We start from the raw sequence: 55,131 nt of genomic DNA, 5'->3' as shown, positions 1-55,131 counted from the left end.
CTCGGCCCGGGAGCCAGAGCTTGCAGTTCGTTGAATGCCTCTTCGTAAAGCTCTACGTCCGCCTGCCGCCGCAGCACCCAATGATCAGCCAGATGCTCCAGGCATACGATCGGCTTGAGGGCAGTGTCTCCCCGGAAACGCAGCGACGTGAACGATCCATTCATCGCCCGGTAGACACCGGAGGCGAAGGGGATCACCTGGACCTTGACGTTGGGGGCCGAAGCAGCCTCCACGATCCTGGCCAGCTGCGGCCGCATCACCTCCGATCCGCCCACCTGACGTAGCAGTACGGATTCGTTGAGGACCACAGTGAGCTTCAGCGGCGGGTCCCGATGGAGCACCGCTTGCCGTTTCATCCTCAGTTCGACCATCCGGTCGATGTCGGTACCGGAACGCCCCCCATGGGCATGCTGATGCAGCACGCGCACGTACTCGGCGGTCTGTAGCAGGCCGGGAACGTACTCGGAGTTGTAGCTCTGCAAAGCGGTCGCCGAGGACTCCAGGCCAAGGAGCGCCTTCGGGCCGGGACCGATGACGGAGCGGTACTTCTTCGCCTCCCACCAGTCCTGCTTCTTCTTGGTGACGAACGCGTACTCCTTCAGCTGTTCGGCCGTCTCCTCGTCAACCTTGTAGACCTGACAGAGCGCCATGATGTCCGAAGGCTCAACGGTCACGTTGTCACCCGTCTCCAGCCTGGTCAGCTTGGACGGGCTCCACAGAAGCCTCCGGACCACCTGTGTCGACGTCAGTCCCGCGTCCGTCCGGATCCGGCGCAGCTCACTGCCGAGCTGTAGCCGACAGAGGGTTGCCGTCGCCGCTTGCCATTCATTCATTCCGCTCCCCTTCTTGAGCGCACCCTGGCGCACGTTCCCGCTTCCACGAGCAACGTTCTGCGTCAGGGCGAAAATCGCCGATCGACGGCGAACCACCCGTCTACCAGCGGGAACTCACAACAAAACCTGCTCGCGCATTTCCGCCAACCAACTTCCGGGGCTCTCGCCTCGGTGCGAGGCTATACCCGCACATCACGCAACGCAGTTGATTCGCCGCTATCTGTGAGCACAGGATCGACGGTTAGGACTCTCGATGCCTCTCCCTACACACATCGCAACTCCCGCCCCAGCAACCCCAGTCGAGATACAGGACGCCCTGCGCCTGACCCTGTCGTTCCGCCCCCGGGCGCGGCGGGTCGAGTATCTCCGGCGGATCGCGGGCGCGGTTCTGCGGCAGTGCGGTACGGCGGAGGAGGCGGTCGAGACCGTACAGCTTCTGGTCAGCGAGATCGCCACCAACGCCGTGGTGCACGGGCGGGGGGAGCGTGTCCGGTTTTCTCTGTCGTACGACGAGCACGGGACCGTTCTCATCGAGGTGGACGACTGTTCTCCCGCCCCCGCGTCGCAGGTGTCGGTGCGGCGGCCCGGTCCTGATGAGGAGGGCGGCCGGGGGATGGTGCTGGTGGAGGCGTTGGCGCGGACGTGGGGGCGGCGGGGGACGTGTACCTGGTGCACCGTTGCCACGCGGGCGCGGCAGGAGGTGCGTACCGCATGACGCCCAACCGCCGTACGCCCGGCACCCATTGGCGCCGGATGCCGTTGGAGTTCGCCACGGACCGGCAGACCCTGCGCCGTATCCTCGCCGCGCTCGTCCGGCGGCGGGCGGAGGCGGGTGCTCGGGGCGTGGGGGATCCCCTCGACGTCCTGACCATTTCCCGTACGGTCGCCGCCGCGCTCGCCCTGCGGATCGACCTTCCGGACCGGGCCTGGGTCGACATCACGACGTTCAAGCTCCGGGGCCATCTGGAGTTGCTGGTCCGCGACGACGACGGTGACACCGGCAGCGCCGAGTCTCTGGCGCTGCGCCGGGACGCGTACCAGCTGCTCGCCCTGAGTCGTACGTTCGACGGGACGACGCCGCCGCTGCACGCGTACGAACTCATGCGTGGCCTGGCCACCACGGTCCGGGCCTTCCTCACCCTGTACCAGGCGCGCCCTCCGCAACCGCGCACGCAAGAAAAGCCGCCCCGGTGACACCGTTCCGGGCGCAGGCGCTCTACGTCCTCGCGGTCACGGCGGTGGGCGGGTCCATCGCGCTGGCGCTGTGGTGCCGGTGCTGAACCCTGGCCCACTCGGCGCGTACCGCTCGTACCGCTCGTACCGCTCGTACCGCTGGAATCGCAATCCCGCGCAATCCCCGTGCGGGGTGCGCGCATCCGGCCCATCCTGATTTCCCCACCAGCAACGCAGGAGGACGCATGACACTCCGGTTCATCGGCACGACGTCCGACCAAGGCAACTGCCCCACTCTGTACGACATCGAGGACACCGACAAGATCGTGGTCCAGGGAGAGCGCCTCACGGATCCCGAGGACCTTGCCCAACTGCGGGACGTCAAGGACTCGGAGACCTTTGTCGTCGTCCCCCGTGAACTGCTCATCCGCTTCGCGCCCACGGAGTAGCTGTGACCCCTTTGATTCCGTTCGAGGAAATCACCTACCTCTTCACCGAGTTCGAGCACACCGCCTGGCGGCTGGAGACCCAGCGGTCATACGCCACGGATCGCGCGAGCACCAAGTGGCAGTCCTGGAAGGCAGGTTCGGACATCACAGCCGGCCCCGCCGACTCCTGGCGCACGAACGTGACAGAACAGACCGGGCGGGGGAAACGGTTCGAACGCGTGCGGCTTGTGGACGATCCGCCGACCGAGGGACAGCGGTTCCTTCTCGACTCGGGGCTCGGTAATGTCGCCGCAGGTGAGGACATCCGTAACCTGTTCCGGGCCGACGCCGTACGGCTCGGGCTGCCGGACTTCGATTTCTGGCTGTTCGACTCCCGGACAGTCGTGAAGTTCACGATCGACGAGGAGGGAACGACACTCGGGGTGCAGATCCTCGATGACGCCGAGAGTGTGGTGCGGGCCTGCCGGACCCGTGATGCGGCGTGGCATCACGCGGTGGCCACGCGGGAGTTCCGGGTGGGCGTAGCGTCTGGTCCGTGACCACCGATTTCCAGGCCGGGCGGGTCGCCCTCGGTGCGCGGCTGCGTGAGCTGCGTACCGAGGCCGGACTCGACGGCAAAGGCATCGCCGAGCGGCTCGGCTGGCAGCGGTCCAAAGTGTCCCGGCTGGAGAACGGCAAGCAGACCGCGAGCGCGGACGACCTCGACGCGTGGGCGCGGGCTGTCGGCGACCCGGCGGAGGCCGCGGATCTCAGGAGCCGGTTACGCGGGCTGGAGTCGCAGCAGCGTTCCTGGCGTCGGCAACTCGCCGTCGGCCATCGCGGTGTGCAGGAGAAGTACGTCGCTGAATACCGGGCCACGACCGTGGTGCGTGGTTATGAGGCCACCGTCGTACCGGGCCTGTTCCAGACCCCCGAGTACGCACATCATCTGCTGCTCCACAACGCCGAGTTGATGCGGACCCCGCGCGACACCGAAGAGGCCGTGCGGGCCCGGATGAAGCGTCAGGAAGTGCTGTACGAGCCGGGCAGAGCCTTCCGTGTGCTGCTCTGGGAGGGCGCGCTGCACGCCTTGCCCTGCCCCCGGGAAGTGATGGCAGGACAGCTCGACCGGCTCGTCGGACTGATCGGCATGGGCAACGTCTACCTCGGCGTTGTGGCGTTCGGGGTGCCGTTGAAGCTCACCCCGAAGCACGGATTCTGGATCTTCGACGAGAAGCGGGTCGTCGTCGAGACCATCGACACCGAGCACCGGCTCGAAGGGGCCGACGATGTCGCGCTGTACGGACACGTGTGGGATCTGCTCAACGAGAGCGCTGTGTACGGCCCCCGGGCTCACCGTCTCATCGCCCGCGCCCGCGCCTCTCTCAGATGATTCATCCGCACGGGTTACCCCGTTCGCAATCGCCCGCAATCGCCTGGCGGCCCCCGTTGCGCGGCTTCTAGCGTGCGACGCACACAACCACGCAAGAAACGCGGAGGAGCCCGACATGGGTGGACAGCACAGCGGCGGCACCGGCAGCGGTCAGGGCGGTAGTCAGCAGGACGACTCGAACAGCGGCGCGGGGCACGGTGGGGGCGGGTCCGACGAGGGCGGGAACACCAGCGACGGTTCCGGTCCTGCGACCGGTAAGTAGGGGCGGGGCAGAGCGACCGATGGAATCGCGCAGGGAGGAGGCGGGTCCCCAGGGGCTCGCCTCCGCGCTGGTCGAGGCGGGGGCGTTGACGACGGACTGGCTGTCCGCGTTCGCTTCGGTTCCCCGGGAGTTGTTCGTGCCCGACAGGATCTGGCCCGGGATCACGGACGGGACCCGGCAGGGGGCTCTCGTGTCCCGCGTCGATGATCCCGGGGCGTGGCGGGCGGCGGTGTATTCCGACATTCCGCTGACAACGCAGTGGGACGACGGGGCCCACCGGGGCGATGGCCTCGGGACCACGCCGAGCAGTTCCAGCTCCATGCCTCGCATGGTGTGTGCCATGCTCGCGGACCTCGATGTCGCCGGTATGCGCGCGGGTGGCAGGGTGTTGGAGGTGGGCACCGGCACGGGATGGAACGCCGGGCGGCTCGCCCATCGGCTCGGCGGCGGGAACGTGGTCAGTGTCGAGTACGACGCGGGCGTCGCCCGTACCGCCGTCGGAAACCTGCGTCGGGCGGGGCTGAGCCCGGCCGTGGTGGTCGGTGACGGACGTCTCGGGTGCGGCACCGGGGCACCGTACAGCCGGATCGTCGCCACCTGCTCGGTCCGGGAGGTGCCGGGGGAATGGCTCGTCCAGGCGGAGGACGGCGCGGTGATCGTGGCTCCCTGGGGGACGGGGTACGGCGGCGAGGCGATCGTGCGCCTGCGGGTCGAGGGTGGGGTGGCGAGCGGTCCGTTCAGCCGCTCCTCCGCGTTCATGCGGTTACGGCAACACCGCGCGGCCCGGCCACCGTTCGCCGCGTATCTGAAGGGGCGGCGGTGGCCCGCCGACGGGGAGCGGCGCACCACCGCCCTCTCCCCCGCCGACACCGGCAGCTGGATCGCCCAGTTCGCCATCGGGCTCCGGGTGCCCGGGATCTTCTGGCGGGCGGAGCGGTACGAGGGCGGCGCGTACACCCTGTGGCTGTACGCCGACGACACCGCGTCCTGGGCCACCGCCGACCATGTGCCCCGTGGTGGCGGGGAGTTCGAGGTCGTGCAGTCCGGGGCGCGCCGGCTGTGGGACGAGGTCGAGGACGCCTTCGGCTGGTGGGACCGGCACGGCAGGCCCGGGTTCGAACGTTTCGGGCTGACGGTCGAGGCGAGTCGTACGGGAAGGGCGGAGCAGCATGCCTGGCTTGACGACCCGGCCCGGTCCTGGCCGGTCGGCCGCCTCGGCCCGCACGGGTGACCATAGGTTAGGGCACGCCGAATTACGACGAGGAGTTCCGTGTTCGTCGACCTGGTGTTCGTACCGGAAGCGCTGGCCCCCGACCGTACAGAGCGGGGCCAGTGGCCCTTCACCATGCCCTCCGTCGCCCAGCTCCTGGAGAGCGCGGACATCATCGAATGCGGCGCCGAGGGGTTCCGGCGGGTGAGGTGGGAGGAGCTCGAACTCGTCGATCACTGGCGCCGCTATCTGAACAACCCGGCCGCCTACCTGCGTCACATCACTCAATAACGGGCGCCGGAGAGCCCGAGGCCGCAGAACCTGCCGCCACGGAACACGGCACCCGCGAGGCCGACCGCCGCTTCCGCGTCTGGATGGGCCAGAACCTGGACCGGGCCGCCGCACACTTCGGCGTCACCATCGCCGGGCAGCCCGTCTTCGGCTGGCGTGACCGCTCCATTGGCACACGGGTGAACAGCGCGTCAGGCCGCCGGTGGCTACGCGTGGTATCCGAGCAGATCCCATGGGCGCGGGGCGATGGCTGGACAGGGAACATGGAGGCCAACGACGTACGAGGGATTCCGAAGCCGCAGGTACTCGGCGTACTCGAATGGGCAGAGGGCGAATGGCGTCGCCGGCGCGCCGAGATCATGACCTTTCTGCCGGGCGCTCCGTGCTCGCCCACCGCCACCGCCCACCCCGGTCTCGTACTGTCCGATGACCTCTCCGCGGTCTCGCCGCGAGACTCCTGCCGTCCACCCGCTTCACCACCAAGGAGTAGGCCACGTGCCGAAGTTCATCGATGACACCGCATTCGCGGACTACTTCACCGAGTTCGAGCACACCGCCTGGCGGCTGGAGACCCGGCGCGGGTACGCGTCCGACCGCGCCGGAGCGAAGTACGCCCGCTTCCTCGCGCGGGAGACCCTGCCCGACGACAGCGACCGGCCCCGGGGTGCCAACATCCGGGTCCAGACCGGCCTGGGCAAGCGCGTCGAACGAGTCCGTATCGTCGATCGCCCGCCCACCCAGGGGCAGTTGTTCCTGCTCGCGGCCGCGGCCACCAACAACGCGGCGGGCGAGGACATCCGCAACCTGTGGCGCCCCCGGGCCGAGGCTCTCGGGCTGCCGGAGGAGGACTTCTGGCTCTTCGACTCACGCCGTGCGCTGCTGCTGCACTTCGACGACGAGGACGAGTACCTCGGGTCCGAGCTGGTAGAGGACCCGGCACACATCGTGCGGTACTGCCGGATCAGGGACGCCGCCTGGCACCACGCGCTACGACGTGAGGACTTCCTCTCCGAGGTAGCTTCGACTGGGTGAGCGCCGATTTCCAGTAGCCCCCGCTCCTGGCCGGTCGGTCCGGGCGGCGGAGCGTGTCCGGACCGCGTGCCCCGCGCGTGACGTTCGTCATTGCGGCTGTTGTGGGGGTTCACCCCCTGCTGTCCCGCGCGTCCCGGACGTATGATCGGGTTCGCTTACCGGGGGGATCGCACCAGTTCGCACCAGCGTGGGGAAGCCGTCATGCGAAACGTCGGAACACCGGCCCTTCTGGTGGGCTGCGCTCTGCTTCTTCTTCTGCCGCTCACCTCCGCGCAGGCCACCGCGCCCCCTCCGGGTGCGGCTCGGCCGGCCGCTTCCGGGGCGCATGACAGGACCGCCTCCGACGCGTACTGGACCGCCGCCCGGATGCGGGCCGCCGAGCCGGTCGAGGGGGGCGGGGATCGTGACCGTACGCCCGCGCCCTCGCCCAGCAAGCCGTTCGCGGGGCTGCCGATCGTGGGGACGTTCTTCTGGAGCGACGCGTCCGGGTCGGGGCATTCCTGCGGCGGCACGGTGGTCGACAGCCCGGGGAGGGACCTCGTCGTCAGCGCGGGGCACTGTTTCGAGGGGAAGATGACCGGGACGAATCTCGCTTTCGTTCCGCAGTACGACGACGGAAAGAAACCCTATGGGTCCTATTCCGTCCAGCGGAACGGGATTTTCATCGACAACCGGTATCTCGTCAAAGGCCAGGACACCGCCGCCGATCTCGATTTCGTCTTCCTCCGGCTGAATCCGCGCGACGGGGTGAACATCCAGGATGCCCTGGGCGGCGCCGAGTTGATGGTCAACTCGGGGTACGAGCACGATCCCGTACGCCTCATCGGCTATCCGGACAACCAGCAGCACCCGCTCGACTGCACGGACCGGACGGTACGGTTCGACAGCCCCGATCCGGATATCCCGGGCAGCTTCCTCAAAATCAAGTGCGCCGCCTATTCCGGCGGTTCCTCGGGCGGGCCTTTTCTGGTGCGTCGGATGACGGGGTGGGGAATCATCGGGGTCATCGGCGGCTGGAAGACGGGCGGCGACGAGGACGACATCTCGTACAGCTCCTATTTCGACAACGACACGAAGGAGCTGTACGAGAAGGCCGTCAACGCCCCGGACAACAGCCCCGCCTCCGCCGCCCGCGAGGTCCTCTCCACCTCGGGGACCTGGAAGTACCCGGAGGCGCTGGCCATGGAGATCCTTCAGCGGGGGTGACCCCCGTCCCCCGCCTCACCGGGCTCACTCCGCGGTGGTCTCCGCGGCGGCCGCCAGCAGCAGCGCCGCCAAGTGGCTCTCGGTCGCGGCCTTGCCGATGCCGAGGCCCGAGAGCACACCCTTGCCGTCCTCAAGCTCCAGCAGGGCCAGCAGGATGTGCTCCGTACCGATGTAGTGGTGCCCCAGCCGCAGGGCCTCCCGGAAGGTGAGCTCCAGAGCCTTCTTCCCCTGCGTGTCGTACGGGATCAGATCCGGGACCCGGTCGGCCGCCGGGGGCAGCGCGCCGGTCACGGTCCGCCGGAAGGTCTCCGGCGCGACGCCCTGCGCGGCGACGGCCAGCGCGGCGAGTCCCTCGGGCTCGCTCAGGAGGCCGAGCGCGAGGTGTCCGGGGCCGATCTCCGCGCCGCCGGCCGCGCGGGCCTCGTTCTGCGCGGCGATGACGACATTGCGCGCCCGTGGGGTGAAGCGGCTGAACCCCTGGCTCGCGTCGAGGTCCACCGCGGCGCCCGAGTCCTTGGGGACGAACCGCTTCTGGGCGGCCTGCTTGGTGACACCCATACTGCGGCCGATCTCCGTCCAGGAGGCGCCGGATCGGCGGGCCCGGTCGACGAAATGACCGATGAGGTGGTCGGCCACCTCACCCAGGTGATCTGCGGCGATAACCGCATCGGAGAGCTGTTCGAGAGTATCGGTATGGACCTTCTTGATGGCCTCGATCAGGTCGTCGAGGCGTACCGGACCGGTCATCCGCGTGGGGTTCTCCATGCGTCAACCATAAGTTGACGATTCCCGAATCGTCAACCTTGAGTTGTCGATGGGCTCGCTCGATCACGGCCCGCGCGCGGCACTCGTTTGCCGCGCTTCGCGCATACACCCCAAAACAGGGAGGTATCCATCCCTTCGCATGTCCCACCCGCGAGGAACCGACATCTGGAGCACCCCTTATGACAGGGATCGAGGCCAAGGCCGAGACCACGACCGGCCCTCCCCCCACCTGCCCGTTCGACTTCAACCAGGCCCTGGACTTCGATCCCGTGCTCGCCGGCCTGATGTCCCGGGGACCCGTGACCCGGATCCGGCTGGCCCACGGCGACGCGGACGCCTGGCTGGTCACCGGGTTCGACGCGGTGCGACAGGTGACCACCGACCGCGTGTTCAGCCGCGCGGCGATCATCGGCCGGGACTTCCCCCGGATGACCCCGGAGCCGATCTTCTCCCCGGAGTCGATCAATGTGCTGGACCCGCCCCGCATCAGCAGGCTGCGCCGACTGGTCTCCCAGGTGTTCACCAAGCGGAACGTGGACCGGATGCGGCCCGCCATCGACCGGATCGTCGCGGAGCTCCTCGACACGATGGCCCAGCACGGGCCGCCCGCCGATCTGGTCGCCCACCTGGCGGACCGGCTCCCCCAGCACACCATCTGCGAGCTGCTGGGCGTCCCGGCCGCCGACCGCGACCGGCTCCAGCACGACGCGCTGCGGATGCTGTCCACCGACCCGGACCGGAAGGCCGCGGCGGACGCGAAGACGGGGGTCATCGACTATTTCCGCGAGCTGACCGCCGAGCGGCGGCGCCACCCCGGGGAGGATCTGCTCTCCCTGCTGGCCGCCGCCAGGGAGGGCGACGACGCCCTGGACGACCAGGAGCTGGCCGTCATGGCGGAGACCCTGATGCTCAGCGGGAACGACACGGCGGCCTGCGAGATCAGCGACATCTCCTACGCCCTGCTCACCCGGCCCGAACTCGCGGACCGGCTGCGGCGGGACCCGGCGTCGCTGACCCGGACCCTGGACGAGCTGCTGCGCCACATCCCCTTCCGCAACGGTGTCGGGATCCCCCGGGTCGCCACCGAGGACACCGAGATCGCGGGGGTGCGCATCAGCGCCGGTGACTTCGTGCACGTGTCGTATCTGGCCGCCAACCGCGACCCGGCCCACTTCCCCGACCCGCACACCATCGATCCCGACCGCCCCGCCACCCCGCACATGACCTTCGGCTGGGGCGGCCACCGCTGTATCGCCGTCCCGCTGGCGATGGCGGAGCTGGAGGCCGCGATCGGCGGGCTGCTGACCCGCTTCCCCGCGCTGCGGCTGGCGGTGCCCGCCGAGGAGATCCGCTGGGACACCCGCACCATCCGGCGCTTCCCGCACGAGCTGCCGGTGGCCTGGTAGCACCCGGGGGGCGGCGGCGTCCGTACTCGTACCCGTACGGCTGTACGGAGAAATCCCGGAGGAGTACGGGTACGAGTACCGGCAGCCGCCGCCTCACGCCCCCGCCGTCGGCTTCGCCGGGTGCGGTACGGCCGCCTGCCGCCGTTCGTTGCGGCCGCCGCCCTTCACCAGCGCCACCGTCACCGCCGCGATGACCCCGACCACCGACAGCCCGATCAGCCCGCCCTCGGTGGAGCCCGTCGTGTCCTCCAGGACGCCGAAGACCGTGGGCGAGACGAAGCCGCCGAGGTTGCCGATGGAGTTGACGAGCGCGATGGCCGGGGCCGCGACCCGCGCGTCCAGATAGCTCTGCGGGATGGTCCAGAAGATCGGGGACGCCGTCTTGAAACCCATCGCCGCGACGCACAGCGCCCCCAGCCCCGGCCAGGGCGGGACGACGGTGGCCAGAAAGGTGCCGACCGCCCCGGTGAGCAGGGCCGCGACCAGGAACGGGCGGCGTTTTCCCGTACGGTCGGAGGCGCGCCCCGCGACGTACACCGCGCCGATCGCGCACAGCCACGGCACCGCGACGAGCAGCCCGACCTCGAACTCCGACAGCCCGCCGATGTCGCTCACCAGGCTGGGCAGCCAGAAGGTCACCGCGTACAGCGCCAGCGAGATCGAGAAGTACAGCCAGCAGAAGAGCAGCATCTGCCGGTCCGCGAGCAGCTTCCACCGGGAGACCCCCGCCGTGCCGCGCTCGCCGGCGCGGGTCGCCTGTTCGGCGTCGACGGCCCTGGTCAGGGCCGCTTTCTCGGTGTCCGTGAGCCAGTCGGCGTCCTCGACCCGGGAGTCCAGGAAGCGGAAGACGACGAAGCCCAGCACGACGGAGGCGATGCCCTCGATGAAGAACATCCACTGCCAGCCGCGGTGCCCGGCGACGCCGTGCATCTCCAGCAGCGCGCCCGACAGCGGTCCCGCGATGACGGAGGCGGTGCCCGAGCCCATCAGGAAGATCGCGGTCGCGCGGCCCCGGTCGGCGTCGGGCAGCCAGCGCGTGAAGTAGTAGATGACGGCGGGGAAGAACCCCGCCTCGGCGGCGCCGAGCAGGAAGCGCAGCACGTAGAACATCTCGGCGCTGTTGACGAAGGCCATCGCGGTGGCGACCAGCCCCCAGGTGATCATGATCCTGGTGAGCCAGATCTTGGCGCCGAACCGCTCCAGCATCATGTTGCTGGGCACTTCGAAGAGGGCGTACGCGATGAAGAACAGCCCCGCGCCGAAGCCGAAGGCGCTGGCGGACAGGCCGACGTCGACGCGTAACTGGTCCTGCGCGAAGCCGATGTTGACCCGGTCGATGTAGTTCGCGACGAACATCACGAAGAACAGTGGCACCACACGTCGGAAGATCTTGTGCACAGCGGAACGGACGGCGATCTCATCCATGTGCGGCTCCCCGGCAGGACGTTGTGGAGCCCGGGGGTCGTGGACGGCCCCCGGGCGGGGGCCGTTACCAGCGCGGCACCGGCGGCGCCACCCAGTCCGCGTCGACCACCCGCATCGCCGCCGCGTCGTCCCGGTCCCGCATCGCGCCGTCGTCGTCCAGCCAGCGCTGGTGGAGCGACGCGAGCCGCTCGCGGTCGAGTTGGACCCCGAGCCCGGGTGCGTCCGGTACGTCGAGACGGCCGTCGGTGAAGGTGAGGCGCGCCCGTGAGGCGTCGGTGATGACGTCCTCGGTCTGCCAGGGGTAGTGGCTGTCGCAGGCGTAGTCGAGGTTGGGGACGGTGGCGGCGACATGGGTCATCGCGGCGAGGCTGATACCGAGGTGGGTGTTGGAGTGCATGGACAGCCCGACGCCGAACGTGCGGCAGATCGCGGCGAGTTCACGGGTGTTGCGCAGCCCACCCCAGTAGTGGTGATCGCTCAGCACGACCTGGACCGCGCCCCGGACGAACGCCTCGCGGATCTCGGCGAAGGTGGTGACGCACATGTTGGTGGCGAGCGGGACGCCCGCCTTGCCCGCGACCTCGGCCATGTTCGGCGTACCGCTGGTGGGGTCCTCCAGATACTCCAGTACGTCCCGGAGAGCGTCGGCGACCCGGCACGAAGTCTCCACCGACCAGGCGCCGTTGGGGTCGAGGCGCAGCGGTTGGCCGGGGAAGCGTTCGGCGAGGGCGCGGACGGCGGCGATCTCCTCGGCGGGTTCGTACACACCGCCCTTGAGCTTGAAGGAGGTGAACCCGTAGTCGCGGGCGAAGCGTTCGGCCTGGGCGACGATTCCGGCCGGGTCGATGGCGGCGGCCCAGTCGTCCGGCTCGCCCGCGCCGTTCGGGTGTTCGGCCCAGCGGTAGAAGAGGTAGGCGCTGTACTCGACGCGGTCGCGGACCTTGCCGCCGAGCAGCGCGTGTACGGGGAGACCGGCGGCCCGGCCCCAGGCGTCGAGGCACGCGACCTCGAAGCCGGAGACGACCGACAGCCGCAGCTTGCCGGCGGTCTGCACCCCGCGCAGTCCGCCGACGTCCACGGAGTTCTCCACCCGGGCGTCGTCGACGGCGAGCCGGTCGGCCAGGGCCTGCAGCCCGTTGAGGTCGGTGACGCTGTGGCCGGGGAGCTGCTCGGCGAAGGGCCGGGCCAGCTCCAGGTACTTCGTGTCGCCGTAGGTCTCGCCGACGCCGGTCACCCCGCCCGCCGTGACGACCTCCACGATCAGCCGGGGTGTGTACGGCTGGTGGACGCCCTGGGTGTTCAGGAGCGGCGGGTCCGCGACGAGGATCGGGGTGAGCCGTACCTCGGTGATGATCAGGGCTTCGGCCGCCGGGGTCGTGGACTCCGGCTCCCCGGCCGCCCGGTTCTGGGACGCCGCGCTCTTGGACACCATGGAAGCGATCTCCCCATATAGATGACGTCTACGTATGAAGATAGAAGCTAGGCATATGGACAGGGCCCGTCAATACCTCCGGCCAACGGGAACTACGATCCGGGACATGGCCGACACCGGGGGCGTACGCGAAGTGAAGTCGGCGGCCCGTACCACGGAGCTGCTGGAGCTGCTCGCCGCGCGCGGCGACCGCCCCGCCCGGCTGCGCGAGCTGGCCGAGGAGTTGGAGGTCCCGCGCAGCAGCATGTACGCGCTGCTCCAGACCCTGATCGACCGCGGCTGGGTACGCACCGATGTCACCGGCTCGCTGTACGGCATCGGCATCCGGGCGCTGCTCGCCGGCACCAGCTATCTGGACAGCGATCCGCGCGTCCTGGCCGTCCGGCCCTTTCTCGACGAGGCGTCCGACGCGCTGGGCGAGACCATCCATCTGGCGCGGCTGGACGGCTGCGACGTCGTCTATCTCGCCACCCGCGAGTCCCATGAGTACCTGCGCACCTTCAGCCGGGTCGGCCGCCGCCTCCCCGCCCACGCCGGGGCCCTCGGCAAGGCCCTGCTGGCCGAGCGCGACCCGGACGCCTCGCCGCTCCCCGAGGGGCCGCTGAGGCGGCTCACGGACCGTACCCACCGCGACCGCGCGTCGCTCGCCGCGGATCTCGCCCGGGTGCGGGAGCGCGGCTACGCGATCGACCGCGAGGAGGGGGTCGCCGGGATCTCAGGGTTCGGCTTCGCGCTGCGGTACGACACGCCCGCCACCGACGCGATCAGCTGCTCGGTGCCGACCGTACGCCTCACGGAGGAGCACGAGCGGCGGATCGTGACCGTCATGCGCGGGATCAGGGACCGGATCGAGGCCACCGCGCCCCGCGCGACCGGCTCGGCGCCCCAGTGGCGGTGAAGGCCCAGCGGCGGTGAAGGCCCCGTGGCGGTGAGGACAGCCCGTACGGCCCGTATCACAGGCCGAGTCCGGAGCCGCCGTGGACCATGTACTGGTCGAGCAGTTTCGTACGGGCCGCCTCCAGCCTGCGGGCGAGGATCTGCGCGACCGAGCGGGTCAGCGCGAACCCCAGCGCCGGATCGCCCTCGCAGAGCGACCGTACCGCCGCCGCGTCGAACTCGTGGGCCCGTACGGGAGTGAACGCCTCGGCCCCGAAGTGCCATTTGTGCGGCGGGAACAGCCATGACCAGCCGAGCAGATCCCCGACGCCGAGCGTCTCGACCGTCACCCGGCGCCTGCCGGGCACATCCAGATCGAGGGCGACCGTGCCCGTGTGGATGATCCAGAACTTCTCCGCGGGGGCCCCCTCCTCGGCGATCCTGGCGTCCTGGGCGAAGAGGACATCGCGGGCCATTCTCATCAGCATGTCGCCGCGGCCACCGGGGAGCACCGTCAACATACGCATCGCGGAAGTCATGGTGGAACCTCCTTGCCGAGTAACCGCAGAGCGACCGGAGGCGACCATGGAGTGACCGCAGGGCTCAGACGTACGGCTATATATACGATCGTATCCCCACCGAGCAACACCCTCCGCGCCTCCCACCGGCAACGGATCTTCCCGCCCACCTGGGCGGACCGACCCGCCCACCAACAACGGACCGGCCCGCACGGAGGGCTTTCCGTGCGGGCCGGTCCGGCAGGGCCGGGGTGCGGAGGGAGGGGGGTGTCAGACCCCGGCCTCGCTCTTGTCGCCGCTGCGCCGCTCCGGGGCGTCCTGCGACTTCACCAGCGGGCCCTTCGGGGCCTTCGGAGCGTCGGCGGGCTCGTCGGCGGCGGGGGCGCCGTGGCCGTCGTCCACCAGCGTCTTCTCGTCGAACGGGAACTGGCCCGCCAGCACCTGTCCGACCCGCTCCTTGTCGATCTCCTTGGTCCACGTGCCGATCAGCACCGTCGCGACCGCGTTGCCCGCGAAGTTCGTCATGGCGCGCGCCTCGCTCATGAAGCGGTCGATGCCGACGATCAGGCCCACGCCGTCGACCAGCTCGGGCCGGTGCGACTGGAGACCGCCGGCCAGCGTCGCCAGACCCGCGCCGGTGACGCCCGCCGCGCCCTTCGAGGCGATGATCATGAAGAGCAGCAGCGAGACCTGCTCACCGATGGAGAGCGGGTCGCCCATGCTCTCCGCGATGAACAGGGACGACATCGTCAGGTAGATGGCGGTGCCGTCCAGGTTGAAGGAGTAGCCGGTCGGCACGGTGATGCCGACGACGGGCTTGCTGACACCCAGGTGCTCCATCTTCGCGATGAGGCGCGGCAGCGCCGACTCGGAGGAGGAGGTGGAGAGGATCAGCAGGAACTCCCGGCCCAGGTACTTGAGCAGCGAGAAGATGTTCATGCCCGCGACCAGCCGCAGCAGCGCGCCGAGGACGAGGAAGACGAAGAGGGCGCAGGTGATGTAGAACCCGATCATGATCATCGCGAGGGACTTCAGGGCGTCGAGGCCCGTCTCCCCGACGACCGCCGCGATGGCGCCGAAGGCACCGACCGGCGCGGCCCACATGATCATGCCGAGGATACGGAAGACCAGCCGCTGGATGTGTCCGATGCCCCGGATGATCGGGTCGCCCGCCGAGCCCATCGCCTGGATCGCGAAGCCCGCCAGCAGGGCGATCATCAGGGTCTGGAGGACCGAGCCCTCGGTGAAGGCGGAGACCATCGTCTTGGGGATGATGGAGAGCAGGAACTCCGTGGTGGACTCGCCGCCGCCCGCCGCCTGGGCCTCGCCCGCGGTGCGGGTGGCCTCGGAGATGTGCATGCCGTCGCCGGGCTTGATGATGTTGCCGACGAGCAGGCCGATGCCGAGCGCGACGGTCGACATCGCCATGAAGTAACCGAGGGCGAGCCCGCCGACCGCGCCGACCTTGGCGGCCTTGCGGACCGAACCGACACCCAGCACGATCGTGCAGAAGATGACCGGCGAGATCATCATCTTGATGAGGTTCACGAAGCCGGTACCGATCGGCTTCAGTTCGACGGCCACACCAGGAGCCGTGAAGCCCACCAGAATGCCGAGCGCGACGGCTACGATCACCGCGATGTAAAGGTAGTGGGTACGGTCCCGCCTTGCGGCCACGGGTCCTCCTTGACTCGTCCTGCACATCCCCCGCCCTGAACCGGGGGGTCCCGAGGACTATCCACCAGCCTGTGACACCGGTCACCCTTACGTTCATTTCGTTCATATGAATCCGGCCAGGCATTCTTGTTTCATGAAGCTGCCCCGCCCCCGCAGTCTTGCCGCCCAGCTCTTCGCGATGCAGGTGGTGCTGGTCGCGGCCGTTGTCGCCGGATGCGCGGTCTTCGCGTACGTCACCGGACGCTCCCACGCGGAGGAGACCGCGCGGAAGCAGGTTCTGGCCACGGCACACGCGCTCGCCGACTCCCCGTCCGTACGGGAGGCGATCCGTACGGAGGACCCGAGCGCGGCCCTCCAGCCGTACGCGGAGCGGGTACGGCGCGACACCGGGATCGACTTCGTCACGATCATGAACCCGGCGGGGATCCGCTGGACCCACCCCGACCCGCACCAGATCGGGATGCGCTTCCTCGGGCGTACGGGGCCGGCGCTGCGCGGGCATACGTTCACCGAGACCTACACCGGCACGCTCGGCCCCTCGGTCCGGGCGGTGGTCCCGGTCAGGGACGGCGCCGGGATCACGGGGCTGGTCAGTGTGGGGATCACCGTGGACCGGATCTCCTCGGAGGTGACCCAGCAGGTCAAGCTACTGGCCCTGGCGGCGGGCGCGGCGCTGGCGCTGGGCGGGGTCGGTACGTACGTGATCAACGCCAGGCTGCGGCGGCACACCCACGGGATGAACGCGGCCGAGCTGTCCGCGATGCACGACTACCACCAGGCCGCGCTGCACGCCGTGCACGAGGGGCTGCTGATGCTCGACGGCCGGCACAGGATCGCGCTGGTCAACGACGGTGGGCGGCGGCTGCTCGGGCTGGACGGGTCGGCGGTGGGCAGGCCGGTCGCCGAGCTGGGGCTGCCCGCGCCGCTCACCGGGGCGCTGCTGGCCTCGGAGCCGCAGGTCGACGAGGTGCATATGACCGCCGACCGGATCGTGGTGGTCAATACGCGTCCGGTGGTCGGCGGGGATCAGCGCGGTACGGTCGTCACCTTGCGCGACCACACCGAACTCCAGGCGCTGTCCGGCGAGTTGGACTCGGAGCGCGGCTTCACCCAGGCGTTGCGCTCACAGGCGCACGAGGCGGCCAACCGGCTGCACACCGTCGTGTCGCTCATCGAGCTGGGGCGTGTGGAGCAGGCGGTGGAGTTCGCCACGGCGGAGCTGGAGCTGGCCCAGGCACTGACCGACAAGGTGGTCGGCGCGGTCGGCGAACCGGTGCTCGCCGCGCTGCTGCTGGGCAAGGCGGCGCAGGCCAACGAGCGCGGGGTGGAGCTGGTGCTCGCCGAGGACAGCCTGATCGACGACGGTGTGCTGCCCTCGACGCTCCCGGCCCGGGATCTGGTGACGATCCTGGGCAACCTCATCGACAACGCGGTGGACGCGGCCCAGGGCGGCGAGGGCGCGCGGGTCACCGTGACCGCGCGGGTGGACGGCGGGGAGCTGCTGCTCGGGGTACGGGACACCGGGGCCGGTGTGGACCCGGGCGACCGGGACGAGGTGTTCCGGCGGGGCTGGTCGACCAGGGGCCCCGGACGCGGGCTGGGGCTGGCGCTGGTACGGCAGGCGGTGCACCGGGCGCACGGGACGGTGGAGCTGACGCAGAGTCAGGAGTCTTCGGGTGGAGCCGAGTTCACCGTTCGGCTGCCGCTGTCGGCGAGAGCGGCCGACGCGCAGGTGACCGTATGAACGGCGCCGGGCCGGCGGAGGCGGCGATCCGGGTGCTGATCGTCGAGGACGACCCCGTCGCGGCGGACGCGCATCAGCTGTACGTGGGCCGGGTGCCCGGTTTCGTGGTGGCGGGGGTGGCCCACTCCCGGGGCGCGGCGGGCCGGCTGCTGGAACGCACGGAGATCGATCTGATCCTGCTCGACCTCTATCTCCCGGACGGCCACGGGCTCCAGCTCCTGCGCAGCCTGCGCGCGGCCGGGCACCACGCGGATGTCATCGCGGTCACCTCGGCGCGCGATCTGGCGGTCGTCCGGGAGGGGGTGTCGCTGGGCGTCGTCCAGTACGTACTGAAGCCCTTCACCTTCGCCACCCTGCGCGACCGGCTCGCCCGGTACGCGGAGTTCCGGGCGGCGGCCGGGGAGGCCAGCGGTCAGGAGGAGGTGGACCGCGCGCTGGGCGCGCTGCGCGCCCCGCAGCCGTCCTCTCTGCCGAAGGGGCTGAGCGCGCCGACGCTGGAGGCGGTGACCCGGACGCTGCGGGCCTCCGTGACCGGGCTGACCGCCGCCGAGGCCGGGGCCGAGGTCGGCATCTCACGGATCACGGCCCGCCGCTATCTGGAGCACCTGGTCACCAACGGGCGGGCGGCGCGCAGTCCGCAGTACGGACAGGTCGGCCGCCCGGAGTTGCAATACCGCTGGATTCCGGCGACACGCTGAGGAACGTACCGGTCATCACCGCCCATAACCGGTCAAGGGTCGGTCAAGGGGGACCGATCACGAGCTACGGTGTGCCCGTGGAGCACACTGCGTCGCCGCCCTTCAACGCCCCAGCCGCGCGCCGACTGCGCGAGGCCCTGGGGATGGCCCCCGTGCACGTCGCGTACGGTCTGGGCGCCCAGTACGGCCTGTCGATCGCCCCGGACACCGTCGTGGCCTGGGAGTACGGCTACATCCCGCCCACCGCCCGGGAGATCACCGCGCTCGCCGGGGTGCTCTGGTGCTCCTACGAGGAGCTGCTCGCCGAGCCCACTACCCTGCGCGAACACCGGGTCGCGCGTCGGCTGGAGCCCGCGGAGCTGGCCCGCCGCGTCGATATGGACACCGCCGCGTATCTGCGGCTGGAGGAGTCGCCCGGCGGTCGGTGGCGCGCCACCGACCGCCAGACCGCCGCCCTCGCCTCGGCCCTCTCACTGGGCCCGCGCGCCCTGACGACCGTCACCGGCCGGGACGAGGAGCTGACCGCGCTGCTGCGCTCGGCCGTGGCGGGACGGTGGCAGTCGTACGTCAAACCGGCCGTGAAACTGCTGCCGCCCGCCTCGGACCGGGCCAGGCTGGAGGCCGTACTCCAGCGGCTGCGCACCGAACACCAGGCCGGCGCCGACCCCGAAGAGGTGCTGGGGCGCTTCTGGGAGCTGTGGGGATAGCGCCCTGCCCCGGTGGACCGCTCAGGAACGCCGGATCCAGCAGGACCAGTGCCCCTCCCGGCCCTAGAACACCGACTCCGCCTCGAACATCCGGCTCTCCGGCACCGTCTTCAGCTGCGTGACCGCCTCCGCCAGGGGGACCATCTCGATCCTGGTCCCCCGCAGCGCCGCCATCCGGCCGAACTCGCCCCGGTGGACCGCCTCCACCGCGTGCCAGCCGAAGCGGGTCGCGAGGACGCGGTCGTACGCCGTGGGGGTGCCGCCGCGCTGCACATGGCCGAGGATGACCGGGCGGGCCTCCTTGCCCATGCGGCGCTCCAGCTCGGCGGCGAGGACGTTGCCGATGCCCCGGAAGCGCTCGTGGCCGAACTGGTCGATCTCGCCCTTGCCGTACTCCATGGAGCCCTGCGCGGGGTGCGCGCCCTCGGCGACGCAGATGACGGCGAACTTCTTGCCGCGCGAGAAACGCTCCTCGACCATCTTGACCAGGCTCTCGACCTCGAAGGGCCGTTCGGGCAGACAGATCCCGTGCGCGCCGCCCGCCATCCCGGACTCCAGCGCGATCCATCCCGCGTGGCGCCCCATGACCTCGACGACCATCACGCGCTGGTGGGACTCGGCGGTGGTCTTGAGACGGTCGATGGCTTCGGTGGCGACCGTCACCGCGGTATCGAATCCGAACGTACGGTCGGTGGAGTAGATGTCGTTGTCGATCGTCTTCGGTACGCCCACAACGGGCATCCCGGCGTCGGAGAGCAGCCGCGCCGCCGTCAGCGTGCCCTCGCCGCCGATCGGGATCAGGGCGTCGATGCCATAGCTGCGGGCCAGCTCGGCGCAGTTCTCCGCGGCCTCGCGCAGCCGGCCGCGTTCGAGCCTGGCCGAACCGAGGATCGTACCGCCGCGGGCGAGGATGCCACTGACCGCGTCGAGGTCGAGCGGCCGGAAATGGCCGTCGAGAAGCCCCTTGAAGCCGTCCTCGAAGCCCACGACCTCGTCCCCGTGCCCGGTCATGGCCCGGTGCACGACCGAACGGATCACTGCGTTCAAGCCGGGGCAGTCGCCGCCCGCCGTCAGAACTCCGATACGCATCGTGCTGTGTCTCCTGTGATCACTAGGGCTCGCCGAGGCTCTGTTTTCCCGGAAGAGGGCGGGGTTGCCGGCGCTCCCCGGGAGGCCGAAACCGATCCTCCCACGGGCGGTCGCGCGCCCGCACCGTCCTTCACCCTCCCGCCAGGTGCCCTAACGACCACCGGAGGTATTGTCAAGGGGAAATCGCCGCACTATGGGTGATCGTTGTACGAAGTCGTACGGATCGCAGGGACGGGAGAGCACGCGTGACACGCAGCGTGTATGTGACCGGGATCGACCGCGGGGACGGCCGCCAGGTCGTCGAACTGGGAGTCATGGAGCTGCTGACCCGCCAGGTGGACCGGGTGGGGGTCTTCAGGCCGCTGGTCCACGACGGCCCCGACCGGCTGTTCGACCTGCTGCGCGCCCGCTACCGCCTGTCGCAGGACCCCGCCACGGTGTACGGGCTGGACTACCACGAGGCGTCCGCGCTCCAGGCCGAGCGGGGCACCGACGAGCTGGTGTCCCGGCTGGTCGAGCGGTTCCACCGGGTCGCGCGGGAGTACGAGGTCGTCCTCGTCCTCGGTACGGACTTCGCGGCGACCCAGCTCCCCGACGAACTGTCGCTCAACGCCCGCCTCGCCAACGAGTTCGGCGCCGCCGTGATCCCCGTGGTCGGCGGCAAGGGCCAGACCGCCGAGTCCGTACGGGCCGAGGCGCGCAACGCGTACCGCGCCTACGAGGTGCTGGGCTGCGAGGTGCTGGCCATGGTGGTCAACCGGGTCGCCGCCGAGGACCGCGCGGAGATCGCCCAGGGGCTGCGCGCCCAGCTCGCGGTGGAGTGCTACGTCCTGCCCGACGAGCCGGCACTCGCCGCGCCGACCGTCGCGCAGATCACCCAGGCGCTCGGCGGCACGGTGCTGCTCGGCGACGATTCCGGGCTGGCCAGGGACGCGCTGGACTTCGTCTTCGGCGGGGCGATGCTGCCCAACTTCCTGAGCGCGCTGACCCCCGGGTGCATGGTGGTCACCCCGGGCGACCGCGCCGATCTGGTGGTGGGCGCGCTGGCCGCGCACTCGGCGGGGACGCCGCCCATCGCCGGCGTGGTGCTCACCCTGGACGAGCGGCCCGACGACCGGATCATGACGCTGGCCGCGCGGCTCGCGCCCGGGACTCCCGTCATATCCGTACCGGGCAGATCCTTCCCCACCGCCGCCGAGCTGTTCGGCCTGGAGGGCAAGCTCAACGCGGCCACCCCGCGCAAGGCGGAGACCGCGCTGGGCCTGTTCGAACGCCATGTGGACACCGCCGCGCTGCTGGCTCGGCTGTCGGTGGCGCGCGGCAGCCGGGTGACCCCGATGATGTTCGAGCACGAGCTGCTGGAGCAGGCCCGCGCCCACCGCCGCCGGGTCGTGCTGCCCGAGGGCAGCGAGGAACGGGTGCTGCGCGCCGCCGACGTACTCCTGCGCCGTGACGTGTGCGACCTGACGCTCCTCGGGGACACCGACGTCATCCGCAAGAAGGCCGCCGACCTCGGGATCGACCTGTCCACCACCCAGCTGATCGACCCCACCACCTCCGAGCTGCGCCAGGACTTCGCCGAGCGGTACGCGAAGCTGCGCGCCCACAAGGGTGTGACGGTGGAGCTGGCGTACGACGTGGTGGCGGACGTGAACTACTTCGGCACCCTGATGGTCCAGGAGGGCCTGGCCGACGGCATGGTGTCGGGGTCGGTGCACTCGACGGCGGCGACGATCCGGCCCGCGTTCGAGATCATCAAGACCCGGTCGGACGCCTCGATCGTCTCGTCCGTCTTCTTCATGTGCCTCGCCGAGAAGGTGCTGGTGTACGGCGACTGCGCGGTCAACCCGGACCCGGACGCCGAACAGCTCGCCGACATCGCCGTCCAGGCCGCGGCCACCGCCGCCCGCTTCGGCGTCGACCCCCGGATCGCGATGCTCTCGTACTCCACCGGGACCTCGGGGTCCGGCGCGGACGTCGACAAGGTCCGTGAGGCGACCGAGCTGGTGCGGGCGGCCAGGCCGGATCTGCGCGTCGAGGGCCCGATCCAGTACGACGCGGCGGTCGAGCCGTCCGTCGCCGCGACCAAGCTGCCGGACTCGGAGGTCGCGGGCCAGGCGACGGTGCTGATCTTCCCGGACCTGAACACCGGCAACAACACCTACAAGGCCGTGCAGCGCTCGGCGGGCGCCGTGGCGGTCGGCCCGGTGCTCCAGGGGCTGCGCAAGCCGGTCAACGACCTGTCGCGCGGCGCGCTGGTGCAGGACATCGTCAACACGGTCGCGATCACCGCGATCCAGGCGCAGAGCGAGCAGGCATGACCGCCGACCACGACAGCCCCCGCGACGCCCGTGACGACCACGACAGCCCCCGTGACCCCCGTACAGAAGGCGACCAGCCCGTGACCACGCACACCCCGGCCGCTCCGGCCACCCGGGTCCTCGTCCTCAACTCCGGCTCCTCGTCGGTGAAGTACCAGCTGCTGGACATGGGCGACAGCTCCCGCCTCGCCTCCGGTCTGGTCGAGCGCATCGGCGAGCAGACCTCCCGGCTGGCGCACACCCCGCTGACGCCCGGATCCGGTGGGAAGCGCGAGCGTACGGGCCCGATCGCGGACCACGCGGCGGCGCTGGAGGCGGTCGCGGAGGAGCTGGGCCGCGACGGGCTCGGGCTGGACTCCCCCGAGCTGGCGGCCATCGGCCACCGGGTCGTCCACGGCGGGCTGGAGTTCAGCGCGCCGACCGTCATCGACGAGGACGTACTGGCCGAGATCGAACGCCTGGTCCCGGTGGCGCCGCTGCACAACCCGGCCAACCTCACCGGGATCCGTACGGCGCGGGCGCTGCGCCCCGATCTGCCGCAGGTCGCGGTCTTCGACACCGCGTTCCACACGACGATGCCGGAGTACGCCGCGCGGTACGCGATCGACACGGCGACGGCCGACGCGTACCGCATCCGGCGCTACGGATTCCACGGCACGTCGCACGCGTACGTCTCCCGGAAGACCGCCGAGCTGCTCGGCAAGGACCCCGCCGAGGTCAATGTCATCGTGCTGCACCTCGGCAACGGCGCCTCGGCGTCGGCCGTCCGGGGCGGCCGGTGCGTGGACACCTCCATGGGGCTGACCCCGCTGGAGGGGCTGGTGATGGGGACCCGCTCCGGGGACATCGATCCGGCGGTCACCTTCCATCTGAAGCGGGTGGCCGGAATGTCCGTGGACGAGATCGATGAACTTCTGAACAAGAAAAGCGGTCTCATCGGCCTCTGCGGGGACAACGACATGCGCGAGATACGCCGTCGGGTCGACGAGGGCGACGAGCGCGCGACGCTCGCATTCGACATCTATATCCACCGGTTGAAGAAGTACATCGGCGCCTACAGCGCGGTACTCGGCCGGGTGGACGCGGTGGTCTTCACGGCGGGTGTGGGCGAGAACGCGGCGCCGGTGCGGGAAGCTGCGGTGGCGGGGCTGGAGACGATGGGGCTGGCGGTGGACCCGGAGCGCAATACCGTACGTTCCGACGAGCCGCGCGTCATTTCGCCGGACGGGGCCGGGGTCGTGGTGGCCGTGGTGCCGACCGACGAGGAGTTGGAGATCGCACAGCAGACCTTCGCGCTGGTGAACGAAGGCCGAACGCTTATCGCCTGAGCGCACCCTCGCCCATTTGTACTTTCCACCAGACGGAATATTCCGCATCGAAACAAACCGATAGGATCCGCCCCATGCGCCGTTCCAAAATCGTCTGCACCCTGGGCCCAGCCGTCGACTCGTACGAGCAATTGAAGTCGCTCATCGAGGCCGGTATGAATGTGGCCCGACTGAACATGAGCCACGGAAGCCACCCGGAGCACGAGGAGCGGTACCACCGCGTCCGCAAGGCGGCGGCGGACACCGGCCGCGCCGTGGGCGTGCTGATCGACCTCCAGGGCCCCAAGATCCGCCTGGAGACCTTCGCCGAGGGACCGGTCGAGCTGGTCCGCGGTGACGAGTTCACCATCACCACCGAGGATGTCGCGGGCGACAAGTCGATCTGCGGCACCACGTACAAGGGCCTGCCCGGCGATGTCTCCAAGGGCGACCAGATCCTGATCAACGACGGAAACGTCGAGCTGCGGGTCGTCGAGGTCGTCGGCCACGAGGTCAAGTCCATCGTCATCGAGGGCGGTGTGATCTCCGACCACAAGGGCATCAACCTGCCCGGCGCGGCGGTCAACGTCCCCGCGCTGTCCGAGAAGGACATCGACGACCTGCGCTTCGGGCTGCGGATGGGCTGCGACATGGTCGCGCTCTCCTTCGTCCGGGACGCCGACGACATTCTCGACGTCCACAAGATCATGGACGAGGAGGGCCGCCGGGTCCCCGTCATCGCCAAGGTCGAGAAGCCGCAGGCGGTGGCCAACATGGAGGCCGTCGTCGCGGCCTTCGACAGCGTCATGGTGGCCCGCGGCGACCTGGCCGTCGAGTACCCGCTCGAAAAGGTCCCGATGGTCCAGAAGCGGCTCATCGAGCTGTGCCGCCGCAACGCCAAGCCGGTGATCGTGGCGACCCAGATGATGGAGTCCATGATCACCAACTCCCGCCCGACCCGCGCCGAGGCGTCCGACGTCGCCAACGCGATCCTGGACGGCGCGGACGCGGTCATGCTCTCCGCCGAGTCCTCGGTGGGCGCGTACCCGATCGAGACCGTCAAGACGATGTCGAAGATCGTGGTCGCGGCCGAGGAGGAGCTGCTCTCCAAGGGCCTCCAGCCGCTCAACCCGGGCCGCAAGCCCCGCACCCAGGGCGGCTCCGTGGCCCGCGCGGCCTGCGAGATCGCCGACTTCCTGAGCGCGAAGGCGCTGGTCGCCTTCACCCAGTCCGGTGACACGGCCCGCCGGCTCTCCCGCTACCGCGCGGCGCAGCCGATCCTCGCCTTCACCACCGACGAGTTCACCCGCAGCCAGCTCGCGCTGAGCTGGGGCGTGGAGCCCTTCGTCGTCCCCTTCGTGAACAGCACGGACGCGATGGTCGACCTGGTCGACCTGGAGCTGCTCAAGCTCCAGCGCTACAGCGAGGGCGACACCATGATCATCACGGCGGGCTCCCCGCCCGGCGTCGCGGGCACCACCAACATGGTCCGCGTGCACCACCTGGGCGGCACGGCCGCCTGACGTATCGACGTATCAGGGGGCTGTGCCCCGCACCGGCAACAGCACTGCCGGTGCGGGGCACAGCCTTTTCCGTACGGTACGGGTACGGGTCAGCCCGTGAGGTAGTTCCGCAGGCCCGGGATGGTGAGCGTGCCGCCGAACTGCCCCGCCTGGACCACATGGGCGTCCGTGAAGAAGGCGAAGGGGATGTTCAGCGGGGGCGGGGTCTGCGGGCTGAAGGTGACCGGGATGAGGCCGAAGAGATTGCCCTTCAGCTCCTCCGTGTACATCGTCACCTCCCCGTCGCGGATGGTGGAGACGGAGCCCGCGCGCGCCTCCGCGTGGACCGTCCTGCCCTCCGGATAGACGGCGGTCTGGTGCAGGTCCTTGATGTCGAGCGAGGAGGCGGTGAACTTGAGCGCCTTCTTGATCTTGCCGCTGCCCGTCTTCACTTCGACGATGCCCTTGTAGTCGAGCCCGTTGAGCGTCAGCCGCGAGCTGTCGAGCCGCCAGGGGTGGTCGGGCAGCAGCGGGATCCCCGGCTCCTGTTCGGCGGCGGCCAGGGCCTCGGGGTCGGCGGTCGGGCACGGGAAGGGTTCCTTCCCGGTCGCGGCCGCCGGGATGTCGTCGTCCGCGCGGGGGGCGAGCCCCTCGGCGCCCTTGCCCAGTTCCTCGACCTTGGCGCCCGCCTCGTCCGCCGCGTCCTTGATGGCGTCCTTGGTGGCTTCCTTCGTGGCTTCCTCGTCGCTGTCCTTCTCGCCGTCGTCGGAGTCCTTCTTGCCGTCGTCGGAGTCCGTCGTGTCCTCGGCGTCCGTCGCGTCCTCGGCGTCCTCCGGGTTCTCGGCATCCCCGGGGTCCGCCACCTCCTCGTCGTCCGCCACCTCCTCGTCATCCGTCGCGTCCTCGTCGTCCGACTCCGTATCGTCCGGGGAGCCGTACGCGTGCGGCTCCCCGTCGGCGGAGGGGCCCGGTGACGGGCTGCCCGTCGCCTCGTCGCCCGACCCGTCGAGGAGGCCGGCCAGCACGGCCCCCAGCACCAGCGGGTCGAGCGGGTTGGCCGACTGCTCGGTGGTGAGGCCGGCGGACGGTGCCGCGGCGGCCACCGCGGCGGAGGCGACCGTGGCCGCCGGCTCGGGGACGGCCGGGGGGGCGTACGGATCCGCACTCCCGTACGGATCCACGCTCCCCGACGGCTCCGGTCCCCGCCCCGGTTCCGGTTCCGGTGCCCGCTCCGGATCCGGAGAGGCCGTGGGGGACGGCGAGACATCCGGCTCCGGTGCCGTCTCCGGATCCGGCTTCGGCCGCTCGGGCGCGGAGGCGGACGGCGGGGGGGCGGGGGACGCGTCCGGCTCGTCCGAGCGGGTCACGCAGGGCCCCGGCGCGAAGGGGACGTCCCGGTCGTCGGCCAGCGCGAGCCGGGGCGTGAACCCCATGCCCACGAAGACCGCGGTCGGCATCGCCGCCAGCGCCATCGCCTTGCCCGCGGGTATCTGAAGCTTGGTCAGGAGCGACTTCCTGGGAGCCGCGTGGCGCGGCCCCTTTCTCACCCGGGTTTCCTCACTTCCGCCCACGATGCGCTGCGCGTCGTCACCCCGCACTGTTCCTCCCGCCGTTGGCCTGGGCAGTCGTTTCCGTCACGTCTCGGTGCTCCCCGGCGCGCTGACCGGGACAGAGGGAGGCATCGGCGCCGTTGTCCGGCCTCGGTGTCTCGTGGGGGGTGCGGTCCTCGGCGGCCTGCCCGGCAGGCCGGCCGGGCGACCAGGAGATGGAGAGCGCACCGCCCACCAGCGCGAGGAGAAAGCCCAGCAGGAAGCCGCCGATATTGGAGACGGGGATCGACACCAGCGCCAGCAGGATCGCGGCGACCCCCGCGAAGACCCGGACGATGCTCTGGAACCACATCGTCAGCCCGAGCGTCACCAGCAGTACGCCGATGATCAGCGACCCCGCACCGGCCGTGGTGGACATGGCCAGTGTGAGATTCCCGAAATGCAGTTGTGCGTACGGGAAGTAGGCGATCGGCAGTCCGCCGAGAAGGGTGAACAGACCCGCCCAGAACGGCCGGGTACCCCGCCAGCCACGGAACCTCAGCCGCCAGTACGTGAATCCGCGGGAACTTGTGGACTCGGCGCTCATGAAAAACAGCTCCCTGGAAAACGGTCGTGCGATAGGAGGGGCCGGGCGGACCGGACGGCCCTGGGACCGAACGGCCCGCCCGTCAGAAGTGCCTAATAGCACTCGTACTTCTTCGGGTCACCGACTTTGAGCCTGAGGTTGAGGTCAGGAAGTCTGAAGGTGCCCGCCGTGGTGGCCCACGCGGTCTGCTTCACATTGGTCAGCGTGGCCGTCTCGGCCTCCTGCGCGAACCCGTTCGCATTCGCCGTCGTCCCCTTCTGCACACCGGGGGACTTGTTGGCGCCGGCCGCGACACCGATGTTCATATTCTCGAACTCCGCGTCGGCGTCAAGGGATTCGACGTCGAGGTAGAGATTCTCCGCCGTGATGTCCGTGCCCTTGTCACCGGCGTTCAACACCAGCGTCACACTGGTGTTGAGCAGCGGCAGCGGGGTGACCACGGACTGGCACATCGCGGTGATCTCGGCGGTCTTGAACCCGGAGACGGCGACCGGGTGAACGGTCTTCCTGCCTTCGAGGTCAGTGCCTTCCGCGACCCCTCCGTACTGGACGAAATCGTGACCGACGAGCTTGTCGGCACGTACCTTGAAACTCTGCCCCGACACACTGAACGACGCGGCCAGCGCCCCCTGTGCGAGGGCCATTCCTATCGCGGCCGTCGCGGCCACACCGGGCACCATGACAACGGCGAACCGCTTCCATCTGGTCCCGCCTCGAACTTGGGACTCCATGAATGTCCTCCTTCTCGGACGTACATCTCCGGACCGGGTTGGAGCCCGCCCTGGGATGGGAGAAGTGCTACGTCCTCGGGAAGGAGAGCGCCCGTTCCGGAGGCGCTGTACCGCGTCTCGAAGCACCGGCGATCACCCCCGAGCGACAACCACTGGCCGCGCCTTCGCGCAACCTCTGGACAGGCCCTGCCCGTTGGGCAGGAGCCCCCCTGTCCGGTCCGGCGGCGCTGCCGCCGGTCCACCCGGTGGGGACCCAGAATCCGTACGGGGCGCGGCAGGCTGCCGTGCTGGTGCGGAATTGGACCGAGCGTCGCCGATCGTGGTGCATTCACGCCCGCGACACAAGGGGGATCGTTACTGGCTGGTAACGGCCCATTGACCGGTGCGCGACCCGGCGGTATCGGACGGCCACCCAGGGTGTCCCGGACCACCGCGACACAAGCCGTGATTACCGCCCATAGCCGGACAGAACTGGGGGGTTGATTTACTACGAGTAACAGCAACCGCTTTTGCCAAGTTTTGGCAAAGCGCGGTCGCTGATGTCGTTGTGTCGCCAAATCCGCAGCGGTACAGCGGAGTCGACGGCGCGTCAATGCGTCGGCGAGAGCCTCAACACTTCCGCACACCCACAGCCTAGAAGAGAACCCGGGCAAGAGCCGAACGGGCCGCCGTCACACGGGGATCGTCACCGCCGATGACCTCGAACAGCTCCAGCAGCCGCAGCCGCGCCGTCTCCCGGTCCTCGCCGAACGTCCGGCGCACCGCCTCGACCATCCGGCCGAAGGCGTCCTCCACATGACCGCCGACCAGATCGAGGTCGGCCGCGGCGATCTGCGCCCGGACATCGCCGGGGCGCTCCGCCGCCTCGGAGCGGACCTTCGCCGGGTCCATCCCCTGGACCCTGCCGAGCAGTTCGGCCTGGGCGAGGCCGAGCCGGGCCTCCGTGTTGCCGGGGTCGTCCGCCAGCACGCCGCGGTACGCCTCGGCCGCGCCGTCGAAGTCATTGGCGTCCAGGGCCTGCACGGCCGCCTCCAGCAGGGCGTCGTACGGACCCACCGGCACGGGGGCCTCGTGCTCCGCCTCGTCATCGGCGCCGGCGTCACCGGCGACCGCGATCCCGGTGAGCCCGAAGCGCTCCTCGCCGACCTGGATCAACTGGTCCAGGGTCTGGCGGATCTGGGTCTCCGGGGCCGCGCCCTGGAAGAGGGGCAGCGCCTGGCCGGCCACCACCGCGAAGACCGCGGGGATGCCCTGGATCCCGAACTGCTGCATCAGCATCTGGTTGGCGTCGACATCGATCTTGGCGAGCACGAACCGGCCGTTGTACTCCCGCGCCAGCCGCTCCAGCACGGGGCTCAGCTGCTTGCACGGCTCGCACCACTCGGCCCAGAAGTCGATGACGACCGGGACCTCGGTGGACCGCTGGAGGACATCGCGTTCGAAGCCCGCCTCGTCGACGTCGATCACCAGGCTGGACGGGGGTTCGGCGACGGCGCCGCCCTGGCGGGCCGCCTCGGCACGGGCCTGCTCCGCCTTCGCCTTGGCCTCACCGGCCGCCTTCACCGCGGCGAGGTCGACGACGCCGCTCATGGACATGTTCCTAGGCTGCATGAGTACATCCTCCCCCCTCCGCGCCCACTTCAGAAAAGCGGTGCGCACCGTCGTACAGCACCGGGTCCCCACCCGGGTCGTCCGTGGTCGTCGCGTGAGCCGGTCAGAGCTTTCGCTACGGGTCGTAGCGTAACTTCGCCCACCGTGCCTGTGTGAGATTCCTCCGGTGAACTGGCTCACAGCGAAATACCTACCGGCCGGTATGGTCGCCGTCATGTCCAGCCGCCGCGACAGCTCCACCGACGCCGGGGGAACCTCGGCCCCCGCCGTGCCCCGCACCGGCCGCCCCCGCAGCACCGCGGCGGATTCCGCGATCCTGGAGGCCACCCGGGCCGCCCTGGTGGAGCTGGGCTGGGCCAAGCTGACGCTGGGGGACGTGGCGAGCCGGGCCGGTGTCGCCAAGACCACCCTCTACCGGCGGTGGGCGGGCAAGAACGAGCTGGTGGTGGACGCGGTCGCGGCCCTCTTCGACGAACTCGAACTCCCCGACCGGGGAAGCCTGTCGGCCGATATCGAGGGCGTGGTGCTCCAGTTCGCGGAGCTGCTGGAGCGGCCGGAGACCAGCACCGCGCTGATGGCCGTGGTCTCCGAGGCCACCCGCGACGAGGCGCTGCGCGAGCGGATCCGCGTCAGGATCGTCGACCGGCAGAAGCGGCTGGTGCTGCTGGGCCGCGAGCGGGCCCGCGCCCGGGGCGAACTCACCCACGAGCCGGACAGCGCCGCGGCGACCCGCGCCGCCGACCTGGTCTTCGACGTGATCGCCGGGGCGACGGTGCACCGCGCCCTGGTCAGCGGGGCGCGAATCGACGAGGAGTGGGCCCGCGCGTTCACCGCGCTGCTGCTGGGCGGTCTGCGCCCCTCCTGAGCCGCCTCGTGGGTACGGTCAGAAGCCGGGCGGCTCCGTGTACGTCCCCCACTCGTCCCGCAGGGTCCCGCAGATCTCGCCGAGCGTCGCCTCCGCCCGGACCGCCTCCAGCATCGGGGGGATCATGTTCGAGCCGTCGCGGGCGGCGGTCAGCATCGCCGCCAGGGCGGTGCGCACCCGGGCGTCGTCGCGGGCGGCCCTGCGCTCCCCGAGGACCCGGACCTGGTCGCGCTCGACCTCGTGGCTGACGCGCAGGATCTCCAGATCGCCCGTGACGGAGCCGTGGTGGACGTTGACGCCGACGACCCGCTTGTCGCCCTTCTCCAGCGAGCGCTGGTACTGGAACGCCGCCTCGGCGATCTCCCCGGTGAACCAGCCGTCCTCGATCCCGCGCAGGATCCCGGAGGTAATGGGCCCGATCGGGTGACGCCCGTCCGGGTGGGCGCGCATGCCCCGCTCCTTGATCTGCTCGAAGATCCGCTCGGCGTCGGCCTCGATCCGGTCGGTCAGCTGCTCCACGTACCAGGAACCGCCGAGCGGGTCGGCCACGTTGGCGACGCCGGTCTCCTCCATCAGCACCTGCTGGGTGCGGAGCGCGATCTCGGCGGCCTGCTCGCTGGGCAGCGCGAGGGTCTCGTCCAGCGCGTTCGTATGCAGGGAGTTCGTCCCGCCGAGGATCGCCGACAGGGCCTCCACCGCCGTCCGTACAACGTTGTTGTACGGCTGCTGCGCGGTCAGCGAGACGCCCGCGGTCTGGGTGTGGAAGCGCAGCCACTGGGCCTTGTCGGTCCTCGCTCCGTACACCTCCTTCATCCAGCGCGCCCAGATGCGGCGGGCGGCGCGGAACTTGGCGATCTCCTCGAAGAAGTCGAGGTGTGCGTCGAAGAAGAAGGAGAGACCGGAGGCGAAGCCGTCGATGTCCATCCCCCGGCTGAGCCCCAGCTCCACGTAGCCGAAGCCGTCCGCCAGGGTGTACGCCAGCTCCTGCGCGGCCGTCGAGCCCGCCTCCCGGATGTGGTAGCCGGAGACGGAGAGCGGTTTGTACGCGGGGATGTCGGCCGCGCAGTGCTCCATCAGATCGCCGATCAGCCGCAGATGGGGCTCGGGCTGGAAGAGCCACTCCTTCTGCGCGATGTACTCCTTGAAGATGTCGGTCTGGAGCGTGCCGTTGAGCACGGCGGGATCGATGCCCTGGCGCTCCGCCGCGACGAGGTACATGCAGAAGACCGGGACCGCCGGGCCGCTGATCGTCATCGAGGTGGTGATGTCGCCGAGCGGGATGTCGCCGAAGAGGATCTCCATGTCGGCGGCCGAGTCGATGGCCACTCCGCAGTGGCCCACCTCGCCGAGCGCGCGCGGGTCGTCGGAGTCGCGGCCCATGAGCGTCGGCATGTCGAAGGCGACGGAGAGCCCGCCGCCGCCGTTGGCCAGGATGCTCTTGTAGCGCTCGTTGGTCTGGAGCGCGTTGCCGAAGCCGGCGAACTGGCGGATGGTCCAGGTCCGGCCCCGGTAACCGGTCGGGTGGAGGCCCCGGGTGAAGGGGTACTCCCCGGGCCAGCCGATCCGCTCGAAGCCCTCGTAGGTGTCGCCGGGCCGGGGTCCGTAGACCGGCTCCACCGGATCGCCGGAGAGCGTGGTGAAGTCGGCGTCGCGCTTGCGTGCCTTGTCGTAGCGGGCCTGCCAGCGGCGGCGGCCGTCCTCGATCGCTTCGGCGTCCATGCCTCAAATTTACTAGGACGTCCTACTAAATGTCGAGAGGAAACCGCCCACGCGTTCGGCGCGCGGGCGGATCGGCGGGTACTACGCCTCGGCGGTGACGGGCTCGCGGTCCGTCAGCAGCGGCCGGGTCTCCCGGGTGATCCTCGGCTCGACGAAGAACGAGGCGGTGGGGATACAGCCCACGGCCAGCACCCAGAGCAGCTTGCCGAAGGGCCACTTCGCCTTGGAGCCCAGGTCGAAGGCGAAGACCACGTAAATGATGAACAGGACACCGTGGATCTGGGAGATCACCATCGTGTCGCCGGTATCGAAACCGTACTTCAGGATGATCGCCACGGTGAAGACCAGCAGCCAGACAGCGGTGACGTACGCCATCACCCGGTAGCGCGACAGCACATTCGACTTCATGGGGGCGAGCCTAACCGGGCACTTCGGGCGATCTTCGCCCGCCCCCGCCCCGCGGCCCCGCCCCCCTACCCGGCGATCAGTCCTCGAAGTCCTGGGCGGCGACCCGCAGCGGGCGCAGCATCGCGAAGATCTCGGCGCACCCCTCGGCGCCGTACGCCCCGAGCCCGAACTCCATCTCCATCAGATCGCGGGTGGCCCGCTCGACCACCTCGCGCCCCTTGTCGGTGATGGAGGCGAGGGTGCCCCTGCCGTCGTTGGGGTTGGGCCGTTTGCCGACCAGCCCGGAGGTCACCAGCCGGTCCACGGTGTTGGTGACGGAGGTCGGGTGGACCATCAGCCGCTCGCCGATCTTGGACATCGGCAGCTCGCCCGCCTTGGAGAAGGTCAGCAGCACGAGCGCCTCGTACCGGGCGAAGGTCAGTCCGTACGGCTTGACGGTCGCGTCCACCTCGGCGAGCAGGATCTGGTGGGCGCGCATGATCGAGGTGATCGCGCCCATGGAGGGGACGGGCCCCCAGCGGCGCCGCCAGAGTTCGTCGGCGCGCGCGATGGGGTCGAAGGCGAGACTGAGCGGCTTTGACACGACATCGACCTTACCCACTGGCCATATGGCGGTCAGCACTGTCTCGCTCTTCGGTCGGCGGTTCCGGCCGGGCCACCCGCCCGCTTCCGGTGTCGCAGCCGGATCCCGGCTATTCGTTATGTAACGATATGACCGTTCTGTCATATCCGTATTCTTTTCGTCGTCCTCCGAGGGTGCTGGATGTCCGGCCACAGACCACCGCGTTCGTACCGCACCGCCGCCGTCGCCGTCCTTCTCTCGCTGACCGCGACCGGCTGCTCCCTCCTCCCGGCCTCCTCCCCGGCCTCCCCGGCCACCGGCCGCGACTCCGCCGAGCGGGCCCGCCCCACCCCGGTCAGGGGCGAGGCCGCCCCCGCCGTCGCGTCGCCCTTCTGGACCGACCCGGACAGTGACGCGGCCCGCCAGGTCGAGCGGTGGGAGAAGGAGGGCCGCACGGCCGACGCGAAGGCCCTCCGCCGGATCTCGGAGCACGCGGCCGCCGTATGGCCCGCCGGGGACGACCCCGAGCCGCAGATCCGCAGGGTCGTCCGGGGCGCGACGGCCGCCCGGCGTACGGCGGTCCTCGTCGCGTACAACATCCCGCACCGCGACTGCGGGCTCTACTCGGCGGGCGGCGCGCCCGACGCCGGGGCCTACCGCGCCTGGATCGACACCTTCGCCACCGCCATCGGGGGCGCCGACGCCATCGTGATCCTGGAGCCGGACGCCGTACCGCACCTCGCCGACGGCTGCACCCCCGACCAGCACCGGGCCGAGCGGTACACGCTGCTGTCCGAGGCGATCGGCCGGCTCAAACGGCAGCCGCGCACCCGGGTCTATCTGGACGCGGGGAACCCCGACTGGATCACCGACCCGGACAAGCTCGCCGGGGCGCTCCAGCAGGCCGGGGTGGGCGCGGCGGACGGCTTCTCCCTCAACGTGTCCAACTTCCAGACCAATGACGCGGTCAAGCTGTACGGCACCCGGCTCGCCGGTCTGCTCGGCGAGGCCCACTTCACCATGGACACCAGCCGCAACGGAGCGGGCCCGCTCCCCGGCGACCGCGACCAGGCCTGGTGCAACCCGCCGGGCCGGGCCCTGGGCACGCCGCCCTCCACCAACACCGGCAACGAACTCCTCGACGCCTACCTCTGGATCAAACGCCCCGGCGAGTCCGACGGCCCCTGCCGGGGCGGCCCGGCGGCGGGCACCTGGTGGCCGGAGTACGCCCTCGGCCTGGCCCGCAAGACGAAGGGGTAGGCGCAAGGGGTGGACGCGGGGTGGGGCGCAGGGGGCGCTATTCGACCCGTACCCACTTCGCCTCCGAGGGGACGCCCGACGCGTCCGTCGCGAAGAGCATGTACCAGCCGGGCGGGACCATGGTGCGGTCGTTGGGGGCCTCGACGGTCACCGCGTCCTTGGTCCTGGTGAGCTTCAGTTCGACCGAGCGCTGTTCGACATCCGTCGTGTGGGTGACGGCGCTCGGGCGCATCAGCCGGGCCTTGGCGATACGGTCGGGGTGGTCGGTGGCGAAGGTGGCGCGGCCCTTGGCATCGAGCCGGTCGGGGCCCGTACCGAGGGCGGGGCGGTTCTCCTTCTTGGCCCTGTCGCCCTGGAGGTAGGGCGGCGTATAGATCTCGACGCGCTGTTCGAAGGTGCCGAGCTTGGTGTTGTCGGCGTCGCCGAAGAGCGGGTCGGAGCCGAACGTCACCACGCGGCCGTCCGGCAGCAGCAGCGCCTCGGAGTGGTAGTTGCGGCCCACGGTGGGGTCGGCCGCGCGGCGGAAGGTGTTGGTGCGGGGGGTGTAGAACTGCGCCTTCAGGATGTCGCTGGCGCCCCGGCCCCGGTAGTCGGAGGAGCCGCCGGTGGTGAAGACGGTGTCGTCGGGGAGGAGCACGCTGCTCAGATAGCGGGTGCCCTGCGGCAGCCTGGGGCCCTCCTGGAAGGCCGGGCTGTCGTCCTTGAGGTCGACGATCGCCGTACGGGCGGTGGCCTTGGAGGACTCACCGACCCCGCCGCCGCCGAGCAGCATGACGCGCTGGTCCTGGACCGGCGGCAGCAGCAGGGAGGCGGAGGTCTCGGTCTGGTCGAGGTCGGTCAGGCCGTCGACGGTGGTGAAGGTGTTCTTCTCGATGTCCCACAGGCCGGGCCTGCGCCCCTTGTCGGCGGGGCCGTAGCCCGCGTTGGAGCCGGAGTAGAAGAGCTTGCCGCCCTTGGTGAGGAAGAGCGCGGGGTAGGTCGGGAAGTAGCGGGTGGGGCCCTTGGACCACTTCTTGGTCTTCGGGTCGTACAGCTCGTTGTCCCCGGTGAGTACGGCGCCGACATCGTCCAGACCGGAGACCGCGAGCACCTTGCCGTCGTCCAGGGTCACCAGCGTGGGGTACCAGCGGGCTTCCTTCATGGGGTCGACGGGGAGGTACTTCTCCGCCCTGGCGTCGAATTCGTACGCGGACCGGATGCCCTGGAAGTCCTGCTTCTCCGTGGTGATCTTCTGCGCGAGGCCGTAGAGGTTGTCCGCGTCCTTGCCCTTGAGGCCGACGATCTCGTACTGCGCGGCCTGGGTGGTCAGCGCCCCGACGCCCTTCTCGGCCGCCTCCACGAAGACCCGGGCCTCGCCCGCGGTGACCTTGGTCTTCCAGGGCAGCATGCGGCCGCCCTGGCCGTACGCGACCTTGAACTCCTTCTTCGCCTTGGGCACGGTGACATCGAACTTGCTGACGTACTCGACGCCCGAGGGCGAGCGGAAGCGGGTGCCCTTCTTGAAGGTGTGGGCGCGGTCCGGGTTCTCGTTCTTGATCCGCATCCGGCCGCCCGCGCGCTCGACCTCGCCGTCGAGCACCTCGTACCGCGCGGTGCCGCCCGCCACCAGCAGGCGGCCGTCGGCGAGCTGGGTGTGGCCGGCGCAGAAGAAGTCCTCGGGGGTGGGGATCTTCTTGAAGGAGTTGTCGGCCGGGTTCCAGAGGATCGTGTCGAAGGAGCCCGCGTCGAACTTCTTCTGGTTGTTGCCGGACCCGGCGATGATCAGGACCTTGCCGGTGTGCAGCAGGGCCGCGTGGATCGCGTTCGTACGGTACCGCTCGGGGACGTCGAGCATGGCCCAGGAGCCGTACTCCTGCTTGTAGCCCGGCTGGGCGATCTTGTACGCGTGGTACTTCTCCGAGGCGAAGGAGTAGGCCGCGGGGGCGTTGAGGCCCACGAGCACGGCCAGCGCTCCGCCGCCGAGCAGGGTCTTCTTGAACTTCTTCGACGGCCGGTACCGCGACTTGTTCCGCTCGGGCATGGCTCAGTTCCCTCCTGTCGTCGCTACGGGCACCGCGGTCGTCGCCGGGGCGGTCGTCGTCGCCGGGGCGGTCGCCGGGGCGAGGTCGGGCTCGGGTGCGAGCGCGGGCGTGGGCATGGGCGCGGAGACCGTGGTCGTACGGGCGGCGCGCTCCTGCCGCAGGGTCCAGAGCCAGACGCCGACCGGGGCAAGCGCGATCACCAGGGCGAGCACGGCCCAGGTGCGCATCGCGATGTGGGTGTGGCCGAGGAAGACGGACGCGATCAGCGAGGCGAGGAGCACGGCCGCCCAGAAGAGGTGCAGCCGGAAGGTCATCAGCCGGTCGGGGCTGGCCTCGCCGCCCTTGGGGGTGACCACGAAGCGGCCGCGGGTGCGCAGGAGCGCCGAGCCCAGCGACTTGAGGTAGACCGGCGCGGAGAGCGCGGACATCGCCATACCGGCCAGTCCGCCGGAACCCTCGGGTTCGTGGGGCGAGACGTTGTGGCGCCGGTTCCAGAGGTAGAGACCTATCTGGAGGGCGGCGGCGTCGCTGTAGAGCATCAGCAGGATCGAGGACGAGACCTGGGTCCCGGAGGCCCCGAGCCAGAGGAACAGGACACAGCTGAGGATGCCCAGGAACCAGTTGACGGCGGTCATCGGGTAGTAGACGAGCATCAGCGTGTAGCTGAGCAGCCGCCCCGGCGGCACCCGGAAGGGCGCCTTCCAGTACTGCTTGAGGAGCGTCTCGTAGGTGCCCCTGGACCAGCGCAGCTGCTGGGTGAAGAAGTCGGTCCAGGAGGCGGGCCCCTCCCCCACGGCCAGTACGTCGGGGGTGTAGACGGAGCGCCAGAACCTGCCGGTGAGGGGGTTTCTCGTCCGGTGCAGCTCGAAGCCGGTGGCCATGTCCTCGGTGATCGAGTCGTACAGCCCGCCTATCTGCTTGAGCGCCTTGATCCGGACGATGTTGTTCGTGCCGACGAACATCGGCGCGTGGTAGCGGTTGCCGGCCCGCTGGATCAGCGCGTGGAACAGGAACTGCTGGGATTCGGCGGCCTTGGTCACCGGGGAGGTGTAGTTCCCGTACACCTGGGGTCCGACGACGAAGGCGACGTCCGGATCGCGGAAGTAGCCGAGCATCCGCTCCAGGAAGTTGGGGAGCGGGGTGTGATCGGTGTCGACGGAGGCGAAGAAGTCGTAGTCGTCGCCGTGCATCGCGAGCCAAGCGTTGTAGTTGCCGTGCTTGGTCCGCGCCTTGTGCACCCCCGACCTGCGGTTCCACTCGGGGACACCGTTGCGGGTGAAGTGCCGTACCCCCAGCTCCGCGCAGAGCGCCCTGGCCTCGGGGGCGTCGCCCTCGTCGAGCAGCCAGACCTCCAGCGGTCCGCTGTGGCGCAGCTGTACGGCGCCTTCGAGCGTGGCCCGCACCATGGCGAGCGGCTCCTTGCCGGGGACGTACGTGGTAAGAAAAGCGACCCGGGTGCCGACTTCGGCCGGGACCGGTATCGGGTCCCTGGCGACCATCGTGGCGTGGGCCACGGAGACCACGTTGACCAGCATGAAGAAGGCGATCAGACCGATCGAGCCGAGCATCACGTGGTCGAAGACGATCAGCCAGCGGTCGCCGCCCTCCCGGACGGTGCGATGGCTGGGCCAGACCAGATAGACCAGCAGGGAACCGGAGAGGAGCGGCGCCAGGGCCATCAGCAGGACGGCTCGTATTCGGCGGGGTTCCCGCGCGAGCAGGCTCCGGTACCGCACCCGGTAGGCGGCGGCCCGGTCCGGTTCCATGAGGGGACCGGCCAGGCAGCTGTGGATGTCGTAGTCGTACTCGTAGCCCTCGGGCCGCACGATGCCTCCAGCTGATTCACAAGGTCGATATCCCTACAGAAAGGGACATTTACCGGCGTGTCGACTGGAGGCGTCCGAGCGAGCGAGTTTATGTTCGCGGGTTGCTGCGTCCGAGTACCCTACGGGAGTTCGTACGGATGCCCTACGGGGCGTCGGGCGTCCGAACGGGCGCCCCGGCGGCGAGGTGGCGTTCGACCGTCTCGACCTTCGAGGTGAGGCCGTCGGTGACACCGGGCCTGATGTCGGCCTTGAGGACGAGGGAGACGCGTCCGGCGCGCGCCTCGACTGCGGCGACGGCCCGTTTGACCACATCCATCACCTCGTCCCACTCCCCAGAGTCTCAGGGGACGATCAGGAAGCACGGTTGCAGCTCGACGCCCTCAGGGAAGCGGGCTGTGCCCGGGTCTTCACCGACAGGGCGAGCGGGAAGAACACGGAGCGCCCGGAGCTGACGGCCGTTCTCGACTACGTCCGCCCCGGGGACACCCTGTGTGTGTGGAAGCTGGACAGGTTCGCGCGGTCGCTGATCGACCTGGTGAACATGGTGGACGCTCTTGCCGCGCGGGGTATCGGGTTCAAGGTGCTCACGGGCGCGTTGGCGAGCATCGATCCGAACACCCCGGACGGCCGTCTCATGCTCCACGTCGTCGGCGCCATGGCGGAGTTCGATCGTTCGTTGATTCAGGAGCGGACGCGCGCGGGTCTCGACGCTGCCCGCGCTCAGGGACGCACCGGGGGGCGTCCGACGGTCATGGACGCTGACAAGCTCGCCGCTGCCAAGGCGCGCCGTGCGCAGGGGGAGAGCGTCACGGCGGTGGCCAAGGCGGTGGGCGTGTCCCGCGCGACGCTGTACCGGGCGCTTGGCCACACGGAGTGATCCGATCCTGACCCGAGAGACCGTTCACCGATGGGTGGACGGTCTTCCCCGTTCGAGTGCTCTGTACGTGCATCGGAACAGAGCGCGTTCCCGGGGAACATGCTCTCTGGCGTAGCTTCGGAAGCATGGCTACTGAGCATTTGGGCGATCGCATCGCCAGACTGCGCCGCCTTGCCGACCTCACCCAAGAGGGGCTGTCCGGGCGTTCCGGCGTATCCGTGGATGTGATTCGGAAGTTGGAGCAGAAGCGTAAGCACAGTGCGCGGTTGCCCACCCTTCACGCAGTGGCCAAAGGGCTTGGCGTCGAACTCACGGCGCTACTCGGCGACCCACCCGGCGTGTCATCGAACGGTGAGCCGGATTCCCCTTCTCTGGTCGCCGTCCGGCGCGCACTCATGCCGCCGCTCTTCGCCCTGCCTCCCGAGCCGTCGGGCGCCGAACGGCTCTCCTTGCCCCTTCTGCGGGCTGAACTTGCCGCCGCGTGGACGCTCTACCACGACGCGGAGTTCGGACGGCTCATGGACGTTCTTCCGGGGATCATCGCGGACGCTCGCCTGGTGGCTGCTGTGGGCAGCGACGATGAGAGTGCGGCCGGGCAGGCGGCATTGGGCAAGGCGTTGCAACTGGGCGGTCATCTGGCCATCCGGCTCGGGAAGTCGGATCTTGCGCTGTCCGCTCTGGAGCGAGCCATAGGAGCAGCGGAGAAGTCTTCCGATCCTTTGCTGTCCGCCATGGTCTCCAACTCCGTGGCGTGGGCGTATCAGCGGCAGAACAGGTTGGATGACGCGCAGCACTTGGCGGTGTACGTCGCTGACGGAGTTGAGCGGCAGCACACCGACACGGCGGAGGGTGTCCGCGTGTGGGGCGGCTTGCTCATGTCCGCAGCAACGTCCTACGCCCGGAATGGTGACTACGGCACGGCCAACGACATGATGGTGACGGCTGAGGCTGCTACAGGCCGTTTGGCGACGCTCCCGCCCCCGGCAGACGGCAAGTTGGTGTCAGTCTTCAGCCGGTCCTCTGTACGGATTGAGCGGGTGCGTCTGGCTGTCCAGCACGGTCGCCCGGACGAAGCGTTGACATTGGCACGCGGTATGCGTCTCAGCAGAGACATCCCGCCTTCATGGCGAACATGGCTGTTGCTCGACGTGGCCCGTGCCCATGCCGACGTCGGGGACTCCGCCGGAGCCGTCCGCGCGCTGGAATCGCTGCGCAGGGTCGCCCCGGCATGGATGAGGCATCACACGTTGGCTGTCGCGATCGTCGGTGATCTGTGGCACGGACCCACGCGCCCCCCTGGATTGCGCAAGCTGGCCGAGTTTCTGGGGGTTACCGACTAGCTACGGAAAGTAGGACGTTCCGTCCCTGTAACTCCGCACCGTTCAACGGAACGCTCGGAACATGACCGAACCGACGCGTTACCAGACCTTGCCGGTGGAACTGCCCTTACGTACGGAGCTGGAGCCGACCCCGGTGGAGGAGTGTCCGGGCTGTATCGAACTCGCGAACGTACGGGACCGTGCCCGTGCCGGGGGCGACATGACCACCGTGTCCGACTGCAACGTCTACATGAAGCGGCATCCGGAGGGGCACGGGTGATCGCGCGCGAGGACATCGGCGCACGGGTGGAGGACGCTGCGGGGAGGGTCGGCATCCTGCGGGACGTGATCCCCGACTACGAGGACCCCGCCGAGTCCCCGGGGCTGCGCCGTAAGCGCTCTACGGCGTTCCTGCGGCCCGTGGGCGGGGGCCCGGAGTGGCTGGCGGCCCCGGAAGACGTGAGGCGCGCCCGGTGAACCGTAGGGCGAGACAGATGGTCGGCAGGGTCGCATGGGGAGCCGGGGTGGCGGTCTGCTGGGGGCTCATCGCACTCGGGATCGTCCTGGCCGTCCGTACCGAATGAGCGAGCGCTGATCACCTGATACGCCCCGTCCGACGCCAACGAGCAACACTCGCCGGACGGGGCTCCGCCATGTACTCAGAGGTACACTCTTTCCCCCTCGATCGAGGTGAACATGGCATCGGTGCGGTTCGGCAGCCCGGACTCGCGGACGACCCGGACGGCGTCGGCGACGTACTCGCCGACGTCCTCCCCCACACCGAGGGGCAATACGGAAAAGGCGACGATCATGCGCTGACCGTACCTTCGCTGCGGGCGCGGGAGGCGAGGACGGCGTCGTCGGCGGCGCGCTTGAGCTTGCGGTCGGCGAAGAAACCGCCGGTCGGCAGGACGGAGAGCACGAAGTAGAGGGCCGCCGTCCTGAGAGACCACTTGGTGCGGTTCCAGGCGTCGGCCCAGAAGATCACGTACAGGACGAAGAGCAGGCCGTGGACGGCGCCCATCACCGGGACCGCGTTGAAGTCCGTGGTGCGCTTGAGCACCGAGCAGACCAGCAGCAGCAGGAAGGACACGGCCTCGGGCGCGGAGACCAGGCGGAGGCGATGGAGGGAGGAGGCGGTCTTGATGTCCACGGGGCAGGCACCTTCGTCATCGGGTCCGGGAACGGGTGATCCAGCGGGTGATCTTGTGAAGCAGGTGATCTTGTGAAAACCCGCACAAGCGCTCCTCATTGTGGCAGCCCGCCCGCGCACGACCGTTGTCAGGGTCCGGTCGGGGTCCGGTCGGGGATGGTTCGGGGCTGTTGGGCCTGTTGCCTGCCGGTGCCTCCGGATACCGTCGACCCGTGGCTCAGTTCCGACTGCAAGGCAGCAAGGTGCTCGCCGTCGACATGACCGGCGACGCCGTCAAAGCGAAGAACGGCTCGATGGTCGCGTACGACGGCCGGATGGCCTTCAAGAAGATGACCGGCGGCGGTGAGGGTCTGCGGGGGATGGTGACCCGCAGACTCACCGGCGAACAGATGACCGTAATGGAGGTGAAGGGCCAGGGGACGTGCTATTTCGCCGACCGGGCGAGCGAGATCAGCCTCGTCTCGCTGCATGGTGACAAGCTCTATGTGGAGTCGAGCAACCTGCTCTGTACGGACGCGGGGCTGCGGACAGGCACGACCTTCACCGGTCTGCGCGGCGGAGCCTCGGGCAACGGACTGTTCACGACCACGGTCGAAGGGACGGGCCAGGCCGCGATCATGTCGGACGGCGAGGCGGTGATCCTCCGGGTGACGCCGCAGTATCCGCTGCATGTCGACCCCGGCGCGTATATCGCGCACCAGGGCCGGCTTCAGCAGAAGCTCCAGTCCGGGGTGAATTTCCGGACGTTCATGGGCGAGGGTTCGGGCGAGGCGTTCCAGCTGCGCTTCGAGGGCGAGGGGCTGGTCTACGTCCAGCCGAGCGAGCGGAACACGGTCGGGGGTGAGGTGTGATGCCGTTCCGTGAGATCAACTCGAAGATGGTCGAGGCGACGGTGGTGCCCGGCCAGAAGATGTTCAGCCAGCGGGGCGCGATGCTGGCGTACCGGGGAGAGGTCAGCTTCACCCCGAACATCCAGGGCGGCCAGGGCGGCCTGATGTCGATGCTCGGGCGGCGGGTCGCCAACGAGGCGACGCCCCTGATGACGGTGGAGGGGAGCGGCACGGTGATGTTCGGCCACGGCGGCCACCACATCCAGGTGATCAATCTGGCGGGCGACACCCTGTATGTCGAGGCGGACCGGCTGCTGGCCTTCGACGGGACCCTCCAGCAGGGCACGATGTTCATGGGCTCGCAGGGCGGGGTCATGGGCATGGTGCGCGGCCAGGTGACCGGCCAGGGGCTGTTCACGACCACGCTCAAGGGCCATGGCGCGGTCGCGGTGATGGCGCACGGCGGCGTGATCGAGCTGCCCATCACCCCGGGCGCGGAGGTCCGGGTGGACCCGCAGGCGTATGTCGCGCACCACGGCGACGTACGGAACAAGCTCTCCACCGCGCTCGGCTGGCGGGACATGGTGGGGCGCGGCTCGGGCGAGGCGTTCCAGTTGGAGCTGACCGGCAGCGGCGCGGTCTACGTACAGGCGTCGGAGGAGAAACTGTGAGCGCGGGAGCGATGGGCGCACCGGTGGTTTTCGACCCGATGACGCTGCCCAGCGATGACAACGTCAACGCGTACACCTTCTGTGTGGAGCTGAAGGGGAGCCAGTGGTTCCTCCAGAAGGGGAAGATGATCGCCTACTACGGGCAGATCAACTTCGACGGGATCGGTCACGGGCGGTTCGAGCGGCTGGTGCGCAGCAGTTTCCACTCGCCGCTGCACGCCGCCGACTGGGTGGTGGCCGAGGGCAGCGGCAAGATGCTGCTGGCGGACCGGGCCTTCGACGTCAACTCCTTCGATCTGGAGGACGGCAATCTGACGATCCGTTCCGGGAATCTGCTGGCGTACCAGCCGACGCTGGCGCTCAAGCAGTCGATCGTGCCGGGCTTTCTGACCCTGATCGGTACGGGGAAGTTCGTCGCGGCGTCCAACGGGCCCGTGGTGTTCATGGAGCCGCCACTGCGGGTGGATCCGCAGGCGCTGGTGGGCTGGGCGGACTGTCCGTCCCCGTGCCACCACTACGATCATGGCTATATGTCCGGTGTGCTCGGAGGCATCCGGTCGCTCACCGGCATCGGCGGCGCCTCGGGCGAGGAGCATCAGTTCGAGTTCGTCGGGGCCGGGACGGTGTTGTTGCAGTCGTCGGAGGCGCTGATGGCGGAGCAGCCGACGGGTGCGGTCCCTCCCGAGCAGGGGGTGCCGGGCGGCGGCGCGCCGCCGGTGGGGCACTCCGGGCAGCAGGGGGCGCGGATGCCCGGCCAGCTCGGCGATCTCCAGCGGCGCTTCGGTCTGTGAGCGGTACCCTGCGGAGTGTGACGTCGAACGCGTGCGCTCCCCCCGTTCGGCACGACGGGTGCCTGGCGTCACATATCGCCGCCATCGTAAATTTCGTCCAGAATTCAACTTCTTAGGTAGAATCGATACATGGAGACCGAGACGGCCACCCGCTGGCTGAGTGACGCGGAGCAGTGCGCCTGGCGCACCCATCTGGTGGTCAACAAACTGCTGACGCATCAGCTGGAGAAGGACCTTCAGCCGTTCGACCTCACCATGAACGACTACGAGATCCTGGTGAGTCTCTCCGAGTCCGACGACCGACGCATGCGTATGACGGATCTCGCGGCCGTCACGCTCCAGTCCAAGAGCCGGCTCTCCCATCAGATCACCCGGATGGAGCGGGCCGGTCTGGTCCGCAGGGAGAACTGCCAGTCCGACCGGCGCGGACTCTTCGCGGTCCTGACGGACGCCGGCATGGAGACCATGCAGAAGGTCGCTCCGTACCATGTCGCCTCCGTGCGGAAGCATTTCATCGACATGTTCTCCCCGGAGGCGCTCGCCGAGCTGCGGGTGGCGCTGGCCCCCGTGGCCGAGCATCTGCACGGACGGCGGGGCAGGGTCTGAGCCCGGCGCCGCCGAGCACAGCCCGGCGGCGCATCCGGATCCCGGACATCTCCCCGCGGAGTCTCAGCACCTGTCGGGTGACCTCGGTCGGAAAGCGGACGCGATCCGGTGCGCCGCGCTCGCTCCGCCTCGGCGCCCGGACTCGTCCTCCGGATGCCGAGCGCGCTTCCAAGGCGGAGGAGGGAACCGACGCGGTGGGGCCCCTCCCCCGCCCCTGAGGCGGTGGGGAGTCGGCGCCCGACGACAACGACAACGCCGGATGGGGGCACCCCCGGCCAGAAACCGGGGAAGGGCGTGCCGGGCCGCCGTCGGCACACCGCCCACCAGAGGTCACCCGACAGGCTCTCAGGCGCCGGCGTCCGCGCGGGTGGCGGTGGGCCGGGCACGCGGCAGCCGCAGCTCGAACAGGGCGCCGCCCGTCGGCGCCCTGCCGACCGTGAGCGTGCCGCCGTGCCGTTCCGCCACGTCCCGGGCGATGGCCAGCCCCAGTCCGGCCCCGCCGTCGTCCCTGGCGCGGGCGTCGTCGAGCCGTACGAACCGTTCGAAGATCCGCTCGCGCTCCGCCTCGCCCACCCCCGCCCCGTCGTCGGCGACCGCCAGCACGACCCACTCGCCCTCCTGGCGCACGGACGCGACGACCGTGTCCTTGGTGTGGCGCTGCGCGTTGTCGAGCAGATTGCCGAGCACCCGGGCCAACTGGCCGCGCGATCCGGCCACTTCGAGCCCCGGCTGAGCATCCACCGCGACCTGGACCCGGTCCGTGCCCCGCTGCGAGACCTCCTCGTGGACGAGCGCGCCCAGATCGACCGGCAGCCGCTCCGGGCGCTCCCCGGAGTCCAGCCGGGCCAGCATCAGCAGATCGGCGGCGAGCTGCTGGAGCCGTACCGTATCGGCGACCGCGCCCGGGACGTCCAGCAGGTGCGGATGTGCCTCGCCCACTTCGAGCTGGGTACGGAGCGAGGCGATGGGGCTGCGCAGTTCGTGCGAGGCGTCCGCGACGAAGCGGCGCTGCCGGTCGACGGCGGCCTCCAGCGCGGTGAGCGTCTCGTTGGTCGTACGGGCCAGCATGGCCACCTCGTCATGGGTGTCCGGTTCCGGCACCCGCCGGGACAGGTCCTCGGAGGCGGTGATCGCCGCCATCTCGCGCCGGATGCCCTCGACGGGCCGCAGCGCCCGGCGCATCATCAGCCAGGTCACTCCCCCGACCACCAGCAGCAGCACGGGCAGCCCCGCCAGCATCGCCGCCGCCGTGGTGCCGACCGCGCTCTGCCGGTCGGCGAGCGAGGCGCCCGCGTGGACCAGGACGGTCGCGCCCGCGCGGTCGGTCGCCTCGACCGTGGCGAAGCGGTAGTCCTCGACGACTCCGTTCACCGTGGCGCTGCCCGTACCGTACGAGACGTTGTCGCCGATCCCGCCCACCCCGGGGTCGTCGTCGGCGCCGTTGCGACCGTCGTCATCGCCATCGTCGTCATCGGTGGCCGGGGCGCCGCGCGGGACCGTGCCCCCGACGCGCACCGAGTCCACGCCGGTGCCGCTGATCCGCTCCAGCCCCTCGCTGACGGCGAGCAGCCGGCCGGACTCGTCGGCCACCTGCACCGGGTGCTCCTCCGCGTCCGGCAGATCGAGCTTCGCGTACGCGATCTGGTCCGGCACCCGCGAGGCGATGTCCAGCGCGACCTCGTGGGCGACCGCGTCGGCCTGCCGGTCGGTCTGGTCGGTGAGGTTCATCCGCAGCGAGAGAAGGACCACGATCCCCGCGGCCACCAGCGCGACCGCCACGACGGCCGTCGCGCCGAACGTCGCCTTCGCCCGTACGGACGAGAACCGGCGGCGCCCGCCGGGCCGCTCCGCGAGGACCGGGGACCGTACCGGCCGGCTCATGAGGTCACCAGCCGGTAGCCCGCGCCGCGCACCGTCTGGATCGCGGTGGCGCCGACCTTGCGGCGCAGCGCGCTGATGTACACCTCGATGATGTTCGGATCGCCGTCAAAGGCGAAGTCCCAGACGTGCTCCAGGATCTCCGGCTTGCCGACCACCTCGCCGGCCCGTACCGCCAGCTGCTCCAGCACGGCGAACTCCTTGGCCGTGAGGGCCACTTCGGTCTCGTCCCGGAAGACCCGGCGGGCCGCCGTGTCGATGGTGAGCGCGCCGATCCGCATCACGGGCGAGGCCCCGGCCGTCCCCCGGCGGCGCAGCAGCGCCTTCACCCGGGCGACGAGCACCACGTACGAGAACGGCTTGGTCAGATAGTCGTCGGCGCCGGTGTCCAGCCCCTCCGCCTCGTCGTACTCGCCGTCCTTCGCGGTGAGCATCAGAATCGGTACGTCATGACCCGCCGCGCGCAGGGCGGCGCAGACCCGGTAGCCGTTCATGCCCGGGAGCATGATGTCGAGCAGGACCAGGTCGTACACCCCCTCGCTCGCCCGGTGCAGCCCTTCGAGGCCGTCGTGGACCACATCGACCGCGTACCCCTCGGCCCGCAGTCCCTTGGCCAGCGAGACCGCGAGCCGCTTTTCGTCCTCAACGATCAACAAGCGCATGGCCCCACCTTCCCAAATCCGAGCTGAAGATCACTTCAGGTGGCTTCAGCGGCTCTTCAGGTTGCCTGGTGCACATTGAGGTCGTTCCCAAACGGACCCCGACTCGGGAGGACTCCCCACCATGAAGCTCAACCTCGCCATCTCAGCCATCACCGCGGCGGCGCTCATCGGCGGCGGTACGTACACCGCGTACTCCATGACCGGCGGCAGCCGGGCCGAGGCCGGCACGGGGGCGCTGCCCGTCCCCGAGTCGCACATCAGCGCCACGGACGACACGGACGAGGGCCGGGACGACGCCAGGGACACCTCGCGGAACGACGACCGGGACGACGCGCGGGACGACACGGACAACGCGGACCCCATCGTGGTGCCGACGGTCCTGCCGCCGGCCGCGGTGACGGCGGTGCCCGGCAGCCGCACGATCCTCACCGCGAGCGGCGCGGCGGACGCGGCGCTCAAGAAGCACCCCGGCGCCGTCTACTCCGTCGACCTGGACGACGACCGGACGAACGTCTGGGAGGTCGATCTGTACGGCGAGGACGGCCGGGCGCACGAGCTGCGGGTCGACGCGATCACCGGCTCGGTGACCACGGCCACCTCCGACGACGACGCGGACGACGACGCCGGCGACCGGGCCGAGGACCGGAGGGAGAACGCCCGGGACCGGGCCGCGCTGCGCGCCACCACGGTCGACGTGAAGCGTGCGGTGGCCGCCGCCCTGGCCTCCGCGCCCGGCAGCGTGACGTCCGTCGCGCTCGACGACGAGGCGGGTGGCCGCTGGGAGGTCGACGTACGCGGCAAGGACGGCCGTACGCACGAGCTGAACGTCCACCCGCAGACCGCGAAGGTCACGGTGGAGCACGACGACGACCGCGGCGGCGACGACGACCGTTACGACGACTGAGCCCCCCGGGGCTCCGGGGCCGGGTGACCGTCCGCACGGGCGACCGTCCACGGACGACCGTCCGGCCGGCGCCGTACCGCCCGAACTGCCCGCGTTCAGAGCCGAGTTGACCCAGGCTCCGGTGCGGGTACGGGCGTCCGGGGCCGCCGCCCCGTCCGCGATCGGACAGGCCGTGGTCGGCACGGATCGACGGAAGCCGCCGTCGGGCGCCCGCCCGGTCGGCCGCCAAGGCCCTTACAGACGAACCCCGTTGACCGTACGAGGTGCCTATCCCGTGATCTGCGCGATCAGTTCGTCCGCCGCCGTGTACGGGTCCAGTTCGCCCGCGACGATACGGGCGGCCAGTGTGTCCAGGCGGTGGTCGCCGTGGAGACTGCCGATGCGGGCGCGCAGGGCGGTGACGGCGATGGTCTCGACCTCGTGGGCGGCGCGGCGGGTGCGGCGGCGGGTGAGGGCGCCGTGCTCCTCCATCCAGGCGCGGTGTTTCTCCAGGGCCTGGACGACCTCGTCGATGCCCTCGCCCCGGGCCGCCACGGTCTTGACGATCGGGGGGCGCCAGTCCGCGGGGCCCCGGGATTCGCCCAGGCCGAGCATGTGGTTCAGCTCGCGGGCCGTGGCGTCGGCGCCGTCGCGGTCCGCCTTGTTGACGACGTAGATGTCACCGATCTCCAGGATCCCGGCCTTGGCCGCCTGGATACCGTCGCCCATGCCGGGGGCGAGCAGGACCACGGAGGTGTCCGCCTGGGAGGCGATCTCGACCTCCGACTGGCCGACCCCGACGGTCTCCACCACGATCACGTCGCAGCCCGCCGCGTCCAGCACCCGGATCGCCTGCGGGGCCGCCCAGGCGAGGCCGCCGAGGTGGCCCCGGGTGGCCATGGAGCGGATGTAGACGCCGGGGTCGGAGGCGTGCTCGGACATCCGGACGCGGTCGCCGAGGAGCGCGCCGCCGGAGAAGGGGGACGACGGGTCGACGGCCAGGACGGCGACGCGTTTGCCCGCCTTCCGGTACGCCGTGACCAGCGCGGAGGTCGATGTCGACTTGCCGACACCGGGCGCTCCGGTCAGCCCGATGACGTACGCGTTCCCGGCCAGTGGCGCCAGCGCCGCCATCACCTCGCGGAGCTGCGGGGACGCCCCCTCGACCAGGGAGATGAGCCGGGCCACGGCCCTCGGCCGGCCCTCGCGGGCCTGGGCCACCAGCTCGGGGACGTCCCTCATCACAGCTCCCGTTCCTTCCGTACGTACCGGAGTGTGTCCGTTCGGCCGTCGGCCGGCCCCGCGCCGTTCTTATTCGGCCACTTATTCGGCCGTTTACCCGGCATCCTCTACCCGGTCGGCTACTTGCTCACGCGTACGATCAGCGCGTCGCCCTGGCCGCCGCCGCCGCACAGCGCCGCCGCGCCCACGCCACCGCCGCGCCGCTTCAGCTCCAGCGCCAGGTGCAGGACGATCCGGGCGCCGGACATCCCGATCGGGTGACCGAGGGCGATGGCGCCGCCGTTCACGTTCACCTTTTCCGGGGACACCCCGAGGTCCTTCATCGACTGCACGGCGACCGCCGCGAACGCCTCGTTGATCTCGATGAGATCGAGGTCGGCCACCCCGAGGCCCTCCTTCTCCAGGGCGTGCAGGATCGCGTTCGACGGCTGGGAGTGGAGCGAGTTGTCGGGGCCCGCCACATTGCCGTGCGCGCCGATCTCGGCGATCCAGTCGAGGCCCAGTTCGAGCGCCTTGGCCTTGCTCATCACGACGACCGCCGCCGCGCCGTCGGAGATCGGCGAGGACGTGCCCGCCGTGATCGTGCCGTCCTTGGCGAACGCGGGCCGCAGCCCGGCCAGCGACTCGACGGTCGTCCCGGCGCGGATGCCCTCGTCCTGGGAGAAGAGCACCGGCTCGCCCTTGCGCTGCGGGATCTCCACGGGGGTGATCTCCGCCTCGAAGATCCCGTTCTTCTGGGCCGCCGCGGCCCGCTGGTGGGAGAGCGCGCCGAACTCGTCCTGCGCCTGCCTGCCGATGCCCAGCCGGGCGTTGTGCTTCTCCGTGGAGGCGCCCATGGCGATGCCCTCGAAGGAGTCGGTCAGCCCGTCGTGCGCCATCGAGTCGAGCATCTCGATCGCGCCGTACTTGTGGCCCTCGCGGGACTTGGGCAGCAGGTGCGGGGCGTTGGTCATGGACTCCTGGCCGCCCGCGACCACCACGTCGAACTCGCCCGCGCGGATCAGCTGGTCGGCCAGCGCGATGGCGTCGAGCCCGGAGAGGCAGACCTTGTTGACGGTGAGCGCGGGAACGTTCAGCGGGATCCCGGCCTTGGCCGCGGCCTGGCGCGCGGGGATCTGTCCCGCCCCGGCCTGGAGGACCTGGCCCATGATCACATACTGCACCTGGTCGCCGCCGATACCGGCCCGGTCCAGCGCCGCCTTGATGGCGAAGCCGCCCAGCTCCGCGCCGCTGAAGGAGGTGAGCGAGCCGAGGAGCCTGCCCATGGGAGTACGGGCGCCCGCGACGATCACGGATGTGGTGGTGTGGGTTGCAGACATGAGACGCGATCCCCTTTGCGTACAGCTTGAGGGTGAGGTGTGGGGTGACGAGCGAGTCGACGAGTGAACGACGGTTCACTTCAAATGTACTGAGCGGTCCGACCCCGGGTCATCAGCCGGTACGTGTGATCGCGCGCACGTTGCGTAATCGCGTCCGTACCGCTGCACTGTGTGCATGCTGACGCGAATCGACCACATCGGAATCGCCTGCTTCGACCTCGACGCGACCGTCGAGTTCTACCGGGAGACCTACGGCTTCGAGGTGTTCCACACCGAGGTCAACGAGGAGCAGGGCGTCCGGGAGGCCATGCTCAAGATCAACGAGACCTCCGACGGCGGGGCTTCGTACCTCCAGCTCCTCGAATCCATCGACGAGAACTCGGCCGTCGGCAAGTGGCTGGCCAAGAACGGCGAGGGGGTTCATCACATCGCGTTCGGGACGGCGGATGTGGACGGTGACTCCGAGGGGATCCGCGAGAAGGGCGTACGGGTGCTGTACGACCAGCCCCGCGCCGGTTCCATGGGCTCGCGCATCACGTTCCTCCACCCCAAGGACTGCCACGGCGTACTGACAGAACTGGTCACCTCCCGTCCGGAGCACTGACCTTAAGGATTCTCGGCCCGGTAGAGTGGGGCGCTCCGGGCCGGGGCCGGGCCGGGGCCGCGCCCCTGCCTTTGATCTGTCACCATTCCCCGGGAGACCGTTCGCCGAGAACGGTGCTCAATTGGGCAGTTGCGACCAGGGGACGGATGGGACCGCGCAGTGCGGGGCTACGAACGCCAGGAGAGCCACCGAGCTGACGACGACCACCTTTCGCGGTTCGAAGCCGAGATGGACCGGCTGAAGACCGCGCGGGAGAAGGCCGTCCAGCACGCCGAGGACCTCGGTTACCAGGTCGAGGTCTTGCGTGCCAAGCTCCACGAGGCGCGCCGCACTCTGGCGACCCGCCCGTCCTCGTACGACAGCGGTGATCTCGGCTATCAGGCCGAACAGCACCTGCGCAACGCCCAGATGCAGGCCGAGCAGATGCGCGCGGACGCCGAGCGCGAGCTGCGCGAGGCCCGCGCCCAGACCCAGCGCATCCTCCAGGAGCACGCCGAGCACCAGGCGCGGCTCCAGGCCGAGCTGCACGCGGAGGCGGTGCAGCGGCGCCAGCGGCTCGACCAGGAGCTGGCGGACCGTCGGCAGACCGTCGAATCGCATGTGAACGAGAACGTGGCCTGGGCCGAACAGCTCCGCGCCCGTACCGAATCGCAGGCCCGCAGGCTCCTCGACGAGTCGCGCGCCGAGGCCGAACAGTCCCTGGCCGCCGCGCGCGCCGAGGCCGCCCGGGTCGCCGACGAGGCGCGCAGGCGGCTCGGCTCGGAGGCGGAGGCGTCCCGAGCCGAAGCGGAAGCGATGCTGCTCCGGGCCCGCCGGGACGCCGAGCGGATGATGAACGCGGCCTCCGCGCAGGCGCAGGAGGCCAGCGGCCACGCGGAGCAGCTGCGTTCGTCGACGGCGGCCGAGGCCGACCAGGCCCGGCAGCAGGCGTCCGAGCTGAGCCGCGCCGCCGAGCAGCGGATGCAGCAGGCGTCGGAGCGGCTGCGCGAGGCCCGCGCCGAGGCCGAGAAGGTCATCGCGGAGGCCAAGGAGGCCGCGGCCAAGCGGCTGGCCGGCACCGAATCGCAGAACGAGCAGCGCACCCGTACGGCCAAGTCGGAGATCGCCCGCATGGTGGGCGAGGCGACCAAGGAGGCCGAGGCCACCCGCGCCGAGGCCGAGCAGGCGCTCGCCGACGCCCGCGCCGAGGCCGAGAAGCTGGTCGCGGAGGCCGCCGAGAAGGCCCGTACCGTCGCCGCCGAGGACACCGCCGCCCAGCTCGCCAAGGCGGCCAGGACCGCCGAGGACGTCCTGACGAAGGCGTCCGACGACGCCCAGGCCACCACCCGGTCCGCCGTCGAGGAGGCCGAGCGGATCAGGCGCGAGGCCGAGGCCGAGGCCGACCGGCTGCGCGGCGAGGCCGCCGAGCAGGCCGACCAGCTCAAGGGCGCGGCCAAGGACGACACCAAGGAGTACCGCGCCAAGACCGTCGAGCTCCAGGAGGAGGCCCGCAGGCTGCGCGGCGAGGCCGAGACCCTGCGCTCCGAGGCGGTCGCCGAGGGCGAGCGCATCCGGGGCGAGGCGCGCCGCGAGGCGGTCCAGCAGATCGAGGAGGCGGCCAGGTCCGCCGAGGAGCTGCTGACCAAGGCGAAGGCCGACGCCGACGAGCTGCGGTCCGGTGCCGCGACCGAGAGCGAACGGGTCCGCACCGAGGCCATCGAGCGCGCGACCACGCTGCGCCGCCAGGCCGAGGAGACCCTGGAGCGCACCCGCGCCGAGGCCGAGACGCTGCGCGCCGAGGGCGAGGACCTGGCGCAGGCGATGCGGGAGGCGTCCGAGCAGGCCGCCGCCGAGATGCGCGAGGAGACCGAGCGCGGCGTCGAGGCCCGTAGGGCCGAGGCGGCCGAGGAGCTGACCCGGCTGCACACGGAGGCGGAGCAGCGGCTGGCCTCCGCCGAGGAGGCGCTCGCCGAGGCCCGCGCGGAGGCCGAGCGGATCAGGCGCGAGGCCGCCGAGGAGTCGGAGCGGCTGCGCTCCGAGGCCGCCGAGCGGGTCCGTACGCTCCAGGCGCAGGCCGAGGAGGAGGCGGAGCGGCTGCGTACCGACGCCGCGTCCGACGCCGCGCAGTCCCGCGCCGAGGCGGAGAACGCGGCGGTCCGGCTGCGCACCGAAGCCGTCACGGAGGCGGAGCGGCTCAGGACCGAGGCCCAGGAGAGCGCCGACCGCACCCGGTCCGAGGCGAACGCCGCGGCCGAGCGGGTCGGCGCCGAGGCCGCCGAGGCGCTGGCCGCCGCGCAGGAGGAGGCGACCCGGCGCCGCCGCGAGGCCGAGGAGACCCTGTCCGGCGCCCGCGCCGAGGCCGACCAGGAGCGCGAGCGGGCCCGCGAGCAGAGCGAGGAGCTGCTCGCCTCGGCCCGTAAACGGGTGGAGCAGGCGCAGACGGAGGCGCAGCGGCTGGTCTCGGAGGCCGACTACCGCGCCACGGAGCTGGTGGCCGCCGCCGAGCAGACCGCGCAGAACGTACGGGACTCCGTGGCCGGCCTCCAGGACCAGGCCGAGCAGGAGATCAACGCACAGCGGACGGCCGCCGAGATGGCGGCGGACCGGGTGCGCGGCGAGGCGCAGGAGGAGTCCGACCGGGTACGGGCGGACGCGTTCGCCGAGCGGGAGCGCGCCGCCGAGGACGCCAACCGCATTCTGGTCAGGGCCCAGGAGGAGTCCGACGCGGCGCAGGCGCTGGCCGAGCGGACCGTCACCGACGCCATCGAGGAGGCGGAGCGGCTGCGCTCCGACACCTCGGAGTACGCGCAGCGGGTGCGGACGGAGGCGTCGGACTCCCTCGCCTCGGCCGAGCAGGACGCGTCCCGCGCCCGCGCGGAGGCCCGCGAGGACGCCAACCGGATCCGTGGCGAGGCGGCGGCCCAGGCCGACCGGCTCATCGGCGAGGCGTCGGGCGAGGCCGAGCGGATGCGCGCGGAGGCCGCCGAGACGGTGGGCTCCGCCCAGCGGGCCGCCGACCGGATGCGCGCGGACGCCGAGCAGTTCAAGGCGGAGAGCGAGGCGGCGGCCGAGCGGCTGCGCGGCGAGGCCCAGGAGGAGACGGACTGGCTCCTGGACGAGGCGCGCAAGGACGCGGCCAAGCGCCGTGCCGACGCGGCCGAGCAGGCCGACCAGCTCATCAACAAGGCCCAGGAGGAGGCGCTCATCGCCGCCACCGAGGCCGAGACCCGGGCCGACACGATGGTGGCGGCGGCCCGCAAGGAAGCCGACCGCATCACCTCGGACGCCACCCTCCAGGGCAACTCCCTGGTGGAGAAGGCCCGTACGGACGCGGACGAGCTGCTCGTCGGCGCGCGCCGGGACTCGACCGCCATACGGGAGCGGGCCGAGGAGCTGCGGGTCCGCGCCGAGCAGGAGATCGAGCAACTCCACGAGCGGGCCCGTCGCGAGACGTCCGAGCAGATGAGGACCGCGGGCGAGCGCATCGACCATCTGATGAAGGCCGCGACCGAGCAGCGGGCGGAGGCCGAGGAGAAGGCCAAGAAGCTTGTCTCGGACGCCGATTCGGAGGCGAGTTCGGTCCGGATCTCCGCGGTACGCAAGGCCGAGGGCCTGCTCAAGGAGGCCGAGACGAAGAAGGCCGGTCTGACCAGGGAGGGCGAGAAGCTGCGCGCGGACGCCGCCCAGGAGGCGAAGCGGATGGTCGACGAGGGCCAGCGCGAACTCGACGTGCTGGTCCGCAGACGGGAGGACATCCAGGCGGAGATCTCCCGTGTCCAGGACGTACTCGAAGCGTTGGAGTCATTTGAGGCACCGTCGGCTTCCGCGAAGGACAACCCCGTCAAGGCGGGCGCCACGGCGGGGATCACCCGTTCGAGCGGCA

Annotated in this window: 51 protein-coding genes and 3 pseudogenes (2 of these 54 running past the window's edge); 31 read left to right on the top strand and 23 right to left on the bottom strand. The window is 70.4% G+C overall.

Annotated elements, in window-relative coordinates:
• A protein-coding gene (locus ACIP8W_RS00540; RefSeq protein ID WP_402147822.1) for a helix-turn-helix domain-containing protein crosses the window boundary here: on the bottom strand, positions 1-833 show its 5' portion. It extends 43 nt beyond the left edge of the window; only the first 833 of its 876 coding nucleotides appear in the window; the start codon lies at positions 831-833; the stop codon falls past the left edge of the window.
• Positions 834-1,086: 253 nt separating this feature from the next.
• On the opposite strand from ACIP8W_RS00540, the gene ACIP8W_RS00535 reads away from it, so the two are divergent.
• The 10 genes and pseudogenes from ACIP8W_RS00535 (at position 1,087) to ACIP8W_RS00490 (ending at position 7,828) form a co-directional block, all read left to right on the top strand.
• Positions 1,087-1,548 carry an ATP-binding protein gene (locus ACIP8W_RS00535; RefSeq protein WP_401946350.1) on the top strand — a complete coding sequence of 154 codons (462 nt, stop codon included), beginning with the start codon at positions 1,087-1,089 and terminating at the stop codon, positions 1,546-1,548.
• Positions 1,545-2,027 carry a hypothetical protein gene (locus ACIP8W_RS00530; protein ID WP_401946353.1) on the top strand — a complete coding sequence of 161 codons (483 nt, stop codon included), beginning with the start codon at positions 1,545-1,547 and terminating at the stop codon, positions 2,025-2,027. Before ACIP8W_RS00535 ends, ACIP8W_RS00530 begins: the two co-directional genes overlap by 4 nt.
• A 224-nt stretch (positions 2,028-2,251) precedes the next feature.
• Entirely contained in the window at positions 2,252-2,455 is a 204-nt protein-coding gene (locus ACIP8W_RS00525) for a hypothetical protein (protein ID WP_402201481.1), read from the top strand.
• Between the two features lie 2 nt (positions 2,456-2,457).
• Positions 2,458-2,994 carry a DUF6879 family protein gene (locus ACIP8W_RS00520; protein WP_401946357.1) on the top strand — a complete coding sequence of 179 codons (537 nt, stop codon included), beginning with the start codon at positions 2,458-2,460 and terminating at the stop codon, positions 2,992-2,994.
• Positions 2,991-3,827: a helix-turn-helix domain-containing protein gene (locus ACIP8W_RS00515; protein ID WP_401946359.1), complete on the top strand. Its 837-nt coding sequence runs from the start codon at positions 2,991-2,993 to the stop codon at positions 3,825-3,827. Before ACIP8W_RS00520 ends, ACIP8W_RS00515 begins: the two co-directional genes overlap by 4 nt.
• Before the next feature lie 115 nt (positions 3,828-3,942).
• Entirely contained in the window at positions 3,943-4,089 is a 147-nt protein-coding gene (locus ACIP8W_RS00510; protein ID WP_401946361.1) for a hypothetical protein, read from the top strand.
• 19 nt (positions 4,090-4,108) lie between these two features.
• A complete protein-coding gene (locus ACIP8W_RS00505; RefSeq protein ID WP_402201479.1) occupies positions 4,109-5,320 on the top strand; it encodes a protein-L-isoaspartate(D-aspartate) O-methyltransferase in 1,212 nt (403 codons plus the stop codon).
• Between the two features lie 135 nt (positions 5,321-5,455).
• Positions 5,456-5,590 (top strand): annotated as a pseudogene (locus tag ACIP8W_RS00500) (ABC transporter); the annotation flags it as partial.
• A 495-nt stretch (positions 5,591-6,085) separates the two neighbouring features.
• Complete coding sequence (locus tag ACIP8W_RS00495; protein WP_401946367.1) at positions 6,086-6,622, top strand: DUF6879 family protein; 537 nt, start codon at positions 6,086-6,088, stop codon at positions 6,620-6,622.
• A gap of 201 nt (positions 6,623-6,823) precedes the next feature.
• The gene (locus ACIP8W_RS00490; RefSeq protein ID WP_401946369.1) at positions 6,824-7,828 is read left to right on the top strand and encodes a trypsin-like serine peptidase; all 1,005 of its coding nucleotides are present in this window, start codon (positions 6,824-6,826) and stop codon (positions 7,826-7,828) included.
• A 24-nt stretch (positions 7,829-7,852) separates the two neighbouring features.
• On the opposite strand, the gene ACIP8W_RS00485 is transcribed toward ACIP8W_RS00490, so the two are convergent.
• Complete coding sequence (locus tag ACIP8W_RS00485) at positions 7,853-8,593, bottom strand: Clp protease N-terminal domain-containing protein (protein ID WP_401946371.1); 741 nt, start codon at positions 8,591-8,593, stop codon at positions 7,853-7,855.
• Between the two features lie 179 nt (positions 8,594-8,772).
• Between ACIP8W_RS00485 and ACIP8W_RS00480 the strand changes: the two genes are divergently transcribed.
• Complete coding sequence (locus tag ACIP8W_RS00480; protein ID WP_401946374.1) at positions 8,773-9,999, top strand: cytochrome P450; 1,227 nt, start codon at positions 8,773-8,775, stop codon at positions 9,997-9,999.
• A gap of 93 nt (positions 10,000-10,092) precedes the next feature.
• On the opposite strand, the gene ACIP8W_RS00475 is transcribed toward ACIP8W_RS00480, so the two are convergent.
• Both ACIP8W_RS00475 and ACIP8W_RS00470 read right to left on the bottom strand, forming a co-directional pair.
• Entirely contained in the window at positions 10,093-11,424 is a 1,332-nt protein-coding gene (locus ACIP8W_RS00475; RefSeq protein ID WP_401946377.1) for an MFS transporter, read from the bottom strand.
• Between the two features lie 64 nt (positions 11,425-11,488).
• Positions 11,489-12,856 carry a glucarate dehydratase family protein gene (locus tag ACIP8W_RS00470; protein WP_402147839.1) on the bottom strand — a complete coding sequence of 456 codons (1,368 nt, stop codon included), beginning with the start codon at positions 12,854-12,856 and terminating at the stop codon, positions 11,489-11,491.
• Between the two features lie 106 nt (positions 12,857-12,962).
• On the opposite strand from ACIP8W_RS00470, the gene ACIP8W_RS00465 reads away from it, so the two are divergent.
• Entirely contained in the window at positions 12,963-13,754 is a 792-nt protein-coding gene (locus ACIP8W_RS00465) for an IclR family transcriptional regulator (protein ID WP_401946383.1), read from the top strand.
• Positions 13,755-13,809: 55 nt separating this feature from the next.
• On the opposite strand, the gene ACIP8W_RS00460 is transcribed toward ACIP8W_RS00465, so the two are convergent.
• Together ACIP8W_RS00460 and ACIP8W_RS00455 are read right to left on the bottom strand one after the other, a co-directional pair.
• Positions 13,810-14,271 (bottom strand): cyclic nucleotide-binding domain-containing protein, encoded by a 462-nt coding sequence (locus ACIP8W_RS00460; RefSeq protein ID WP_401946386.1) that lies wholly within the window; start codon positions 14,269-14,271, stop codon positions 13,810-13,812.
• A 249-nt stretch (positions 14,272-14,520) separates the two neighbouring features.
• Positions 14,521-15,954 (bottom strand): cation:dicarboxylate symporter family transporter, encoded by a 1,434-nt coding sequence (locus tag ACIP8W_RS00455; RefSeq protein WP_401946388.1) that lies wholly within the window; start codon positions 15,952-15,954, stop codon positions 14,521-14,523.
• Between the two features lie 106 nt (positions 15,955-16,060).
• On the opposite strand from ACIP8W_RS00455, the gene ACIP8W_RS00450 reads away from it, so the two are divergent.
• Genes ACIP8W_RS00450 through ACIP8W_RS00440 form a run of 3 tightly spaced genes read left to right on the top strand, consistent with a single transcriptional unit; the run spans position 16,061 to position 19,076 of the window.
• Positions 16,061-17,671, top strand: a complete 1,611-nt coding sequence (locus tag ACIP8W_RS00450) for an ATP-binding protein (RefSeq protein ID WP_401946391.1) — start codon at positions 16,061-16,063, stop codon at positions 17,669-17,671.
• Positions 17,668-18,369 (top strand): response regulator, encoded by a 702-nt coding sequence (locus ACIP8W_RS00445; protein WP_401946393.1) that lies wholly within the window; start codon positions 17,668-17,670, stop codon positions 18,367-18,369. Before ACIP8W_RS00450 ends, ACIP8W_RS00445 begins: the two co-directional genes overlap by 4 nt.
• Positions 18,370-18,425: 56 nt before the next feature.
• Positions 18,426-19,076 (top strand): helix-turn-helix domain-containing protein, encoded by a 651-nt coding sequence (locus ACIP8W_RS00440; RefSeq protein WP_401947388.1) that lies wholly within the window; start codon positions 18,426-18,428, stop codon positions 19,074-19,076.
• 63 nt (positions 19,077-19,139) lie between these two features.
• On the opposite strand, the gene ACIP8W_RS00435 is transcribed toward ACIP8W_RS00440, so the two are convergent.
• On the bottom strand, positions 19,140-20,165 hold the full coding sequence (locus tag ACIP8W_RS00435) for an ATP-dependent 6-phosphofructokinase (RefSeq protein WP_401946395.1): 1,026 nt from the start codon (positions 20,163-20,165) through the stop codon (positions 19,140-19,142).
• Between the two features lie 245 nt (positions 20,166-20,410).
• On the opposite strand from ACIP8W_RS00435, the gene pta reads away from it, so the two are divergent.
• From pta to pyk, 3 genes are all read left to right on the top strand, one after another.
• Complete coding sequence (pta, locus tag ACIP8W_RS00430) at positions 20,411-22,486, top strand: phosphate acetyltransferase (RefSeq protein WP_401946398.1); 2,076 nt, start codon at positions 20,411-20,413, stop codon at positions 22,484-22,486.
• A complete protein-coding gene (locus ACIP8W_RS00425) occupies positions 22,483-23,814 on the top strand; it encodes an acetate kinase (RefSeq protein ID WP_401946400.1) in 1,332 nt (443 codons plus the stop codon). The genes pta and ACIP8W_RS00425 overlap by 4 nt, the downstream gene beginning before the upstream one ends.
• A gap of 74 nt (positions 23,815-23,888) precedes the next feature.
• Positions 23,889-25,316, top strand: a complete 1,428-nt coding sequence (pyk, locus tag ACIP8W_RS00420; RefSeq protein ID WP_401946403.1) for a pyruvate kinase — start codon at positions 23,889-23,891, stop codon at positions 25,314-25,316.
• An 89-nt stretch (positions 25,317-25,405) separates the two neighbouring features.
• Here the strand turns inward: pyk and ACIP8W_RS00415 are convergent, their stop codons facing one another.
• The 4 genes from ACIP8W_RS00415 to ACIP8W_RS00400 form a co-directional block, all read right to left on the bottom strand.
• A complete protein-coding gene (locus ACIP8W_RS00415; RefSeq protein ID WP_402201475.1) occupies positions 25,406-26,893 on the bottom strand; it encodes a hypothetical protein in 1,488 nt (495 codons plus the stop codon).
• Entirely contained in the window at positions 26,883-27,431 is a 549-nt protein-coding gene (locus tag ACIP8W_RS00410) for a DUF6114 domain-containing protein (RefSeq protein ID WP_401946407.1), read from the bottom strand. Before ACIP8W_RS00410 ends, ACIP8W_RS00415 begins: the two co-directional genes overlap by 11 nt.
• Before the next feature lie 92 nt (positions 27,432-27,523).
• Positions 27,524-28,162: a DUF6230 family protein gene (locus tag ACIP8W_RS00405; protein WP_402201473.1), complete on the bottom strand. Its 639-nt coding sequence runs from the start codon at positions 28,160-28,162 to the stop codon at positions 27,524-27,526.
• 633 nt (positions 28,163-28,795) lie between these two features.
• Positions 28,796-29,773 carry a tetratricopeptide repeat protein gene (locus ACIP8W_RS00400; RefSeq protein ID WP_402201471.1) on the bottom strand — a complete coding sequence of 326 codons (978 nt, stop codon included), beginning with the start codon at positions 29,771-29,773 and terminating at the stop codon, positions 28,796-28,798.
• 214 nt (positions 29,774-29,987) lie between these two features.
• On the opposite strand from ACIP8W_RS00400, the gene ACIP8W_RS00395 reads away from it, so the two are divergent.
• Positions 29,988-30,638 carry a TetR/AcrR family transcriptional regulator gene (locus ACIP8W_RS00395; protein WP_401946416.1) on the top strand — a complete coding sequence of 217 codons (651 nt, stop codon included), beginning with the start codon at positions 29,988-29,990 and terminating at the stop codon, positions 30,636-30,638.
• An 18-nt stretch (positions 30,639-30,656) separates the two neighbouring features.
• Here the strand turns inward: ACIP8W_RS00395 and ACIP8W_RS00390 are convergent, their stop codons facing one another.
• The 3 genes from ACIP8W_RS00390 to ACIP8W_RS00380 all read right to left on the bottom strand — a co-directional run bounded on the left by ACIP8W_RS00390 (position 30,657) and on the right by ACIP8W_RS00380 (position 33,348).
• A complete protein-coding gene (locus ACIP8W_RS00390) occupies positions 30,657-32,357 on the bottom strand; it encodes a methylmalonyl-CoA mutase (RefSeq protein ID WP_402201468.1) in 1,701 nt (566 codons plus the stop codon).
• Positions 32,358-32,438: 81 nt separating this feature from the next.
• Positions 32,439-32,765: a DUF3817 domain-containing protein gene (locus tag ACIP8W_RS00385; RefSeq protein ID WP_401946422.1), complete on the bottom strand. Its 327-nt coding sequence runs from the start codon at positions 32,763-32,765 to the stop codon at positions 32,439-32,441.
• Positions 32,766-32,841: 76 nt separating this feature from the next.
• A complete protein-coding gene (locus ACIP8W_RS00380) occupies positions 32,842-33,348 on the bottom strand; it encodes a MarR family winged helix-turn-helix transcriptional regulator (RefSeq protein WP_401946425.1) in 507 nt (168 codons plus the stop codon).
• Positions 33,349-33,528: 180 nt separating this feature from the next.
• Between ACIP8W_RS00380 and ACIP8W_RS00375 the strand changes: the two genes are divergently transcribed.
• A complete protein-coding gene (locus tag ACIP8W_RS00375; protein WP_402201466.1) occupies positions 33,529-34,587 on the top strand; it encodes a glycoside hydrolase family 6 protein in 1,059 nt (352 codons plus the stop codon).
• 37 nt (positions 34,588-34,624) lie between these two features.
• Here the strand turns inward: ACIP8W_RS00375 and ACIP8W_RS00370 are convergent, their stop codons facing one another.
• The 3 genes and pseudogenes from ACIP8W_RS00370 to ACIP8W_RS00360 all read right to left on the bottom strand — a co-directional run.
• A complete protein-coding gene (locus ACIP8W_RS00370) occupies positions 34,625-36,607 on the bottom strand; it encodes a galactose oxidase-like domain-containing protein (RefSeq protein ID WP_402201464.1) in 1,983 nt (660 codons plus the stop codon).
• A gap of 3 nt (positions 36,608-36,610) precedes the next feature.
• Positions 36,611-38,434 carry a glycosyltransferase family 2 protein gene (locus ACIP8W_RS00365; RefSeq protein WP_402201462.1) on the bottom strand — a complete coding sequence of 608 codons (1,824 nt, stop codon included), beginning with the start codon at positions 38,432-38,434 and terminating at the stop codon, positions 36,611-36,613.
• Between the two features lie 142 nt (positions 38,435-38,576).
• Positions 38,577-38,768: pseudogene (locus tag ACIP8W_RS00360) on the bottom strand (thiamine-binding protein); the annotation flags it as partial.
• Here ACIP8W_RS00360 and ACIP8W_RS00355 point away from each other — a divergent pair.
• The 4 genes from ACIP8W_RS00355 (at position 38,745) to ACIP8W_RS00340 (ending at position 41,107) form a co-directional block, all read left to right on the top strand.
• On the top strand, positions 38,745-39,311 hold the full coding sequence (locus ACIP8W_RS00355) for a recombinase family protein (protein ID WP_402201607.1): 567 nt from the start codon (positions 38,745-38,747) through the stop codon (positions 39,309-39,311). The pseudogene ACIP8W_RS00360 and the gene ACIP8W_RS00355 sit on opposite strands and share 24 nt — an antisense overlap.
• A gap of 125 nt (positions 39,312-39,436) precedes the next feature.
• The gene (locus ACIP8W_RS00350) at positions 39,437-40,651 is read left to right on the top strand and encodes a helix-turn-helix domain-containing protein (protein WP_401946437.1); all 1,215 of its coding nucleotides are present in this window, start codon (positions 39,437-39,439) and stop codon (positions 40,649-40,651) included.
• Positions 40,652-40,712: 61 nt separating this feature from the next.
• Positions 40,713-40,910, top strand: a complete 198-nt coding sequence (locus tag ACIP8W_RS00345) for a hypothetical protein (RefSeq protein WP_402201461.1) — start codon at positions 40,713-40,715, stop codon at positions 40,908-40,910.
• Entirely contained in the window at positions 40,907-41,107 is a 201-nt protein-coding gene (locus ACIP8W_RS00340; RefSeq protein ID WP_401946443.1) for a hypothetical protein, read from the top strand. The genes ACIP8W_RS00345 and ACIP8W_RS00340 overlap by 4 nt, the downstream gene beginning before the upstream one ends.
• A gap of 197 nt (positions 41,108-41,304) precedes the next feature.
• On the opposite strand, the pseudogene ACIP8W_RS00335 reads toward ACIP8W_RS00340, so the two are convergent.
• Both ACIP8W_RS00335 and ACIP8W_RS00330 read right to left on the bottom strand, forming a co-directional pair.
• Positions 41,305-41,442 (bottom strand): annotated as a pseudogene (locus ACIP8W_RS00335) (MTH1187 family thiamine-binding protein); the annotation flags it as partial.
• On the bottom strand, positions 41,439-41,783 hold the full coding sequence (locus ACIP8W_RS00330; RefSeq protein ID WP_402201459.1) for a DUF3817 domain-containing protein: 345 nt from the start codon (positions 41,781-41,783) through the stop codon (positions 41,439-41,441). The pseudogene ACIP8W_RS00335 and the gene ACIP8W_RS00330, both read right to left, overlap by 4 nt.
• 257 nt (positions 41,784-42,040) lie before the next feature.
• Here ACIP8W_RS00330 and ACIP8W_RS00325 point away from each other — a divergent pair, with 257 nt between their 5' ends.
• The 4 genes from ACIP8W_RS00325 (at position 42,041) to ACIP8W_RS00310 (ending at position 44,681) form a co-directional block, all read left to right on the top strand.
• The gene (locus ACIP8W_RS00325; RefSeq protein ID WP_401947393.1) at positions 42,041-42,634 is read left to right on the top strand and encodes an AIM24 family protein; all 594 of its coding nucleotides are present in this window, start codon (positions 42,041-42,043) and stop codon (positions 42,632-42,634) included.
• Entirely contained in the window at positions 42,634-43,284 is a 651-nt protein-coding gene (locus ACIP8W_RS00320; protein ID WP_401946449.1) for an AIM24 family protein, read from the top strand. The genes ACIP8W_RS00325 and ACIP8W_RS00320 overlap by 1 nt, the downstream gene beginning before the upstream one ends.
• 11 nt (positions 43,285-43,295) lie before the next feature.
• Positions 43,296-44,075 (top strand): AIM24 family protein, encoded by a 780-nt coding sequence (locus ACIP8W_RS00315; protein WP_401947395.1) that lies wholly within the window; start codon positions 43,296-43,298, stop codon positions 44,073-44,075.
• A gap of 129 nt (positions 44,076-44,204) precedes the next feature.
• Positions 44,205-44,681 carry a MarR family winged helix-turn-helix transcriptional regulator gene (locus ACIP8W_RS00310; protein ID WP_401946452.1) on the top strand — a complete coding sequence of 159 codons (477 nt, stop codon included), beginning with the start codon at positions 44,205-44,207 and terminating at the stop codon, positions 44,679-44,681.
• Positions 44,682-45,026: 345 nt separating this feature from the next.
• On the opposite strand, the gene ACIP8W_RS00305 is transcribed toward ACIP8W_RS00310, so the two are convergent.
• On the bottom strand, positions 45,027-46,562 hold the full coding sequence (locus ACIP8W_RS00305; protein ID WP_401946455.1) for a sensor histidine kinase: 1,536 nt from the start codon (positions 46,560-46,562) through the stop codon (positions 45,027-45,029).
• A complete protein-coding gene (locus ACIP8W_RS00300) occupies positions 46,559-47,221 on the bottom strand; it encodes a response regulator transcription factor (RefSeq protein WP_401946458.1) in 663 nt (220 codons plus the stop codon). The genes ACIP8W_RS00305 and ACIP8W_RS00300 overlap by 4 nt, the downstream gene beginning before the upstream one ends.
• Positions 47,222-47,342: 121 nt before the next feature.
• Here ACIP8W_RS00300 and ACIP8W_RS00295 point away from each other — a divergent pair, with 121 nt between their 5' ends.
• Entirely contained in the window at positions 47,343-48,125 is a 783-nt protein-coding gene (locus ACIP8W_RS00295; RefSeq protein WP_402153999.1) for a PepSY domain-containing protein, read from the top strand.
• A 267-nt stretch (positions 48,126-48,392) separates the two neighbouring features.
• Here ACIP8W_RS00295 and meaB read toward each other — a convergent pair whose 3' ends face one another.
• A complete protein-coding gene (gene meaB / locus ACIP8W_RS00290) occupies positions 48,393-49,346 on the bottom strand; it encodes a methylmalonyl Co-A mutase-associated GTPase MeaB (RefSeq protein WP_401946464.1) in 954 nt (317 codons plus the stop codon).
• Positions 49,347-49,465: 119 nt separating this feature from the next.
• Complete coding sequence (locus ACIP8W_RS00285) at positions 49,466-50,665, bottom strand: acetyl-CoA C-acetyltransferase (RefSeq protein ID WP_401946466.1); 1,200 nt, start codon at positions 50,663-50,665, stop codon at positions 49,466-49,468.
• A gap of 175 nt (positions 50,666-50,840) precedes the next feature.
• Here ACIP8W_RS00285 and mce point away from each other — a divergent pair, with 175 nt between their 5' ends.
• The gene (gene mce, locus ACIP8W_RS00280; RefSeq protein WP_401946469.1) at positions 50,841-51,269 is read left to right on the top strand and encodes a methylmalonyl-CoA epimerase; all 429 of its coding nucleotides are present in this window, start codon (positions 50,841-50,843) and stop codon (positions 51,267-51,269) included.
• 159 nt (positions 51,270-51,428) lie between these two features.
• Positions 51,429-55,131 carry the 5' portion of a polarized growth protein Scy gene (gene scy, locus ACIP8W_RS00275; RefSeq protein WP_402201455.1) on the top strand. The gene runs 17 nt beyond the window's last position, so the window shows 3,703 of its 3,720 coding nt (coding positions 1-3,703); its start codon is at positions 51,429-51,431; its stop codon lies off the right edge, out of view.

The sequence above is a fragment of the Streptomyces sp. NPDC088554 genome (assembly GCF_044752945.1).
In the GTDB taxonomy this organism is placed as follows: domain Bacteria; phylum Actinomycetota; class Actinomycetes; order Streptomycetales; family Streptomycetaceae; genus Streptomyces.
The sequence above is the reverse complement of the archived record's forward strand: the minus strand, read 5'-3'. Positions and strand labels throughout refer to the sequence as shown.

Coding starts and splice junctions, on each gene's coding strand:
- ACIP8W_RS00535 (WP_401946350.1), top strand. CDS start 1,087: ATGCCTCTCCCTACACACATCGCAACTCCCGCCCCAGCAACCCCAGTC.
- ACIP8W_RS00530 (WP_401946353.1), top strand. CDS start 1,545: ATGACGCCCAACCGCCGTACGCCCGGCACCCATTGGCGCCGGATGCCG.
- ACIP8W_RS00525 (WP_402201481.1), top strand. CDS start 2,252: ATGACACTCCGGTTCATCGGCACGACGTCCGACCAAGGCAACTGCCCC.
- ACIP8W_RS00510 (WP_401946361.1), top strand. CDS start 3,943: ATGGGTGGACAGCACAGCGGCGGCACCGGCAGCGGTCAGGGCGGTAGT.
- ACIP8W_RS00505 (WP_402201479.1), top strand. CDS start 4,109: ATGGAATCGCGCAGGGAGGAGGCGGGTCCCCAGGGGCTCGCCTCCGCG.
- ACIP8W_RS00490 (WP_401946369.1), top strand. CDS start 6,824: ATGCGAAACGTCGGAACACCGGCCCTTCTGGTGGGCTGCGCTCTGCTT.
- ACIP8W_RS00485 (WP_401946371.1), bottom strand. CDS start 8,593: ATGGAGAACCCCACGCGGATGACCGGTCCGGTACGCCTCGACGACCTG.
- ACIP8W_RS00480 (WP_401946374.1), top strand. CDS start 8,773: ATGACAGGGATCGAGGCCAAGGCCGAGACCACGACCGGCCCTCCCCCC.
- ACIP8W_RS00475 (WP_401946377.1), bottom strand. CDS start 11,424: ATGGATGAGATCGCCGTCCGTTCCGCTGTGCACAAGATCTTCCGACGT.
- ACIP8W_RS00470 (WP_402147839.1), bottom strand. CDS start 12,856: ATGGTGTCCAAGAGCGCGGCGTCCCAGAACCGGGCGGCCGGGGAGCCG.
- ACIP8W_RS00465 (WP_401946383.1), top strand. CDS start 12,963: ATGGCCGACACCGGGGGCGTACGCGAAGTGAAGTCGGCGGCCCGTACC.
- ACIP8W_RS00460 (WP_401946386.1), bottom strand. CDS start 14,271: ATGACTTCCGCGATGCGTATGTTGACGGTGCTCCCCGGTGGCCGCGGC.
- ACIP8W_RS00455 (WP_401946388.1), bottom strand. CDS start 15,954: ATGTGCAGGACGAGTCAAGGAGGACCCGTGGCCGCAAGGCGGGACCGT.
- ACIP8W_RS00450 (WP_401946391.1), top strand. CDS start 16,061: ATGAAGCTGCCCCGCCCCCGCAGTCTTGCCGCCCAGCTCTTCGCGATG.
- ACIP8W_RS00445 (WP_401946393.1), top strand. CDS start 17,668: ATGAACGGCGCCGGGCCGGCGGAGGCGGCGATCCGGGTGCTGATCGTC.
- ACIP8W_RS00435 (WP_401946395.1), bottom strand. CDS start 20,165: ATGCGTATCGGAGTTCTGACGGCGGGCGGCGACTGCCCCGGCTTGAAC.
- ACIP8W_RS00425 (WP_401946400.1), top strand. CDS start 22,483: ATGACCGCCGACCACGACAGCCCCCGCGACGCCCGTGACGACCACGAC.
- pyk (WP_401946403.1), top strand. CDS start 23,889: ATGCGCCGTTCCAAAATCGTCTGCACCCTGGGCCCAGCCGTCGACTCG.
- ACIP8W_RS00410 (WP_401946407.1), bottom strand. CDS start 27,431: ATGAGCGCCGAGTCCACAAGTTCCCGCGGATTCACGTACTGGCGGCTG.
- ACIP8W_RS00405 (WP_402201473.1), bottom strand. CDS start 28,162: ATGGAGTCCCAAGTTCGAGGCGGGACCAGATGGAAGCGGTTCGCCGTT.
- ACIP8W_RS00400 (WP_402201471.1), bottom strand. CDS start 29,773: ATGCAGCCTAGGAACATGTCCATGAGCGGCGTCGTCGACCTCGCCGCG.
- ACIP8W_RS00395 (WP_401946416.1), top strand. CDS start 29,988: ATGTCCAGCCGCCGCGACAGCTCCACCGACGCCGGGGGAACCTCGGCC.
- ACIP8W_RS00390 (WP_402201468.1), bottom strand. CDS start 32,357: ATGGACGCCGAAGCGATCGAGGACGGCCGCCGCCGCTGGCAGGCCCGC.
- ACIP8W_RS00385 (WP_401946422.1), bottom strand. CDS start 32,765: ATGAAGTCGAATGTGCTGTCGCGCTACCGGGTGATGGCGTACGTCACC.
- ACIP8W_RS00375 (WP_402201466.1), top strand. CDS start 33,529: ATGTCCGGCCACAGACCACCGCGTTCGTACCGCACCGCCGCCGTCGCC.
- ACIP8W_RS00370 (WP_402201464.1), bottom strand. CDS start 36,607: ATGCCCGAGCGGAACAAGTCGCGGTACCGGCCGTCGAAGAAGTTCAAG.
- ACIP8W_RS00350 (WP_401946437.1), top strand. CDS start 39,437: ATGGCTACTGAGCATTTGGGCGATCGCATCGCCAGACTGCGCCGCCTT.
- ACIP8W_RS00345 (WP_402201461.1), top strand. CDS start 40,713: ATGACCGAACCGACGCGTTACCAGACCTTGCCGGTGGAACTGCCCTTA.
- ACIP8W_RS00325 (WP_401947393.1), top strand. CDS start 42,041: ATGACCGGCGACGCCGTCAAAGCGAAGAACGGCTCGATGGTCGCGTAC.
- ACIP8W_RS00320 (WP_401946449.1), top strand. CDS start 42,634: ATGCCGTTCCGTGAGATCAACTCGAAGATGGTCGAGGCGACGGTGGTG.
- ACIP8W_RS00315 (WP_401947395.1), top strand. CDS start 43,296: ATGGGCGCACCGGTGGTTTTCGACCCGATGACGCTGCCCAGCGATGAC.
- ACIP8W_RS00310 (WP_401946452.1), top strand. CDS start 44,205: ATGGAGACCGAGACGGCCACCCGCTGGCTGAGTGACGCGGAGCAGTGC.
- ACIP8W_RS00305 (WP_401946455.1), bottom strand. CDS start 46,562: ATGAGCCGGCCGGTACGGTCCCCGGTCCTCGCGGAGCGGCCCGGCGGG.
- ACIP8W_RS00300 (WP_401946458.1), bottom strand. CDS start 47,221: ATGCGCTTGTTGATCGTTGAGGACGAAAAGCGGCTCGCGGTCTCGCTG.
- ACIP8W_RS00295 (WP_402153999.1), top strand. CDS start 47,343: ATGAAGCTCAACCTCGCCATCTCAGCCATCACCGCGGCGGCGCTCATC.
- meaB (WP_401946464.1), bottom strand. CDS start 49,346: ATGAGGGACGTCCCCGAGCTGGTGGCCCAGGCCCGCGAGGGCCGGCCG.
- ACIP8W_RS00285 (WP_401946466.1), bottom strand. CDS start 50,665: ATGTCTGCAACCCACACCACCACATCCGTGATCGTCGCGGGCGCCCGT.
- mce (WP_401946469.1), top strand. CDS start 50,841: ATGCTGACGCGAATCGACCACATCGGAATCGCCTGCTTCGACCTCGAC.